General features: G+C 54.3%; 58 protein-coding genes and 1 other annotated feature (2 of these 59 running past the window's edge). Of the genes, 24 read left to right on the plus strand and 34 right to left on the minus strand.

The window, feature by feature from the left end; genetic code table 11:
• From KO1_RS17545 to KO1_RS17580, 8 genes are all read right to left on the minus strand, one after another.
• Positions 1–366, minus strand: the 5' end (the start) of a protein-coding gene (locus tag KO1_RS17545; protein WP_224227096.1) for an FKBP-type peptidyl-prolyl cis-trans isomerase N-terminal domain-containing protein. It extends 978 nt beyond the left edge of the window; 366 of the gene's 1,344 nt are visible here — the first part of the coding sequence; it begins with the start codon at positions 364–366; its stop codon lies beyond the left edge, outside the window.
• Between the two features lie 35 nt (positions 367–401).
• Entirely contained in the window at positions 402–698 is a 297-nt protein-coding gene (locus tag KO1_RS17550; RefSeq protein ID WP_017145856.1) for a YuaE family lipoprotein, read from the minus strand.
• A 275-nt stretch (positions 699–973) separates the two neighbouring features.
• Entirely contained in the window at positions 974–1,501 is a 528-nt protein-coding gene (locus tag KO1_RS17555; protein WP_004102135.1) for a fimbrial protein, read from the minus strand.
• On the minus strand, positions 1,501–2,094 hold the full coding sequence (locus KO1_RS17560; protein ID WP_017145854.1) for a fimbrial protein: 594 nt from the start codon (positions 2,092–2,094) through the stop codon (positions 1,501–1,503). The genes KO1_RS17555 and KO1_RS17560 overlap by 1 nt, the downstream gene beginning before the upstream one ends.
• 32 nt (positions 2,095–2,126) lie before the next feature.
• Complete coding sequence (locus KO1_RS17565; protein ID WP_024274194.1) at positions 2,127–2,861, minus strand: fimbria/pilus periplasmic chaperone; 735 nt, start codon at positions 2,859–2,861, stop codon at positions 2,127–2,129.
• A gap of 19 nt (positions 2,862–2,880) precedes the next feature.
• Entirely contained in the window at positions 2,881–5,382 is a 2,502-nt protein-coding gene (locus tag KO1_RS17570; RefSeq protein ID WP_017145852.1) for a PapC/FimD family outer membrane usher protein, read from the minus strand.
• A 106-nt stretch (positions 5,383–5,488) separates the two neighbouring features.
• A complete protein-coding gene (locus tag KO1_RS17575) occupies positions 5,489–6,022 on the minus strand; it encodes a fimbrial protein (protein WP_004102152.1) in 534 nt (177 codons plus the stop codon).
• A 67-nt stretch (positions 6,023–6,089) separates the two neighbouring features.
• Positions 6,090–6,635: a fimbrial protein gene (locus KO1_RS17580; RefSeq protein ID WP_004102154.1), complete on the minus strand. Its 546-nt coding sequence runs from the start codon at positions 6,633–6,635 to the stop codon at positions 6,090–6,092.
• 909 nt (positions 6,636–7,544) lie between these two features.
• On the opposite strand from KO1_RS17580, the gene KO1_RS17585 reads away from it, so the two are divergent.
• A complete protein-coding gene (locus KO1_RS17585) occupies positions 7,545–8,867 on the plus strand; it encodes an NAD(P)/FAD-dependent oxidoreductase (RefSeq protein WP_032705095.1) in 1,323 nt (440 codons plus the stop codon).
• 59 nt (positions 8,868–8,926) lie between these two features.
• On the opposite strand, the gene map is transcribed toward KO1_RS17585, so the two are convergent.
• Together map and KO1_RS17595 are read right to left on the minus strand one after the other, a co-directional pair.
• Complete coding sequence (gene map, locus KO1_RS17590) at positions 8,927–9,706, minus strand: type I methionyl aminopeptidase (RefSeq protein ID WP_049128336.1); 780 nt, start codon at positions 9,704–9,706, stop codon at positions 8,927–8,929.
• A complete protein-coding gene (locus KO1_RS17595; RefSeq protein ID WP_004102160.1) occupies positions 9,687–9,905 on the minus strand; it encodes a ParD-like family protein in 219 nt (72 codons plus the stop codon). Before KO1_RS17595 ends, map begins: the two co-directional genes overlap by 20 nt.
• A gap of 366 nt (positions 9,906–10,271) precedes the next feature.
• On the opposite strand from KO1_RS17595, the gene asd reads away from it, so the two are divergent.
• On the plus strand, positions 10,272–11,390 hold the full coding sequence (gene asd, locus KO1_RS17600) for an aspartate-semialdehyde dehydrogenase (RefSeq protein ID WP_049593116.1): 1,119 nt from the start codon (positions 10,272–10,274) through the stop codon (positions 11,388–11,390).
• Positions 11,391–11,516: 126 nt separating this feature from the next.
• Here asd and KO1_RS17605 read toward each other — a convergent pair whose 3' ends face one another.
• Entirely contained in the window at positions 11,517–12,395 is an 879-nt protein-coding gene (locus KO1_RS17605) for a LysR family transcriptional regulator (RefSeq protein ID WP_004102162.1), read from the minus strand.
• Positions 12,396–12,503: 108 nt separating this feature from the next.
• Between KO1_RS17605 and KO1_RS17610 the strand changes: the two genes are divergently transcribed.
• Positions 12,504–13,811, plus strand: a complete 1,308-nt coding sequence (locus KO1_RS17610) for a serine hydrolase domain-containing protein (protein WP_004113150.1) — start codon at positions 12,504–12,506, stop codon at positions 13,809–13,811.
• 158 nt (positions 13,812–13,969) lie between these two features.
• Here the strand turns inward: KO1_RS17610 and KO1_RS17615 are convergent, their stop codons facing one another.
• Genes KO1_RS17615 through KO1_RS17645 form a run of 7 tightly spaced genes read right to left on the minus strand, consistent with a single transcriptional unit; the run spans position 13,970 to position 19,275 of the window.
• Complete coding sequence (locus KO1_RS17615) at positions 13,970–14,725, minus strand: GntR family transcriptional regulator (RefSeq protein WP_004102164.1); 756 nt, start codon at positions 14,723–14,725, stop codon at positions 13,970–13,972.
• 14 nt (positions 14,726–14,739) lie between these two features.
• Positions 14,740–15,480 carry a sugar isomerase domain-containing protein gene (locus KO1_RS17620; RefSeq protein WP_024274197.1) on the minus strand — a complete coding sequence of 247 codons (741 nt, stop codon included), beginning with the start codon at positions 15,478–15,480 and terminating at the stop codon, positions 14,740–14,742.
• Between the two features lie 16 nt (positions 15,481–15,496).
• A complete protein-coding gene (gene ulaA, locus KO1_RS17625) occupies positions 15,497–16,807 on the minus strand; it encodes a PTS ascorbate transporter subunit IIC (protein ID WP_004102166.1) in 1,311 nt (436 codons plus the stop codon).
• Entirely contained in the window at positions 16,804–17,091 is a 288-nt protein-coding gene (locus KO1_RS17630) for a PTS sugar transporter subunit IIB (RefSeq protein WP_004102167.1), read from the minus strand. The genes ulaA and KO1_RS17630 overlap by 4 nt, the downstream gene beginning before the upstream one ends.
• Before the next feature lie 26 nt (positions 17,092–17,117).
• The gene (locus tag KO1_RS17635; RefSeq protein ID WP_004102169.1) at positions 17,118–17,561 is read right to left on the minus strand and encodes a PTS sugar transporter subunit IIA; all 444 of its coding nucleotides are present in this window, start codon (positions 17,559–17,561) and stop codon (positions 17,118–17,120) included.
• Positions 17,554–18,294, minus strand: a complete 741-nt coding sequence (locus KO1_RS17640; protein WP_004113156.1) for a creatininase family protein — start codon at positions 18,292–18,294, stop codon at positions 17,554–17,556. Before KO1_RS17640 ends, KO1_RS17635 begins: the two co-directional genes overlap by 8 nt.
• Positions 18,295–18,303: 9 nt before the next feature.
• Positions 18,304–19,275 carry a phosphotriesterase family protein gene (locus KO1_RS17645; RefSeq protein ID WP_004102173.1) on the minus strand — a complete coding sequence of 324 codons (972 nt, stop codon included), beginning with the start codon at positions 19,273–19,275 and terminating at the stop codon, positions 18,304–18,306.
• Between the two features lie 359 nt (positions 19,276–19,634).
• Between KO1_RS17645 and KO1_RS17650 the strand changes: the two genes are divergently transcribed.
• The gene (locus KO1_RS17650) at positions 19,635–19,883 is read left to right on the plus strand and encodes a hypothetical protein (protein WP_004102175.1); all 249 of its coding nucleotides are present in this window, start codon (positions 19,635–19,637) and stop codon (positions 19,881–19,883) included.
• Positions 19,884–19,970: 87 nt separating this feature from the next.
• On the opposite strand, the gene KO1_RS17655 is transcribed toward KO1_RS17650, so the two are convergent.
• Positions 19,971–20,864, minus strand: coding sequence for an oxidoreductase (locus KO1_RS17655; RefSeq protein ID WP_032728286.1), 894 nt, complete (start codon positions 20,862–20,864; stop codon positions 19,971–19,973).
• Between the two features lie 145 nt (positions 20,865–21,009).
• Between KO1_RS17655 and KO1_RS17660 the strand changes: the two genes are divergently transcribed.
• On the plus strand, positions 21,010–21,228 hold the full coding sequence (locus KO1_RS17660) for an HP1242/YdcH family protein (protein WP_004102179.1): 219 nt from the start codon (positions 21,010–21,012) through the stop codon (positions 21,226–21,228).
• 42 nt (positions 21,229–21,270) lie between these two features.
• Here KO1_RS17660 and KO1_RS17665 read toward each other — a convergent pair whose 3' ends face one another.
• From KO1_RS17665 to KO1_RS17685, 5 genes are all read right to left on the minus strand, one after another.
• The gene (locus KO1_RS17665; RefSeq protein WP_004102181.1) at positions 21,271–22,107 is read right to left on the minus strand and encodes an alpha/beta fold hydrolase; all 837 of its coding nucleotides are present in this window, start codon (positions 22,105–22,107) and stop codon (positions 21,271–21,273) included.
• Positions 22,108–22,339: 232 nt separating this feature from the next.
• Positions 22,340–22,768 (minus strand): cyclophilin-like fold protein, encoded by a 429-nt coding sequence (locus KO1_RS17670; protein WP_017145844.1) that lies wholly within the window; start codon positions 22,766–22,768, stop codon positions 22,340–22,342.
• Positions 22,769–22,772: 4 nt separating this feature from the next.
• Positions 22,773–23,573 (minus strand): carboxymuconolactone decarboxylase family protein, encoded by an 801-nt coding sequence (locus KO1_RS17675; RefSeq protein WP_024274198.1) that lies wholly within the window; start codon positions 23,571–23,573, stop codon positions 22,773–22,775.
• Between the two features lie 21 nt (positions 23,574–23,594).
• On the minus strand, positions 23,595–24,191 hold the full coding sequence (locus tag KO1_RS17680) for an NAD(P)H-dependent oxidoreductase (RefSeq protein WP_004113165.1): 597 nt from the start codon (positions 24,189–24,191) through the stop codon (positions 23,595–23,597).
• A gap of 98 nt (positions 24,192–24,289) precedes the next feature.
• Complete coding sequence (locus KO1_RS17685) at positions 24,290–25,198, minus strand: LysR substrate-binding domain-containing protein (RefSeq protein WP_023329733.1); 909 nt, start codon at positions 25,196–25,198, stop codon at positions 24,290–24,292.
• A gap of 224 nt (positions 25,199–25,422) precedes the next feature.
• Positions 25,423–25,517 (plus strand) — a sequence feature (Trp leader region).
• Positions 25,518–25,663: 146 nt separating this feature from the next.
• Here KO1_RS17685 and trpB point away from each other — a divergent pair.
• The 5 genes from trpB to KO1_RS17710 all read left to right on the plus strand — a co-directional run bounded on the left by trpB (position 25,664) and on the right by KO1_RS17710 (position 29,566).
• Complete coding sequence (trpB, locus tag KO1_RS17690; RefSeq protein WP_023329734.1) at positions 25,664–26,857, plus strand: tryptophan synthase subunit beta; 1,194 nt, start codon at positions 25,664–25,666, stop codon at positions 26,855–26,857.
• On the plus strand, positions 26,857–27,669 hold the full coding sequence (trpA, locus tag KO1_RS17695; protein WP_004102196.1) for a tryptophan synthase subunit alpha: 813 nt from the start codon (positions 26,857–26,859) through the stop codon (positions 27,667–27,669). The genes trpB and trpA overlap by 1 nt, the downstream gene beginning before the upstream one ends.
• Before the next feature lie 200 nt (positions 27,670–27,869).
• On the plus strand, positions 27,870–28,469 hold the full coding sequence (locus KO1_RS17700) for a dienelactone hydrolase family protein (RefSeq protein WP_064407073.1): 600 nt from the start codon (positions 27,870–27,872) through the stop codon (positions 28,467–28,469).
• Positions 28,469–29,041: a DUF1349 domain-containing protein gene (locus tag KO1_RS17705; RefSeq protein ID WP_023329735.1), complete on the plus strand. Its 573-nt coding sequence runs from the start codon at positions 28,469–28,471 to the stop codon at positions 29,039–29,041. The genes KO1_RS17700 and KO1_RS17705 overlap by 1 nt, the downstream gene beginning before the upstream one ends.
• A 132-nt stretch (positions 29,042–29,173) precedes the next feature.
• A complete protein-coding gene (locus KO1_RS17710; protein WP_004102202.1) occupies positions 29,174–29,566 on the plus strand; it encodes a VOC family protein in 393 nt (130 codons plus the stop codon).
• Positions 29,567–29,699: 133 nt separating this feature from the next.
• Here KO1_RS17710 and KO1_RS17715 read toward each other — a convergent pair whose 3' ends face one another.
• On the minus strand, positions 29,700–30,302 hold the full coding sequence (locus KO1_RS17715) for a DJ-1/PfpI family protein (protein ID WP_004102204.1): 603 nt from the start codon (positions 30,300–30,302) through the stop codon (positions 29,700–29,702).
• A 200-nt stretch (positions 30,303–30,502) separates the two neighbouring features.
• On the minus strand, positions 30,503–31,126 hold the full coding sequence (locus KO1_RS17720) for a DUF1062 domain-containing protein (protein ID WP_047719817.1): 624 nt from the start codon (positions 31,124–31,126) through the stop codon (positions 30,503–30,505).
• A 366-nt stretch (positions 31,127–31,492) separates the two neighbouring features.
• Here KO1_RS17720 and KO1_RS17725 point away from each other — a divergent pair, with 366 nt between their 5' ends.
• The 7 genes from KO1_RS17725 to KO1_RS28515 all read left to right on the plus strand — a co-directional run bounded on the left by KO1_RS17725 (position 31,493) and on the right by KO1_RS28515 (position 39,128).
• The gene (locus KO1_RS17725; protein ID WP_004113178.1) at positions 31,493–32,524 is read left to right on the plus strand and encodes a LacI family DNA-binding transcriptional regulator; all 1,032 of its coding nucleotides are present in this window, start codon (positions 31,493–31,495) and stop codon (positions 32,522–32,524) included.
• Positions 32,525–32,817: 293 nt separating this feature from the next.
• A complete protein-coding gene (locus KO1_RS17730; protein WP_004102208.1) occupies positions 32,818–33,771 on the plus strand; it encodes an ABC transporter substrate-binding protein in 954 nt (317 codons plus the stop codon).
• A 64-nt stretch (positions 33,772–33,835) separates the two neighbouring features.
• The gene (locus KO1_RS17735) at positions 33,836–35,368 is read left to right on the plus strand and encodes a sugar ABC transporter ATP-binding protein (protein ID WP_004102210.1); all 1,533 of its coding nucleotides are present in this window, start codon (positions 33,836–33,838) and stop codon (positions 35,366–35,368) included.
• Positions 35,355–36,374, plus strand: a complete 1,020-nt coding sequence (locus tag KO1_RS17740) for an ABC transporter permease subunit (protein WP_004113181.1) — start codon at positions 35,355–35,357, stop codon at positions 36,372–36,374. Before KO1_RS17735 ends, KO1_RS17740 begins: the two co-directional genes overlap by 14 nt.
• A gap of 77 nt (positions 36,375–36,451) precedes the next feature.
• Positions 36,452–37,822 carry a hypothetical protein gene (locus KO1_RS17745; protein WP_047719816.1) on the plus strand — a complete coding sequence of 457 codons (1,371 nt, stop codon included), beginning with the start codon at positions 36,452–36,454 and terminating at the stop codon, positions 37,820–37,822.
• Complete coding sequence (locus KO1_RS17750; protein WP_004113185.1) at positions 37,819–38,739, plus strand: carbohydrate kinase family protein; 921 nt, start codon at positions 37,819–37,821, stop codon at positions 38,737–38,739. The genes KO1_RS17745 and KO1_RS17750 overlap by 4 nt, the downstream gene beginning before the upstream one ends.
• 245 nt (positions 38,740–38,984) lie before the next feature.
• Positions 38,985–39,128 (plus strand): hypothetical protein, encoded by a 144-nt coding sequence (locus tag KO1_RS28515; protein WP_004102219.1) that lies wholly within the window; start codon positions 38,985–38,987, stop codon positions 39,126–39,128.
• Here the strand turns inward: KO1_RS28515 and KO1_RS17755 are convergent.
• From KO1_RS17755 to ecpA, 5 genes are read right to left on the minus strand one after another with little or no spacing between them, the layout of a single operon-like run.
• Positions 39,118–39,786, minus strand: a complete 669-nt coding sequence (locus KO1_RS17755; protein WP_064407074.1) for a fimbrial biogenesis chaperone — start codon at positions 39,784–39,786, stop codon at positions 39,118–39,120. The genes KO1_RS28515 and KO1_RS17755 overlap by 11 nt on opposite strands.
• An 11-nt stretch (positions 39,787–39,797) precedes the next feature.
• On the minus strand, positions 39,798–41,396 hold the full coding sequence (locus KO1_RS17760) for a fimbrial adhesin EcpD family protein (protein WP_047721058.1): 1,599 nt from the start codon (positions 41,394–41,396) through the stop codon (positions 39,798–39,800).
• 1 nt (position 41,397) lies between these two features.
• Positions 41,398–43,944, minus strand: coding sequence for a TcfC E-set like domain-containing protein (locus KO1_RS17765; protein ID WP_047719815.1), 2,547 nt, complete (start codon positions 43,942–43,944; stop codon positions 41,398–41,400).
• 10 nt (positions 43,945–43,954) lie between these two features.
• On the minus strand, positions 43,955–44,629 hold the full coding sequence (locus KO1_RS17770) for an EcpB family pilus assembly chaperone (RefSeq protein ID WP_032692320.1): 675 nt from the start codon (positions 44,627–44,629) through the stop codon (positions 43,955–43,957).
• 52 nt (positions 44,630–44,681) lie between these two features.
• A complete protein-coding gene (gene ecpA / locus KO1_RS17775; RefSeq protein ID WP_004102228.1) occupies positions 44,682–45,269 on the minus strand; it encodes a common pilus major fimbrillin subunit EcpA in 588 nt (195 codons plus the stop codon).
• A gap of 809 nt (positions 45,270–46,078) precedes the next feature.
• On the opposite strand from ecpA, the gene KO1_RS17780 reads away from it, so the two are divergent.
• The 6 genes from KO1_RS17780 to KO1_RS17805 all read left to right on the plus strand — a co-directional run bounded on the left by KO1_RS17780 (position 46,079) and on the right by KO1_RS17805 (position 52,132).
• On the plus strand, positions 46,079–46,870 hold the full coding sequence (locus KO1_RS17780; protein WP_004102230.1) for a class I fructose-bisphosphate aldolase: 792 nt from the start codon (positions 46,079–46,081) through the stop codon (positions 46,868–46,870).
• A gap of 14 nt (positions 46,871–46,884) precedes the next feature.
• On the plus strand, positions 46,885–47,436 hold the full coding sequence (locus tag KO1_RS17785; RefSeq protein WP_004102232.1) for a glycerol-3-phosphate responsive antiterminator: 552 nt from the start codon (positions 46,885–46,887) through the stop codon (positions 47,434–47,436).
• A gap of 20 nt (positions 47,437–47,456) precedes the next feature.
• Positions 47,457–48,995: an FGGY-family carbohydrate kinase gene (locus KO1_RS17790; protein ID WP_047719814.1), complete on the plus strand. Its 1,539-nt coding sequence runs from the start codon at positions 47,457–47,459 to the stop codon at positions 48,993–48,995.
• Between the two features lie 11 nt (positions 48,996–49,006).
• A complete protein-coding gene (locus KO1_RS17795) occupies positions 49,007–49,768 on the plus strand; it encodes an SDR family NAD(P)-dependent oxidoreductase (RefSeq protein WP_004102236.1) in 762 nt (253 codons plus the stop codon).
• A 16-nt stretch (positions 49,769–49,784) separates the two neighbouring features.
• Complete coding sequence (locus KO1_RS17800) at positions 49,785–50,780, plus strand: 2-hydroxyacid dehydrogenase (RefSeq protein WP_004102238.1); 996 nt, start codon at positions 49,785–49,787, stop codon at positions 50,778–50,780.
• An 89-nt stretch (positions 50,781–50,869) separates the two neighbouring features.
• Positions 50,870–52,132: a PTS galactitol transporter subunit IIC gene (locus tag KO1_RS17805; protein ID WP_004113196.1), complete on the plus strand. Its 1,263-nt coding sequence runs from the start codon at positions 50,870–50,872 to the stop codon at positions 52,130–52,132.
• A gap of 129 nt (positions 52,133–52,261) precedes the next feature.
• On the opposite strand, the gene ompC is transcribed toward KO1_RS17805, so the two are convergent.
• Positions 52,262–53,347 carry a porin OmpC gene (gene ompC, locus KO1_RS17810; RefSeq protein ID WP_004113198.1) on the minus strand — a complete coding sequence of 362 codons (1,086 nt, stop codon included), beginning with the start codon at positions 53,345–53,347 and terminating at the stop codon, positions 52,262–52,264.
• 561 nt (positions 53,348–53,908) lie between these two features.
• Between ompC and KO1_RS17815 the strand changes: the two genes are divergently transcribed.
• Entirely contained in the window at positions 53,909–54,631 is a 723-nt protein-coding gene (locus tag KO1_RS17815; RefSeq protein WP_023320997.1) for an SAM-dependent methyltransferase, read from the plus strand.
• A 140-nt stretch (positions 54,632–54,771) separates the two neighbouring features.
• Here KO1_RS17815 and KO1_RS17820 read toward each other — a convergent pair whose 3' ends face one another.
• Positions 54,772–55,278 (minus strand): hypothetical protein, encoded by a 507-nt coding sequence (locus KO1_RS17820; protein ID WP_004102245.1) that lies wholly within the window; start codon positions 55,276–55,278, stop codon positions 54,772–54,774.
• A 446-nt stretch (positions 55,279–55,724) separates the two neighbouring features.
• A protein-coding gene (locus KO1_RS17825; protein ID WP_004102247.1) for a FecCD family ABC transporter permease crosses the window boundary here: on the minus strand, positions 55,725–56,031 show its end. Its footprint extends 701 nt past the window's final position; 307 of the gene's 1,008 nt are visible here — the last part of the coding sequence; its start codon lies beyond the right edge, outside the window — the gene reads right to left on this strand; the stop codon is at positions 55,725–55,727.

Consider the following 56,031-nt stretch of genomic DNA (forward strand, 5'->3'; position numbering starts at 1 on the left):
TTCCGGTAAAGCGCTATTTTTCGTGACACCAGCGGCTGAGGTGACGTTGTCACCCGAAGCCGTTCGGGCCTTCTTAGCTGTCGGTTCCGTCGGCCTGTTAGCCGGTGATTGCATTCGCTTGTCAGCGCCAACAGCCGGCGGCGCGATTGTTTTTCTGATGACTGCTGGAGGCTGAGCTGTCGATTTCTCCTTATCAGGCAGAGAACGCTTTACAGCAGATTTTTGACGCGTAGCAGAGGATTTTTCTTCCTCCGTCTGGGGCTGAGACGGGGATGTGATGGCTTTGTTTTCGTCCTTGCGTGACGTCCATTCACGGGCATAATTCAACACATCTGCCTGCGAAGATGAAATCGAAATGATACTCATAATCAGGACCAAAACATTCCCTGCTCTTCGACCCATTAGATACTCTCACCGGTTGGCTTCGCTGCCAGGCTATTGAGCATTTCGGCTCGGATCTCCGAGCATAATTTTACCGCCTGAAACTTATACAAAGCATCAATAGCATTACGTGTTTCAGGATTAACGGAACCTCTTACATTGGTATAACCGGAAGCGCCGAGCATCACTCGCTCAAAGCGTGATTTGAGATCGACATGCTTAATATGATTAATCGACTCCAGTGCCTGAAGCTCTTTTTCGCACTGGACCATATCCAGCTCTCCGTCTGAGGTCACTGGGGGCTCTACGGATTCCATGGACGAAGTCACCTGAGAAGGAATTTTTTTCCAACGCAACCCGTTAAAAATGTACCTGCAATGATCGCGGCTATGCATCCTAATCTAAACATTATTTCATGTACTCCATGTGTATTTCTTTTTTAATTATCTTTCCTCCTGAAATAAAGCACAGGAGGCCAGCAGATATTTGCAGAAGATATCCCAAGAGTTAATTTCACCATTAATAAACAGCAGCCAAAAGACGTTAATCAGCTGACATTTGAGGTAAATCCGAAATAGCTTATTAACTCGGGCTAATCATACTCCAGAAGAAAAGTGGTGACGCACTCAAAGTCCCCTTCTCTGACCAGACTGTGTACTGGTGCAGAAATAAAGGCCTGAAAATTTAAAAAGGTGTCTCCTGATCTCAATGCTGCCGGTCGCATAGGTACATTCGGTTTAACCGGTACACCATTCTCATCTTCCACCGCAATGGCAATGCCGCTCGCTGTTCCGCTAACCGCAAATAGTCCTGGCTGAGCGCTATCTTCGGTTCCCATAAAGGTTACGGTAACCGTATCGCCAAGCGAGAGATCGCACTCCGTCAACCAGATGGAAAAACGCTCACGTTCACTGCGGGGATATTTCATAAATGTCTTAGAAGGCACGTTACGAAAATCGACAATCTGATCTTCCGAGTCAACGTGCAATTCGCAGGGATCGGCAATCAAATTCCCGGAGAAATAGACGTCAGTATCAGCATGCGTGACCGATACGCCAGCCAGCAAAAGCATGAGAGGAAAGCTTGCCAGGCTAAGTACGCGCACTTTGTTTTTTTGCATTATTCGTACTCCAGGCCGATATTCACCACGCTGCGCCATTCATTAGCCAGCAACGGAACGGGAAGACGCCATAGCTGAGCCTGTAACACCAAATCGTTGCGTCCGGGGTAGAGAATCTGCGGCCGACTCTGAATCGCGGGTCGCAGGAGCTCTCCCTGTCGGTCGCTGAGGCGCAGCGCAACGCCTTCGACTCCACCATGCACCCGGAAAAAGCGGTCATCCATCGGTTCTGCTTCCCCATAGATAGTCATTCTTACCGCAGACTGTCCGTTTAACATCGTGGCACCGCGCATCTGTTGGCGATCGCGCATAAACTGATACTCTCCCGGACAGCGATCTAATTTGATGTACACCTGTACTGATGGCGTCACGCTCCCCGGCCGTTCCAGCCCCCAGGCAATGGTACTGCCCAAATCGATCTCTTGTTCAGCCGACTCAGGCAGCAACGCGCAAGGTGACGCAACAAGCGTTCCGCTAGCGCGTATCCCACCGTTCAGGCCATCGGTGTCCCAGTTTGCGGCGCTCGCAGCAGAAACGATTCCAGCCGTCAAAAGCCACAATATGAGGGTGGTTCGACCAAATCCTTTTTTCATCAGGCTTCTCCTGTGTACAGCTCCGGCATCCATCAGGTAGCCGGGGTTTCTGCAGCTCGGCAAATGTTACCGCTGCAGCTAAACGGCAGGGTTGGCTTACCGCCGAAGTCGTTAATCGTGGTGACGTGCGGCGTGGTATAGTGCGAACTATTGACCATCGCGGTGGACTTAGGCGGCACCATCACCGTTTGAAATCCGCTAGCCACCGCCACTTTCGGCGCGGCGGTAATACCAATTACCGTCATGTAATAGGGTGTCGGGTTTTCTATCCGATAACCGCCGTTGACTTTATGCAGCACCAGCTGGTTATCCCAGCGGCTATACTTCTCCGGCAGGATGGCTTTGGGACGATAGAACAGTTTAATTCTGGTGTGTAACGCCAGCTGCATCACGTTGGGTCGCTCGCTTTTTGGTGGTACCTCGCGCACGTTGAAATAAAAAATGCTCTCTCTGTCCTGAGGTAACATCGCGGCATCCGGCATGGCGTTGATACGCATCATGCTTTTACCTTTAGCTTCAAGACGCTGCAGCGGCGGAACGACAACAAGAGGGCCGCTGATTTTTTTCCCGTGCTCATCTTCAATCCATCCCTGCGCCAGGTACGGCATTGATGTGCTGTCGTTAGTAATACTCAGGGAAATGCTCTTTTCCGAACCGGGAAAAATGGCCCGAGTCCTGTCCAGCGCGATCGCAGCCCCGGCTTCGTTTATCAGACCCGCGGCCAGACTTCCCAGCACTATCGTCATCGCTATCTTTTTGCTTTTCATTACATCACCATTGACTTTCTCAGCCGCGAGTGACCGGCTTGCACGGCAGCAATAGTTGCTGTGCAGGGATAACCCGCGGCAGTACGACTTCACACTGAGCGGAACCACTCCAGTGCACGGTTAAGCGTTCATCCGGATTCACACCGGTCAACCAGGCCAGTCCACTGTCGCTGACCATACCCAGTTCGCGATCTTTTGCATTGTGTACCGTGGCGCCGAAAGGCGGATGGCGTCCATCTTCCTGGCTAAGGATTGCCACGACCTTAGAACCCTTCAGCACATCAAAGCGACGGAAACCGATAGCGCCTTCAGTCAGGGCGAGCTCTACAACCGGCGTTCCGCCAGACTCGACATCATCCGGCAGACGATTAACGTCAATCTCAGCCCTGGTTCGATAATAATTTGGCACTCCAGGGATAACCGCGATGCCAAAAGCATTGGTATAGCCCTGTAAGCCCACCGGAACACCGCTTACTCCCTCCGTACTGACCATCAAACGCGTCCCCCCCTGCACCCCACCGGAGTGTAGGGCCACGCCTTCAGCGGTGGCGGTCATCCCACCGCTGGCGGAAATACCAAAGGAGGTGTACTGGCTTTGCGCCCAGTTAAAGTTGGTGGTGACATCCGCTATATTGCCGGGATGAGAATAGTAGCCACTCATCTGGCTACGCGTTCCCTCACCGCCCCCGACGCTGTTGCCGGCGTTTATGCTGTAATAGTCGTTGTTATCCAGCCTTTGGCTCCAGCTGGCATTTTGTGTATAACGGTCGCGGCTTATGCTGCCGTTATAACCCACGGTTCCCGAACCAAACGGCATCGTCAGTGAGATATAGGCGCTGTCGTCCTTGCGGCCATTGAACTCACTGCGAGCGGCGTTGAGGGACAACGACAGATGTCGCCAGTCGCCGAGGTCAAAATATTTATTCAACGATACGCTGTAGCGATCGGTCGCCGGGCGGTTCCAGTAAGTCTGATGCGACCAGTTGATGTGCGTTGACAAACGCAGGTCGGCAAAGTTTTTGGTCGCCTGGATGGTATAAAGCTCTTTGCTGTTCCCGACGTAGCCATCCCGATAGCGCATATCCAGATATTCACCCATGGTGAGATAGTTGCGCTCGGAAAAACGGTAACCGGCAAACGTGACTTCACTGTTGATTTCATCAAACCGTTTGGAATAGCTCAGGCGCCAGGACCGTCCTTGCCTGCTTTTATCAGCCGGGAAACGAGCGCTGGCATGAGTAACGTCAGCAGAGAGCGTCCCGTAGGCGTTCATATCACGACCGGCGCCAAGCGCCAGGCTGTTGTAGTCCTGAGAAATAATGCCGCCGCCGTACAGCGACCACGCGTTGGTAAGGCCCCATGAGAGTTCGCCTGTGGCAAAGTAGGGTCCTTGAGTGCTGTGGTTATAATCGCGCGGACGACCGGTGGTCATTTTATAACGTAGCTGGCCGGGACGCGTCAGATAAGGGACCTGAGCCGTTTCAACCGCAAATGTCTGTACGGAGCCATCCTGCTCTTCAACCCGCACATCCAGGCGTCCGGTTAGCGCGCTGTTTAGTTCCTGAATACGAAACGGGCCAGCGGCAACCGTCGTTTCATGGATGACTCTGCCCTGTTGGCTGACCGTCACTTTGGCATTGGTGCGAGCGATACCGGATACTTCAGGCGCGTAGCCTCGAAGCTTAGGTGGCAGCTGGCTTTCATCGCTTGCCAGCGACAAACCGGTATAGCGCCATGAGTCAAAGAGATCGGAAGAGAGATAGTCTTCACCGACGGTGAGTTTTGACATCATTCCAGGTAATGCGCGATAGGCGTAAAAACGGCTCCAGTCAAAATTACGTGAATTTTTATCCGAACGTCCGGTGGTATTGTAATAGCTCCCCTGGTAATCCCCTCTCAGACGCCAGGGTCCCAAATTGACGCCCGTCGTACCGCTGATGCTGGCGCTCTGGCTCTGATTCCCCTGACGCGGCCAAGTGACATTGGTATTCAGGTTATAGTCAACCAACATCCCGGGGATACCCTCTTCCCAGCGGGAAATCGGTAACCAGGAAGCATCCTGATATTCCAGCCAGGCTTGAGGCACCGCGATTTGCAGGGATGACTCTGACAGATCGCCGCGCAGGACGACGCCTTCAAGAGCGGAAAAATCAGCGCAACGCCCCTCGTCGAGCCACTTAATCATTTTAAACGCGTCTTCCCGCAGACCGAGAAGCTCTACCTGTGCAGGCGTCAGACAGGTTTCTACAACCACTCCATCGTCACGGGTTCTTTCAATAAAAGAAATTTCCTGGTCAGAAATACTGTGCTCGTTTAAGCGCATGCTGAGCGTGTAGGTTCCGGGCATAATATAACCGGCGCGGGAAAAACGCGACAAGTCGATATTTTCCCGGTCTTCCGAGTCCAGAATATCTATATTAAACTCTACCGCCACTACCGGTGATGTAGAACCAAAAATGGCAATAACAATGTAAATACCCAGTCGTCGCAGGTAAAAAGCTGGTGGTCTGCTTTTTTTCATTTTTTAAAATCCATTTATTGCCTGGTAGAATTCACCGGTGGGAGATGTCAATTCCGGAAATAATTTAGATGAGCAGTTCATCTATTTTTATCATTCATTTTTTCCGTTATTGATAGGTCACCATGAAACGAATGATTCCGTACCAGTCGCCTTCCGACAGCGTTTTGCTGCCGCGTACTAACGATAATAAGTAACGTAACTCATTGTTTTCATTTTGTATCATTACGGCCGGCATCGGTATTCCGTCGCGAGCCACATCGCCAGCCTGATTGTGAATACGCAGTCCAAGCCCCTGGGCCTCGCCATTGACTTTAAAAATATCCGGGCGAAATACCTCAGTTTCCCCGCTAAAGGTGATATTTACGCTTTGCCATAAGCCACCGCGGCTCCGTTCCAGTGAGCAATTCACCAGTCGTACTGCGAAGGGTTTGATGACCGCCTTGCCTTGTTCATTAAGATCGTTATACGAAATCACGCCGAATGGAATTTCCTGCCAGGCATCGTTGGTATGAATGGAACAGGCCGACTCCTGAATTTGACCATTCATCGTGACCAGTCCCCGCCCTTGATCGGACGCCAGAGACAACGGTGATATGCCTAATAACCCACTCAAAATCAGATAACGCGATATTTTTACCATGACTGTGCTCCTGAATATCGGGCTGCAAACGCAGCCCGAATAAAGCTACATGAGAACAGGACTCACCTTATTCATAAGCCAGGGTAAAGTTGGTTACCGCTTCAAAATCACCCGGAGTGACGTTGGTAACAGTAGAGATTTTTTCAAGGTAAGCGCTAAAGCTTAGGGTATTGTTGCCAATGCCCAGGCCGCGGCCGCTGGTAGGTACCAATAATTTCACAGGTTGACCAGAACCATCTTCAATACGTACGCCAGCCCCCGCAGCCTGACCGGAAATAGCCAGCATGCTCATATCTCCCGGAACATTACCGCCAGCAAAGGTCACTTTGACGGTGTTATACATCGGGTCACCGTTTGAATCCTTCTCGAAGGAGCAGTTTTCCAGCTCAATGTCGAACGGACGAGGAGTAGAGATACCGCCATTATCCAAATGCGTATTGGAGATCTGACCCAGTTCGATACGCTGATCGCCGTAGCCATTTTTAATAGAGCATGGAGCATCAATAATAGAACCCCAGAAGGTGACCTTGCCGCTTCCCTGATCGGCCTGAGCTGCGAAAGAGGCGACACCCATAGTGAGAACAACAGCAGATGCAATTTTGCTAATTTTCATAATACATTCCGTTATATTAAAAGTTACTGGATAACCATCCTGAAAAATAACTCGCAAAGATAACTACGGCTGTTTCTGGTGGCCAAAGTGTTGCTATATCTTGTTGAGTTATGTTTATTCCTGACAGCGAAGTCATACTAACTTGAAAACCCTTCCAGTCAAACATATGCACCTACTTAAACGAACATTACGAGCTAATAATTTTATAAAAAAATAATTTACAGGATAATATCTCGCCACACCCCTTTAACACGACAATGTGTGTAAAAATATTACTAATAATTAAAAAAAAACTTATCGCAACCTTCAACAGAAGTGCACCGGTAATCAAAGCGATTAAAAAAACATTAATTTTCAATGAATTGCCTGAGCGAAAAAGGCGCTAAAAACATTAGGAGTTATCCATAGGAAAATTCCTAATACATATTTCTGGCGGGAAAGTTTTAAAAGTGAAAAATCCTATAAAATAGTAGGATTTCTTTATTGGAAGCAGCGCAGAGAAGCAATATTTTACCATTTGGTCAAAAAGCCTTTTGCGGCCGAAGTAACCTTATAGGTATGTCGGCAATACGATCATGATCCACAGCAATATCTTATGCGGTATCTTGCCGGGTCAGATGAAAGAGGAAAAAGATTTGCCCTCTTCACTGCAGCAAATGAGCATGCATCCCCGGCAGGGAGATAGGGCAAGTGGGATTTAACATCATATCCCTACACGAAGAGATGTTATTTTTTCGGTTACTTGTTATTCTGCTGAATTGTTGTCCAGGTGATTATCATTCAGCGTAGTTATTTATCAGACGCTGCCCTGGCGCTTGCCGACTCCCCCTCCAGAGCAAAAACATGGAGAGCGGCAAATCCATTATTCACACCTGCCCTGCAGGTGTTTTTTCCACAGGGAGATTTACCGTGAGATTTGCATCAGTACCTTTCAATCAAAATCAGGTGGGATGGCCGCTTAATGAAGAAGATCTTTATCGCCAGCCCTCGCTGAGCGGCGACATTAAAGCTGACTGGGTGGTTATCGGTTCCGGCTATGCCGGGGTAAGCTTTGCCCGCAGGCTGGCCAGCATCAACCCGCAGCTGAGCATCGTGCTCATTGACGCAGAATGCGCCGCGACCAGCTCCTCAGCGCGGAATTCCGGCTTTATTATCGGCCTGCCGCATAATATCGGCAGCTCTACCGCCGAGTTGAAAAAGGCGCAGGACTATCGCGCTCTGCTGCAGGAGGGGATCCGCCTGCTCGATGACACGGTGACCAAGCACCAGATCGATTGCGAATGGGAAAACGTCGGGAAATACCACTGCCAGATAGATCCGTCCAGCGAAGCCATTATGCAGGAGTACGTGGATAACCTGCAGCTGATGCAGGAACCTTACAGCCTGCTGAACGGCGAAGCGCTGTATCAAAAGCTGGGAACTCGCCTTTACAGCAAAGGGATTTACACTCCCGGCTGCATTCTGGTGAATCCGGCAAAACTGATCGCGGGCCTCGCGCGCCATCTGCCGGATAATGTCACCGTGTTTCACCAGACCCCGGCGCTGGCTCTTCACCAGGAAAACGGCGGCGTCAGGGTGACGACCCTGCAGGGCACCATCCGCGCCGACCAGGCGATGCTCGCCACCAATGCGCTCTCCCGCGAGCTCTCGCCAACCGTGAGCCGCCAGGCGTCGATGGCGACCTACGCCAGCATTACTGCCCCGCTTACGCCCGATCAGCGCCAGCGTCTGCCGGCGATGGAGAGCTGGGGATTAACCCCGGTCAATGCGATCGCCGGGGCCACCCTACGCTATACCCACGATTATCGTTTTCTTGTCCGACAGCATGTCGATCCGGCATTGCGCGGCGTGATTACCGCCGGACAAACCGCTAACGCCGCAAGACAGCATCTGGCGCTGTTCCATACGGCCTATCCGCAGCTGCAGGATGTTCCTCTGGAGCGAACCTGGTCCGGGACCATCAGCGTCACCCGCAACGGCGCGCCGGTCTGGGGGCGTCTTGCGCCGCGGATCTGGACTGCGGGGGGCTGTAACGGCGCCGGCGTGTCAAAACAGACCATCGCCGGGACGCTGCTTGCCGATCTGGCGATGGGCCAGGACAACCCGCTGATCGCCGCGATGCAGTCGCTCGGCCAGGCCAACTTTATGCCGCCCTCCCCGTTCCTGGATATTGGGGTGGCGGGCGCGTTATGGAAAGAGCGTTATATGGGACGTAAAGAGATGCCCGTATAGTCACTACGGGCGGGTGACTGACAGGTTTCACCGCGCAGGCGTGAAACCTGTTACTCAGGCTAATCCGGAATCACTTCATCTTTTCGCAGGGTCAGCACCTCAAACCCCTCGGCGGTGACGGCGACGGTATGCTCCCACTGGGCAGACAGTTTTTTATCGCGAGTGACCACCGTCCAGCCGTCTTTCCTGGTTTTTATTCGGCTATCGCCCTGATTAACCATCGGTTCAATGGTAAACACCATCCCCTCCTTGAGCACGGCGCCGGTGCCGGGTTTGCCGTAATGCAGCACCTGCGGATCTTCATGCATATCTCTGCCAACGCCGTGGCCGCAGTACTCCCTGACCACGCTGTAGCCATTACCTTCAACATAAGTCTGGATCGCATGGCCGATATCGCCCAGCGTCGCCCCCGGTCTGACAACCTTAATGCCCTTCCACATAGCTTCATAGGTTTTCTGCACCAGCCGACGGGCCAGCGGTGAAACCTCGCCAATCAGATACATTTTGCTGGAATCGGCAATCAGCCCCTCTTTCTCCAGCGTAATATCCACGTTCACGATCGTGCCGGATTTCAGCAGCTCGCTTTCCTTTGGCATGCCGTGACAAACGACTTCATTGATCGAAGTATTGAGCACATAGGGAAAATCGTACTGCCCTTTGCTGGCCGGACGCGAATGCAGGTCGTTGACGATAAAATCTTCCACCCGATTGTTGATGGCCATGGTCGAGACGCCGGGCTGAATAAAGCTATCCAACATGTCGAAGACCGAGGCCAGCAGTTTGCCGGCATGGCGCTGGCTGGCGAGCTCCTGCGTGGTTTTAATGGGAATTGATAGCATTGATCACCTCCAGCAACCGGTCAGAGCCGGACTTGAGCATCATCAGCTTGATTTGCTGATGGTTAAGTTCGGGATAGAGCTCGCTCATCATCCCCAGACGGATCCAGTACTCCGCCTGGGCGTTGACCGAACGCGACATCGCCTTACTGGCGTCACGAATATCGTCGTGCAGCAGGTCTGAAATTTTTACAATACCCATTTATATGTACCATTACGATTTATATATGTTTCGTATATTACGCCTGCGGACGCAAGCGTCCAGTTTTTTCTGCCTCGGCCCCTTTTGCCGTTGCCGACAGCGATCGTGTTGACTGAAAAGAGCAGTATGATGCGCGGCGAATGCCACACCCAGCCGTGTTGCATGAAAGAACGGCAGAGGAATAAGTGTAAGCAGATTAGGGTTTTTATTTGGTCTTCGAAAATTCTCTTATTACTTTCTCTAACCCCTGATTAAATATTCTTATTACGATATCAATTCCATTTATTTTTGATGACCTGAACTTAAGAGTGCGATATAAAACCACGCAAGATTTAACTTTTTTATAACAGAGCAAAGGCTAAGTAAATGAAACAGGTCGGCATTATTGGTTGGCGTGGCATGGTAGGTTCTGTATTGCTTCAACGCATGGTTGAAGAAAACGATTTCCGTGATATCTCTGCACATTTTTTTAGTACCTCCAGCGCGGGGACCGTTGGCCCAACTATAGATGGCGAGAGTTATATCCTTAAAGATGCGAATTCAGTCAGTGAACTCGCCGATATGGATATTATTATCACCTGCCAGGGCGGCGATTATACTCAAGCCATTTATCCCGCACTTATTACGCATGGCTGGCAGGGTTATTGGATCGATGCGGCATCGGCGCTTCGCATGGATGAAAAAGCCTGTATCATTCTCGATCCGGTTAACCGTACCCATATCGATCGGGCAATCCACCAAGGGCTAAAACTTTTTGTCGGCGGTAATTGTTCGATTACCCTCAGCTTGATGGGGCTCGCCGGCTTGCTCAAGGCTGACCTGATCGAATGGATGAGCGTGATGACCTATCAATCTGCATCCGGCGCTGGCGCTAAACATGTCAGAGAATTAATCGCGCAAAGCGCCTGGGTGAGCAATCATTTGTCGGCAGAGGAATTGACCAGCTCCGGCTCAGTCCTTCCTTTAGTCAATAAAGTCAGCGAACTGATTAACAGCGCGGGCATGCCCGTCCAACACTTCGGCGCTCCCCTAATGGGAAGCATCATTCCCTGGATTGATGCCGATTTAGGCGACGGCAATAGCCGCGAAGAGTGGAAAGGCGAAGCAGAAACCAACAAAATTCTGGGCTTGCCCCGCGGAACTATTCCCGTGAACGGTTTATGCATTCGGGTTGGCGTCATTCGCTGCCATAGCGCAGCGATTACTTTAAAATTAAAGCGTGAAGTCAGCGAAGCTGAATTTGCTGAATTAGTGGGTAATGCCCATCCCTGGGTTAACTATGTCCCCAATAATAAAAACGACAGCGTCAGCAAATTGACCCCAGCCTATATCAGTGGCTCGCTGCAGGTAGGCATAGGCCGTTATAAAAAAATGGCCCTGAATAATGAACCTGTATATTCGGTACTCACCGTTGGGGATCAGCTTTTATGGGGAGCCGCGGAGCCTTTACGTCGTATGTTAAATATCTTGCTTAATCGCGTTTAATTGTTCTGCGGCAGGCGTTTTAATACCAGGATGGTGGCCAGGGAAATATATTTATATATCGGTTCCACCACCGCGGCATCCTGTGCCCCGGCCTGTCGCCGTCAAACCCACAGCGAGGTTCTGCTTTCACCACAGTTCCGGCAACAAGGCCAGCGCGTCAGCCACCAGCGTGCGCCTGTCGTTGCCGGGCTTCCAGATGGTCACCATCGTTTGGCCGATCCCCTGATTACCCACTTCGGTCGGCAATTTTTTGACGTTTTTCCACCGCGCCGCATTCATGTGCGTCGGCAAAAATCCCCAGCCGCAGCCCTGTTCAAGCAGGGCGCGCAGCATCTCCTGTTCGTTGGTAAAAATGGTGCGCCCTGAAATCTGCAGACGGCGGGCCACGGGCTCGTCAGTATCCGGGTGCATAATCACCTGCGGTGCCAGCGAAAGTTCCAGCAGAGAAAGCGGTTGTTTAGCGGCGGGAAAAAGCGCTTCGGAGGCGTAAAAATCCATCTCGATTGACCCCAGGGCGCGCCACTCCATAGCGTCGCCCACGCTGCGATGTCGCGCCTGGCAGATACCCAGGTCGGCCAATCCACTCGCCAGCAGCCTTTCCGCCTCGTCACGCGAGGCGTTAATCAGGCTCAGACGAACGTTGCGCCGGGCCATGGCGCCAATCAGCGCCTGTAACAACGTTCTGGGGGTAAAGGGATCGTAGGCCAGCGTAATATCCTGCGTGGCGCTATTCGGCACTTCTTTGGCAAAGGCTTCAAAGGCTTTGACCTGGCGCATCAGCAGGTGCGCCTGACGCTGCAGTTGTTCCCCCTCCGGCGTCAGCTGCAAGCTGCGACCTTGACGCAGAAACAGCGCATACCCCAGACCATCTTCAAGGAACTCAATCAAATCGCGAAGCGTCGTGCGGTCCTTGCCCAGCTGGCGCGCCGCTTTCGCCAGGCTTTTGCACTCAACCACAGCGGTGAAGGCTTCAAGTTGGGCAAAAGAATACATCAGGGTCGGCATTGTGCTCTCCACTCGGTTATTCGGGGGGATTTTCCCCCATGAGGCGTTTTTTATTATAGGCCGCATTTTTTTAAGCTAAACGCCTTCCTGAGCTGAACGAGAAAAAATATGAAAAACAAAGTGGTTAATCGTCGCCTGCTGTCCAGTGTTGTCATCACCCTCTGCAGCGGCCTGCTGGCCCCCATCGCGCAGGCCGCCTGCCCCGGGACCGAACTTAGCGCGTGCCCTGCTCCCTTTGATGCACAGCTTCCGGATACCCATAAAATGCTCACCTGGAGCCAGACCGACCGGGTAATCGGCTTTCGTAACGACTACCGCAATTACGCAGGCGATGTGTTTCATCACGGTCATGCCGTACCGTTGCAGGCTGCAGCGAAACGGTTAACTCACGCCAGCTATCAGGTTAATGGCCACACCTGGACCCTGCAGGATTATCTGCAGCGCCAGAACGTCAGCGGCATGCTGGTGCTGAAAAATGGCAAAGTTGCCTGGAAATATCTGGCGGAAGGCAATACCGACACCACCCTCTGGACCTCGCGCTCGGTGGGCAAGTCCGTGGTATCCACGCTGGTGGGCGTGGCGATTAAACAGGGCAAAATTCACTCGCTCGACGATCTTGTCACCCAGTATGAACCCGACCTGAAAGGCACCGCCTGGGAAGGCGTGACGCTGAGGCAGCTGATTAGCCACACCTCCGGGGTGGCGTGGAATGAAGACTATACTAATCCGCAATCGGACTTCGCCCGGCTTACCGAGTGTGAAGCCAGACCCGGCGCCTATGACTGCGTACGTCAGCTGGTGTCCGGCCTGCGTCGGGCGCATCCGGCCGGAGAGAACTGGTCTTACTCCTCCGGCGGCGCCTGGCTACTGGGTGATGTCCTGGAACGCGCCACCGGTATGACGCTGGCGGCGTATCTGGAGAAAAGTATCTGGCAACCCTATGGTATGGCGAGCGATGGCGTGTGGCATGCCTATACAAAAGGTGAGCACGACGTGGGCGCGCATGGCTTTAACGCCACGCTAGAAGATTGGGGGCGCTTCGGTGAGTTCATCCTGCATAACGGCGTGTTGCCGAACGGCGAGCAGATCTTGCCGGAAAACTGGGTCGCCGAATCATCAAACTGGACCCGGGCGACAGGTTCAGTATCCGCGGCACATCCAAACGGTCTCTACGGCTATCAGTGGTGGAACAATGAAGTGCCGGCTAATGCCAGCAACGTTGAGCCCGCTCCGCAGGCATCCCTTCAACATTCGCTGTGGGCGCTGGGGATATTTGGTCAGATGATTATGGTCAATCAGGCGGAAAATCTGGTCATCGTGCAGTGGTCGACCTGGCCGCAGGCTGAACCCTCCTTCAGCGCCCAACCGCTTGAGGCGTCGCTGATGTTTAGCGCGATAGCGAAGGCGTTACGCTAATGCCGGTTTAAAACTGTCGCTCTTTTGCAGACCATGAGCGAAGTGAGCTCAACCATTTTTAAACGATTGGAAGCCAGCCTGCCAACGGCAAAGCTGCTGCGGTACGCTGGCTATCATCTGCCTGTCGCTGGGGTGGCAAGCCGGTAATATAAGGCGGATCAGCGCCCTTTCTCGATCGTGCAGTTCCACTGCTGACTCACGCTACTCTGACTGGTGGCGATCTGTAGCGACAGGCTGGCGTCCAGAGTATGGGTGACGCTATATTCAAGGACCACGTCATCAAGATCGCGCGCGACGCGCTCAATGCGAAACAGAGGGCGCCCGGGTTCAATATTCAGCAATCCCGCCGTGCGGATATCGCAGCACACCGGCGTATAGCGTTCGGTCGCGTTAGCCGGCGAGTAGCCGAATGTTTCCCGCAGCTGTTTATAGAGCGATCGGCTGCCGTCCACGTGACTCAGGTCGTTATAAATTCGGCCGTTAAGCCAGGTCAGCACGTGGCCGACCGGCCGCTCACCCTGCACGAGTAACCGCTCCAGACGCATCAGTTGGCTACCCAAATCGAGCCCCATCTGTTCCGCTACGTGGCGGTCGGCCATGGTTGAAATCAGCGACAGCACCTCCACTTCTATCGCGCCGGGAGCAGCAAAGGTGGTCAGTACGTCCGGCAGGTCGGTGTAGTATTTTTGCAGCGCATCGCGGTTGATAAACGTGCCTTTTCCCTGCTCGCGATAAACCATACCGATGCTGGCCAGCGAATCTATCGCCTGTTTAATCGTGCCGCGCGCCACCTTGAACTCCCCGGCAAGCAGCAGCTCGCCCGGGAGTTTATCGTCATAGGTAAAAGAGAGGATCCGCTGCAGGATAACGTCTTTTATTCTTAAATAGAGAGGGAGTCCATCCGACTCATACATACTTGCGCTCCAACTCAGAGATAGTGTATCTGGCTCCTGTATGCGCTCAGTATATCCTGATTTATCTCCTGATTACCGTCTATGTTTGCGCTGGCGAGAACCGGCGGCGTGCGCGCATTTTCCAGCATAATTTCGCAAATACGCAGTACCAGGCTGTTGGCGATGGCCGCCCCCATGATGGTGGAGAGCGGCGCCACTTTCTGCGCCAGCCCCGGCAGGCTCACCGCCGCATCGCCATACTCGCAGTGGTTATCAAGGGTGATATCGGCAATGTCTACCAGCAGTTTACCGCTGGAGTGGCGGGAAGAGACTCGTGCCGCCGTCGCCAGGCTGGTAATGGCGATAACCCTGGCTCCGCAGGCTTTTGCCGCCAGCGCGACATCGATCGTAATCGCATTTCGCCCCGACACTGAGTGAATCAGCAGAGTATCGTCGGCCCTCAGCGGCGACTGTTCAACCAGCACGCGGCCAAGATTTTCCACATTTTCCACCGCGCTGGTAAGGGTTAACGGCCTGACGTTAAGCATCAGCGCAGGGGTAAAAAGCGGGTTGATGATGGCCAGACCGCCTGCCCGATAGCTCATCTCCTCCGCCAGAATACCGGCGTGGCTGGCGCCAAAGACGAAGATATTGCGCTGCGCCAGAATGCTGTGGGCCATCATTTCTGCCGCCCGGTTCAGCTCATCGGCGCGCTGTTCAAGCAACCCCAGCTTCTGGCGGATCTGACTGTAATACTGTTTCAGTGCCTGGCTCATAGACTTCCTCCTGATATCAGAACGTCAGCAAGCGGGTCAAAAGATGGATTAGCGGCGCGAGGACAAACATATCGCTATCGCCCGCCCACAGCGCGGTATCCGGGATCGTGTTGTTGATAAAGCCGGTCACGCAGAAATATTGTCCCCAGGCGACCACCGTTGAGGTGATAAATCCCGCCAGCAGCGCGCCTTTATAGCCGCCTGTGATATTGCCGAAGACCCCTGCCGTACCGGCATGGAAGAAAATGACGATCATGCTGGGAATAAATACGTAGCCGGTATAGCGGCCGATCAGGGTCAGCCACAGCAGCGATCCCACAAAGGCACCGACGAACCCCAGCACCACCGCATTTGGCGCAAAGTTGAACAGAATCGGGCAGTCCAGCGCAGGTTTGGCCCCCGGAACCAGCCGCGAGCCGATGCCGTTAAACGCGGGCACCATTTCACCAATAAACATCCGCACCCCGAGCAGCACCACGGCGATGCCACCGGTGAACATCAGCGATTGTTTAAGGGCATAGATGTAGAAGCTCAGGTCGCCGGATTGCGCAAGGATCTCCGCCGCTTTCGGGGTGCCTTTGATTTGCAGAATAAAGGTGCCGATAAAAAACAGCAGCGCCATGGTTAACGCGGTCACCACGTTGGAATCGCGCAGAAAACCGAGCTTCTTAGGGACTTTGATATCTTCGGAACTGATTTTATTACGGGCGAAGATCTGGCCGAAAATGGCCCCCAGCAGCGCGACCGAGGCGGAAGTATGCCCCAGCGCCACGTTATCGTTGCCGGTAATTTTCCGTACCCATGGCTGAACCAGCGCGGGCTGCAAGGTCCAGTACAGTCCCATGATAACCGTCAGCATGAGCGTCAGCTGTAGCGCAGAAATAGCGGGCTCGGTGTTCACCATCACCCCGGCAAATATCATGGTGGTCCAGAACATCATGTGTCCGGTCAAATAGATATATTTAAAGCGCGTCAGCCTGGCCAGCAGTAGATTGATAGCGAAACCGCCGGCAATGGCGATCGTCACGCTGCTTCCGTAGCGTTCGCTAAAGCGCGCCTGACCGATAATATTGGTCAGATTCATCGAGCTGAGGCCGAAAACTTCGGTCCAGATCGGCTGAAAGATCAGTAGCGCGGAAACGATAATCCCGGCCCCCGCGCCGATGATCAGAAAACCCAGAATGCCTTTCAGGGTGCCGGACACAATGTCTGCCAGCGATTTTTTCTGCAAAACCAGTCCCAGCAGCACGATCAGGCCAATTAAAATCGACGCCTCACCAAATATGTTGATGGTGATCCAGCGCAGGACGCCAAGAAACTCGCTCATGTTGGCTCTCCCGCGCGCAGAATGTGCGCCTGGGTCAGCGCCGCGGTGATTTCTGCGTTATCAATGTAGTTGTTTACTACCACCACCGGGCAGGAAAGATGCTTCAGGTTGTCCACCAGTTCAGCATTGGTGATGACGACATCGGCGTTGGCCGAAGCGGCGGATGAGACATCCATATGTTCCACGGAGGCCTGAATCCCGTGCTGCTTTAATACCGCCTCAACGTTCATTTTTAAAATCAGGCTGGAGCCCATACCTAAACCACAGACTGTCAGAATTTTCATCGCTATTCACTCCGTGTTAATTACAGCTATAAACGCTGTGAGCCGCTGGCCAACAGCCGATAAAGTTGTTCCGGATCGTCTGAATGCATCAGGGTATGCAGATTATTTTCATCACTGAGCACGGTGACGATATGCTGGATAAGGTGGATATGCGCGTCGCTGCTGGTAGCCGAAAGGCCCAGAACCACCCGCACAGGGTCGTTTTCCGCATGACCAAACGCCAGCGGTTCGCGCAGCCGGATCGCGCTAATTTGCGCTTTGATCGCTCCCTGTTCCGGACGGGCATGCGGCAGGGCCAGACCAGGGGCGATGACAAAATAAGGGCCCAGCTCGCGATAGCTGGCGATCATCGCCTGGACGTATTGCGGACTGCAGGCCCCCGCGCGGCACAGCGCGTTCCCCGCCTCGCGAATAGCCTCCTCCGGGGTAGCGGCCGGGCAGTCAACGGTTATCGACTGACGTTCAATCATCACGGGCTCCTTGCGTTAAGTGGTGGCGAATGGAGGCCAGGGTGGTCGCCAGCGCCCGGGCAACAAACGCGCGCCCTTTCTCTTCGCTCGCCAGGGTGGGGTCCCCCAGCACCGCATAAGCAGAAAACTCGGTCCAGCGCATCGGCTGATAGCGAAAATTCTGCGGGAATTCGGGATAGTGCGCGCGCGCCTCCGCCATGTTGACGAACTCCGGCGCCAGCGCCAGCATCAGCGAGGTTTCGACCTCGTCGGCATGCATATATCCCGGATAAGCCACCGCCGAGGTTTGTCGTTTTTTTACCTCTTCATCCATACCCGCCCAGCTGTAGCTAAGCAGCGTGATGCCCTGCTCTTTAAGCTGGCGGGAAGCGGCTTTAATCGCGTCAAAGTTGCCGTAATGCGCGTTGATCACCGCCGTGGTGGTAATACCGTAGCTGGCCATGTTTTCCGCCAGCGCCACCAGCAGCGACGTCAGCCGTTCATTACCGATATCAATCGCGCCCGCATGCCCGCGCAGCGACCAGACCTGGCTATAGGAGACAACCGGCAGGCTCAGCGCGCACTCGCCCAACTGCTCATCAAGCCGCGCGCAAAACCGCTCGGCCAGCAGGTTATCGGTATCCAGCGGCAGGTGGTCGCCGTGCGGTTCGACCGCGCCAAGGGGCAGTAAGGCTATCCGCGCCTTTTGTAGCGCCCGCCTGGCCTCGCGCTCATTTAAATGATGCAGCTTCATGACGCCTCCTCAGGCAAAAGCGAGGTAACGCGCCGGGTTTTCGACGAAGAAATCATGCAGCAACGCTTCGCCGTCAAACCCCGCCTCCCGGGCCTCTTCCATGAATCTTGGCCGCCAGTCGCTGAGGATGAACTTCAGCCCCAGCCCTCCTTTACCGTAATGCGCGCTCATGGATTTACGGGCAAAATCACCGCCGATCAAAATCTGCTTTTGATAACCGCGCTGGCAGAGCGCCAGGATGGCCTGGGTGCGAATGTGCTCAGGGTGATATTTAATGCGGCTGATACCGTCAAATGAGAGAAACGCCCCGGTGTTGGCGATCTGACGGTGCAGCCAGGGGTCAGGATTGCGATCCATATGGGCAAAACATAAGCGGGACAAATCCAGTCCCCATTTTTTAAAGATCCGCGCCTGTTCGAGTCCCATCGTCCCCATTTCCGTATGGCTGTGCATCGGCGCCCCGGTACGCTGCTGGGCGCGAACGATAACCTCCATGGTTTTGTATTCCAGAGGGGAAATGGCGTTATAGCCGGTGCCACATTTCACTACGCCGGCCCGATGCGCGGTGCCTTCGATTCCCTCGGTGACCTCGCGGCAAACGTGTTCAACCAGTTCGTCGACGTCAGAACGCTCAATCCACTCGGCAAAAGTTTGCGCTGTGCCCGGTCGCTGACTACTCCACAGAAACCCTTTGTTAAAACCCGCGGTGGCAATAATGTGCAGCTGCTGGCGCTGCGCCATGGCCGCGACAGCAGCGGCCTGACGACCATAATCCGGCGCGGTGGCGTCGTAGATGGCATTGCCTCCCGCCTGGCGGAAGTCGCTTAATTCACGCTCAGAAGCCTGTGGATCGTCGAGCAAGAGGTCGTCATCCTGACGCTCGGCCCAATAGGGCGGAATACAGTAGATATGGTCGTGGCTGTAGGTTACGCCCAGCTGATTAGCGGAAATATCCCCGTTTAACGTTCGAATGATGGCCATGTTTCTTACTCTCCGGAACGGATAAGAAGGTGCCTTCAACATAGGCGCGACTCACTTGACCAGTCAAGTGATCAAGTTCGCATCAATCATATTAAATTCTTATCTGTGAGGTGGGTCGACATTAACATTTATGTGACGTTGTCACGTAAATAGATTCGGGCTAAAAAACCGTTACTCATGGAAAAATATAGGTGTTTCAGATGAGGCGATTAAATTTATGTTCTATTAATTCAATTGGATACGCACCTATTAAACCAATACATTTCAGACTAATAATCAATACCTTTGATTAAAATGTTTAATTGAATGAATCGATAAAGAGAGTATTGTTAAAAACAATGATGAGCGGAGATAAATAAATGTTACGAGATTTTTTGAAGGTAGAAAAAGAGGATCGACTGGTGGAACAGCAGGACGCCAGCAGCGATAACGGCAATTCAACGGACGTCACCGAATGGATAATTGTGAGTAAAAATGGCGATAAAAAAGGCCGGGTGGCGTTATTCAATCAATTTTCCACCCGTCGTTCGTATTGCGTGAATTATCGAATTACCCAGTTTGATAATAGCGGCAAAGTTGTCGTAGACCGGCTGGCAGAATCTCTCTAATCACGGGAAACGCAACACACCGGCGTTTTGGTCACCTGTCGCCAGAGCTCGCAGAACAATAACCGATAAGTGCCGCCGCCCGCGCCTTTATCCGGGACCGTCGCTGGCGGCGGCCAGCAGCGGCACAATCACATCGCTTAACGGCGTGGCAATGTGGTAAATACGGCCGTAACGCTGCACGACCCCGTTACGAATATCCCACTCCAGCGGTAGACCAGCCTCACGGTCGGTGAGTATAGAAGTACTTAAGTCCGGAGGCGCGCGATGAAATCCCGCGACGATCTCCTGCGCCACGCTCTCGTCCAGCCTGGCGCCTGCGGCGCGAGCAACCTTCAGCCCCTCCTGCAGATAAGCAAAAGCCAGCGCGGTGATATCTTCGCGCGCAAACATGCCTGCCCGCCGTCCCGCCAGTACCATCAGGCCCGCAACCGCGTTTTGCAGCAGTTTACGCCACGCCACGGAGAGAAAATCGTCGCTAATATCCACTGCGCAGCGCGTGTCCCGTAGCGCATACTGTACCCGTTCAGCCCCCTGCACATCGGGCAGCGTCAGGCGCGGTTTCGCCCGCAGCCAGACCGATGCTTCCGGTTCGCGCTGCGCGGGGAACCAGACGACCGACGGCAATACCGTCGCTTCCGCGACATGAGGCGCGAAAAGCGCTCGTTGTTCAACGCCATTTTGCAGCACGCAAACCACCGTTTGCGCATGGCATAGCGCTTTAAGCCACGGCGCAATTGCGGCAATTTGCGTTGCTTTTACCGCCACAAAAAGCAGATCGAACGGCGCAACGACCGAAGACGGTTCAGTGACGACTGGCCCCGGAACCACAATCGTTCCGCCATCGAAACGTAGCGATAGCTGCGGGTGAGCGCGCCGGCCGCATACCAGAGGCGTTCGACCCACCTCGTGCAGCGCGGCGGCGATGGTGGTGCCAATGGCGCCGGGACCAATCAACGCAACGGTGGGTTCTTCAACATTCATCTATGCCTCCAGGCCGCCTCCGGCCCCTGAGATTTCATGGCTACATAACATAAACGCGACTTCGTTCGCATTACCATTTTATTCATATGGGTAATCTGAATGTGTGTGTCGTCGTACACACTTTCTCCATTAACAAGGAAGGTACATGTTTCCAGAATACAGAGAGCTGATTTCTCGATTGAAAACCACGCACCCGCGCTTTCAGTCGCTATTCGAAAAACATAACGCACTCGATCACGACATTTCCCGGATAGAAGGAGTCGATGGCAAAGGATACAGTCTCGAGCTCGTACAGATGAAGAAAGAAAAACTTATGTTGAAGGATGAAATGCTCAAAATCCTCCAGCATGAAAGCCTGATGTAGACGATAAGGCCGCCGCCATGGCGGCCTTCTTATACCGCCTGACTACGAGCGAATAAACGCCAGCAGATCGGCGTTAATCACATCGGCGTGGGAGGTATGCATGCCGTGCGGAAAGCCGGGATAAATTTTCAGCTGGCTGTTCGGCAGCAGCTTATCCTGCAGTATCGCCGCGTTTTGATAAGGCACCACCTGATCGTCATCGCCCTGCATCACCAGCACCGGCAGCGTAATGGCTTTTAAATCTTCGGTCTGGTCGGTTTCAGAGAAGGCTTTAATCCCCTCATAATGCGCTTTTGCGCTACCGGTCATGCCCTGCCGCCACCAGTTCTGAATAGTGCCCTGGGACACCTCCGCGCCCTCGCGGTTAAAGCCATAAAATGGGCCGGACGCCACGTCGAGATAAAACTGCGAGCGATTGGCAGCCAGCGCCTGGCGAAAACCATCGAAGACTTCAATTGGCGTACCGCCAGGATTGCTCTCCGTTTTGACCATCAAGGGCGGAACCGAACTGATCAGCACCGCTTTGGCAACGCGCCCCTGCGGTTGTCCATACTTCGCCACGTAGCGCGCGACCTGCCCGCCGCCGGTAGAGTGCCCGACATGAACGGCGTTATGCAGATCCAGATGCTCCGCCACCGCGGAGGCATCGGCGGCATAATGATCCATATCGTGACCGTCACTCACCTGATCTGAACGACCGTGACCGCGTCGGTCAATCGCAATCACCCGGAAGCCTTCTGCCAGGAAGAAAAGCATCTGGTTATCCCAATCATCGGCGCTTAATGGCCAGCCGTGATGAAATACGATGGGCTGCGCCTCTTTCGGGCCCCAGTCCTTAAAGTAAATGTTGACGCCGTCTTTGGTGGTCACAAATGCCATGTTACAAACTCCTCTGAAGAGAAAACAAGGCTGCGGGCCTGACGCCTGCAGTTGGTCGGGTGTAAAGGTCGGATGCTCAGCCTTAACGAGCGTGTCTCGTCAGGTTTGAAAGTGATGCGCAGAAAAAGTGTAGATGATTTTTGCGATGCCGGAGATGCGAAAAGAATTCAACAAATGGGCTGTAGAAAGCCCATTAAATAAAGTCGTCAGGGTCATTTAACGCTGGATAAACTTAGTAACGCCTGATGGTCACCGTTGCCGCGCCGGGCTGGTCGAGCGAGGCCAGTCCCTCTTCCACCCGCCCGAGCTTTATCAGACCGGGCGAGTGGCGAAAGTCTTCGCGAAAAATAGCCAGGTTGCCCCACGGCGCGTAATAGGCCATATCGCCGCGTCGCGGAGTCATTGATTCGCCAGCATCCACATCGCGCAGCTTCTCCGGCAGCCAGGCGATCTTTTCCGTAGAACCATAATCCTCAAGCTTCACCGTCATTGGCAGCTGCGCCACAAACGCACTAGCCGCAGCGCTCTCGTCCAGCAAGCCGACGACCGTGACGCCCTTAAATACAAACTCAATCTTCACCGCGTTCTCCCTGGCGGCGGCGGATGCCGCGCCCGTCATCATGATCAAAATGGATAGCACCGCACCGAGCGTTTTCAGCATCCGCTCACCCTTCCAGACCGCGAGCGCGCAGGACTTCCCCCACCACCGCTACTGCCGAAAAGGCGTTTGGCCAGCCGGCATAGAACGCGGCATGAGCAACAATCTCCCCCGCCTCTTGCGCGGTAAGGCCGTTATCCATCGCCCGGTTAAGGTGGTAGCCAATTTGCGCGCTTTGCCCGGCGGCGATCAGCGCGCTGACCGTCACCAGACTACGATCGCGCGGTTTCAGCCCCGGCCGCTGCCACAGGTCGAGAAACAGCGGTTGAGCGGTAAACTTCACCAGCCCGGGCGAAATTGCGCCGAAGTTGTGCTCCACCGTTGACGAGCGCTGATTTTCCGCTGCCTGATTAAGCGCCAGCAGCTCGGGGGATGCCGAAGCCAGCTGCTCGCGGCGGATACCGCGGGCGGCAAAGATATCTTTCGTGACCGCAACGGCGGCCATCGCGTTAGGCCAGCCGGAATAAAAAGCCAGATGCGTGATGATCTCGGAAATTTCGACCGGCGTGACGGCGTTATCCAGGGCAACATCAACATACTGTTTTAGCTCGGCGGGCTGGTTACGCGCGATCAGAATCGCCACCGTCACGATGCTGCGATCGCGACGCGAGAGTTCACTTCTCTGCCAGAGATCGTCTATCAGCACCTCGCTGCCGAAACGGACAAGCGCGGGCGCGACGGACTGGACATCCTCAGCGGACAGTACGGTTGGGCTAAGTGGAACCATTTTTTCACCTCTCTTTTCTTCTGCCTGGACAGGCGCGCCCAGCATCAACGACATTGCCGCAGCGGCAATAAAAGCTTTCATCCTGTACTCCTTCCCGGCACGTTAATTCTTCAGCCTTTCCACCAGTTGACGCTGGTACTCAGGCAGTTGACTGCGGCTGGCGCTCTGAAAAACCAGCGGAGGAAGCCAGATCATTCCCGCATGCAGAGCGCTGGCCTTCATCGGCGTGAAGACGTCGGCGAGGCTGACGCCAGTTCGCCCGGATTCGCCGTATGTCGATTCTCCTCCCGCGGCGGTCGTAACAATCAGCATCTCTTTACCCTGCCATACGCCCGGCCCCACGCTGCCCCAGGTATCGTTCAGCCAGGCCTTCATCATTGGCGTGATGTTGAACCAGTGGGTCGGGAAGATAAACACGACGCGCGAGTGTTCCCGCATCAATCGACGCTCGGCATCGGCATTGATATTGCGGCTGTCATAGCCGTAAAGCGTCTCAAGATTGCGTACGGTCACGCCGGGCACGCTTTGCGCTGCGGCTTGAAGACCTTTCGTCAACACCGATTGCTCAGGGTAAGGATGAGAGACGATAACCAGCGTTTTAACCTCGGCGGCATGGCTGACGCGGTTATGACTAAACAGAACGATGGCGATGGCCACAAACCACAGCAGACCGGCGAAATTGCGGGGCGAATATGTCATTGAGCTCTCCTTCTCTTTTGCCACAGGTTAAGCCGCGCAAAAAGAAGGAGCCAGCCCTCGCTATCGAATGGGGCTGTGAGCCATTTTCATCAATCAGGCTACAAACCGAGCGGCTGCAGTTCACGGACCAGCGCGATCAGCAGGCGCAATCCGGTAGGGATCTGGTGTCGGCTGGAGTAATAGATATAGAATCCCGGCCCGTAAGAGGCCCAGTCGGTGAGCACCAGACGCAGGCGCCCCTCGCTGACGTGCTGCTTAATCAGCGGCTCCGGCAGGTACATCAGGCCGAATCCTTGAAGGATGGCCACCACGCCCGTCTCCGCCAGATCGACGGTTAACAGCGGCGGCACTTTGATCGTCAGCTGCTCTTCACCGCGCTCAAACTCCCATTTATAAATCCGATTGTTTCCCAGACGGTTGCTGACGCAGCGGTGGTGCTGAAGATCGTTGGGGTGCAGGGGCTCGCCGAAGCGGGCAAGATAATCGGGCGACGCGGCGACGACCCAGCGCACATCGGCGGAGAGACGCTGCGCCACCATATCTTCCGGTACGGTACCGCCATAGCGGATACCGGCGTCAAAACGCGCTTCGGTGACATCAACAATGCGGTTACTGGCCACGATATCCAGCTCAATATCGGGATAGCGTTCGGCAAAAACGGGCAGGATCGGCGCCAGCAGCAGCGTGGCTGCCTCGACGGCGACGTTGAGCCGAATATGTCCCGCAGGCGAGTCGCGAAACTGGTTGAGCTGTTCAATCGCGCCATCGATGGCGGCCACCGGCTCGCTCACCGCGCTGGCCAGACTCTCGCCTGCCGCCGTCAGGGTTACGCTTTTGGTCGTACGGTTCAGCAGACGCACGCCCAGCCGCGCCTCAAACCCCTTCAGGGCATGGCTCAGCGTCGAGGCGCTTACGCCGAGCTCGACGGCGGCCTTACTAAAACTGCGATGACGAGCGATGGCGCAAAAATAGACCAGGTCGGCCATATCGGAACGGTTTACATTCATACGTTCTCGCTAACCAGATAGAAAATAAGCTGAAAAAACAACGTTACCTTGATTTGATGGCGTAAAGCAATCTGGCGTAACGCCAGTTCTGGCCGGAAAAGCGGCCTCCATTGATTCTGGGCGTCAATCATTATGCCATTGACATTGACCTATCAAACTAGTTTACTAGTACAAGATAAATTTCAGGATAGCGAATAATGCAACGCGTAATCATCATGAATCTGCACGGCTGGTGGCGTACTTCCCGATAACGGGCAGTATCGTCACGTCTGCAGTTTGCACACCGATACCCGGCCCGCTAAAACGCGGGCTTTTTTTCGCCCGGATTTTACGCATAGGATGCATCTGCCGAAGTGCAAGCAGCCGGGAGCCGCTGCGCAGTACCCGATTTCACTTCATGTGCAGCGTCCTTTCCGGGGGCAGACCCCGAATCATCAGACACTGCACATACAACAAGGAGCAATAATGAGTCCCTTACTTAACCCCTACTTTGGCGAATTCGGCGGTACGTACGTTCCGCAGATCCTCATCCCCGCGCTACGCCAGCTGGAGGAGGCGTTTGTTAGCGCACGTGAAGATCCGCGCTTTCAGGCGGAATTAACCCATCTATTGAAAAACTACGCCGGTCGCCCGACGGCGCTAACGCGCTGCCGTAACCTGACGCAGGGTACGCGCACTACCCTGTATCTCAAACGTGAAGATCTGTTGCACGGCGGCGCGCATAAGACTAATCAGGTGCTCGGCCAGGCGCTGCTGGCAAAACGGATGGGCAAAACCGAAATTATTGCCGAAACCGGCGCCGGTCAGCACGGCGTGGCCTCGGCGCTGGCCAGCGCGCTGCTGGGCCTGAAGTGCCGTATCTACATGGGGGCGAAAGATATTGAACGTCAGTCGCCAAACGTCTTTCGTATGCGCCTGATGGGGGCCGAAGTGATCCCGGTGCACAGCGGCTCAGCCACCCTGAAAGATGCTTCGAATGAAGCGCTGCGCGACTGGTCCGGGAGCTATGAGACCGCCCACTTTATGCTGGGCACCGCCGCTGGCCCGCATCCTTTCCCGACTATCGTACGCGAATTTCAGCGCATCATCGGCGAAGAGACCAAAGCGCAGCTCCTCGAAAAAGAGGGGCGCCTGCCGGATGCGGTTATCGCCTGCGTTGGCGGAGGTTCCAACGCCATCGGCATGTTCGCTGACTTTATCGATACGCCCCAGGTCGGACTGATTGGCGTTGAGCCCGCTGGCCTGGGCATTGAGACCGGGGAACACGGCGCGCCGTTGAAACACGGGCGGACCGGCATCTATTTCGGCATGAAAACGCCGCTGATGCAAACCGATGACGGCCAGATCAAAGAGTCCTGCTCTATTTCCGCCGGCCTCGATTTCCCGGCCGTCGGGCCGCAGCATGCCTATCTGAACAGTATTGGCCGCGCGGAATACGTTTCGGTCACCGACGATGAAGCGCTGGCGGCATTTAAAACCCTGAGCCGTTCTGAAGGCATTATTCCGGCACTTGAGTCATCCCACGCCCTCGCGCATGCCTTAAGAATGATGCGCGACAATCCGCAACAAGAGCAGCTGCTGGTGGTGAACCTTTCCGGCCGCGGCGATAAGGACATCTTTACCGTGCACGACATTCTGCAAGCGCGAGGAGAAATGTGATGAAACGCTATAACGATATGTTTTCGCGACTGCAAACTCGGGGAGAAGGCGCGTTCATTCCCTTCGTGATGCTCGGCGACCCGCAGCCGGATCTGTCGCTGCAAATTATCGATGCGCTGATCGAGGGCGGAGCCGATGCGCTGGAACTGGGGATTCCCTTCTCCGATCCGCTGGCCGACGGCCCGACAATACAAAATGCCGCCCTGCGCGCGTTTGCAGCCAACGTCACCCCTGCGCGCTGCTTTGACATGCTGGCCGCCATTCGCGCCAGGTATCCGGCGCTGCCCATCGGTCTGCTGATGTACGCAAACCTGGTGTATAACCGGGGAATCGAGACGTTTTATGCCACCTGCGCCCGCGCGGGCGTCGATTCTGTGCTGGTAGCAGACGTCCCGTTCGAAGAGTCGGCGCCGTTCCGCGAGGCCGCGATGCGCCATGATATTGCGCCCGTGTTTATCTGCCCACCCAATGCGGACGATGAGCTGCTGCGACACATTGCCGCTCACGGCCGCGGTTACACCTACCTGCTGTCGCGCGCGGGCGTAACCGGCGCGGAAAAACGCGCCGCGCTGCCGCTGGAACATCTGGTCTCTAAGCTTGGTGACTATCAGGCGCCACCGCCGATTCAGGGGTTTGGTATTTCAACCCCGGAACAGGTGGCGGATGCCATGAAAGCGGGAGCCGCCGGGGCTATTTCCGGCTCAGCAATAGTGAAAATCATCGAACAACACCAGGACGATCGGGAGGCGATGCTCTGTCAGTTGAAGGCTTTCGCCCGCAACCTGAAAACAGCCACCGTCAGGCCAACATAGCGTGGGGTTAATGCGGCAAAATGCCGGTGGTGATGAATATCCATCACCGGCAATATCGTCTGGCCGCTAAGGGATATGCAGGGTAACGTAAAAAGGGAGCTTGCTGCTCTGGCCTGAGTGCTGCAAAATTTAGCCCGTTTCCCCAGACACCATCATTCGGCCACCTGACAATCCTGTTTTTATCCGACCGAGGCGCATTTATGTTACCTGAGTGTGATAAAGCCATCATCCTGCTGCATGAAATCTACGGCATTAATGCGCATATTCAGCGAAACGCCGCGACCTGGCGCAGCCGCGGCTTCGATGTCTACACGCCAGCGCTTTTTCCCCACTCTGCGCCGTTCGCCTATGAGCAGCAGGAGCAAGCCTGGCGTCACTTTAACGATAACGTCGGATTCGACACCACCGCCATTGAGTCGCTGCTGGCCGAGCTGAAAACAAAATATGGCATGCTAATCCTCATCGGCTATAGCGTGGGCGCCACCTTGGCCTGGCTGGCCGCCAGAAGCGGTTTCTGCAACGCCGCGATTTGCCACTACGGCTCGCGGATCCGCCACTACAGCGACGTTGCGCCGCCCTGCCCGACGCTGGTGATTCTCGCCAGCGAGGAACCGGCGTTCGATCCCCGGGTAATGCAAGATCAGCTGGAGAACGTCCCCTCCGTGACCTGCCGGATGTTCAATGCGCAGCACGGCTTTTGCGACGCTGACAGTCCGGCGTGGGATCCGCGCCTTACGCAGCAGGCAGACGAAGATACGCTGCAGTTTTTAACGCTTATTCAGCAAAGACAGGAGGCCTGATGCAACAGGTATTTCAATGGATTAACGAACCCGCAACATGGTCGGAAGAGGACGGCTCACTTAGCGTCGTAACCGATGAGGAAACCGACTTCTGGCGCGAAACCTGGTACGGGTTTGAGCGCTTCTCCGGGCATATCTATGCCACGGAAGCCGCGGGGGATTTCACCTTTCAGGTGCGGGTGCGCGCAGATTTCAGCACCCTGTATGACCAGGCGGGGATTATGTTAATGCAGGACGCCCGGCACTGGCTTAAGGCCGGTATCGAGTACAACGACGGCGCGCCCGCCATCGGTAGCGTATTGACGCTGGGAACTTCAGACTGGGCCACCGGCATTTTTCCAGGCAACCCCGCGGTGTTCTGGCTGCGCCTGACCCGTCGGGGCGAAGCGCTGCGCCTGCAGTACTCAACGGATGGCCACCAGTGGCCGCTACTGCGGCTGTGCCCTTTTCCGACCGGCGCCGCGAAAGTGGGCATCATGTGCTGTACGCCGCAGCGCAGCGGCCTGCGGGTTAATTTCGACGAAATATCGCTGCTGCCGGCCAACGATAAAGATTTGCACGATTTAAGCTGAGGGGAGCCCCCAGGGCGGACGCTTTCGCTGAATAATCGCGACGAAGGTATGATTTCTGGCTGCCGGGACTGCATGACTTCTCACCTTGCTGCTAGATTGGCAACAACTTGCAGGCGAAAAGGAGGAGGCGTCATGTTTTCCTATATTATGCTCGGCACTAACGATCTGCCGCGCGCCATTCGTTTTTACGATCCTTTGATGGAGATGCTGGGGCAGCCGCAAAGCGGCCGAAGCGATCAAGGCGCATCGTGGGGGACATTCAGCGGAAACAGCACCATCGGGCTGTGCGTTGGCCAACCGTTTAATCAGCAGCAGGCAACAACCGGCAACGGCGTTATGGTGGCTCTGAACGCACGTTCGGTTGAGCATATTCAGCAGCTGCATCAGCTGGCGCTCAGTCTGGGAGGAAGCGATGAAGGCGCTCCGGGACATCGCCCGCAGTACGGTGAAGGTTTCCACAGCGCCTACGTCAGAGATCCGGACGGCAATAAGCTGGCGTTTGTTTATTACGCAAACGCCGACTGAGGCCGCTGGCCGGCAAATTCAGGCAGGGTTGTCCATTGCGAAACCCTGTCTGTCTCTGAGCGGCGCGCCGGATGCGGTTAGCCTGATGAGACGACCGCAGCCCACTACGATGCAGAATGCGGCTTTGTCCGCATCAGCCCTCGGTAAACATTCCCGACGTAAAGGTCGCCCTCATGGCTTCGATCTCTTCCTGGCGGGCCGCGTTTAAGGCAGACAGCATATTGCAGGTAAAATCCAGAAAACCAACGCCGTTGGCGGTGACCAGGTTGCCGTCGCGCACCGATGGCACGTTTTTGTACCGTGAGGCGCCGCGATAGGCTGACCCCGCCCTGCTCTGCAGGTATGCCAGGCCGTTGGAGGTATGGTCAACATCATTAAGAAAACCGTGTGCGCCGAGGAATGCCGAAGCATCGCATATTGCGCCGACGACGATCTGCCGCGCCTGCGCTTGCTGAACCAGAGGCACAACCCGCTGAGCCTCCTCTCCCCACCAGTTCATTCCTCCCACCAGCACCAGAGCAGCGTAGTCATCAGGTATCGTCTGGAAGGTATAATCCGGCAGACAGCGCACCCCGCCAATTGACCTCACGGGCCCCTCATCCGCAGCCACGGTCCTGACTTCGTAGCGCGGCTCCCATACGCCAAACCCCCGGCGCAGGCCGGGCGCCAGCAGCGAAAACTCCCAGTCGGCATACTCCTGGATGAGGACAAACAGCACTTCTTTACGCGTATCCATAGACAGGGATTTCTCCTTTTTTAAACAGAATTTGCCGTCGCAATATCCGGCGAGTCGATCGACACTGGTCGCCGCGCCGTCGCCAGAAACTGTATAAATGCACAGTAAGAAAGGCAAGGTTATTTTTCCACCGTGGACAACCGTGCTCCATTTTTGCGAGTCAGCTCCCCGGATAGCAATCTATCCGGGGAAACGGGCTATCATCTCCTGAGATCTGAGCCGGTATTTAATGAAATTCGCCTGCGCGCCAGAAGAAGTTCCTTCACGATATAAAGCCTGTATCCTTCCGGCCGTATCCTCGGCGAACGTAGCTCTTTCAGCGTAATTCCGGCGATATCGCCCGCCGCCAGACATTTGCGGATCGCGCTGCCGCTAAGGCCGAGCTGTCTACGTAGCACCGCCAGTAAGCTGACCTGAAAAGCGCGCTCGACGTAGACGTTGACGCTGACCTGAGCAGCACGGACAAGGCTGATTCGCCAGCCTTCCCGTACGACGAATTCAGGCGAACCCGCTAACAACGCGCTATTGCGCCGCAGAACCTGCAAATCGTGAGAGTAGTCCTCTGCAGCAGATTTATCGTTTGCCATGAGTCGCTCATAGAGGTGTGGATCTATTTTACTGACGGGTAAACGAGAGAACAGGCTGATGTTCCAGGTGTATGCGCAGCGGACGCACTTATAGATACTCCAGACATCGAGCTGTTTTTTTTGCGAATTGATCCGGAAGGCTCCGGATGGCGTGAATTTCTGCTGCCCATGGCAGGCGGGACAGCGTTTGCTTAGCAGCTGGTAGCCCGCAGGGCTGACGTTCCATGTGACTTTCATGGTGAACCTTTTTTTTAACCCATACAAAAGCGGATCCGTCGATAACGGACCGTGATATTTGCAATGTGAAAAATATTTAGAGAATACTTTTCAGTGGGTTAAAAAAAGATTTCCAACGCGACTACCCTGTCTGACCGCTAATGAAGAGGCCAAGAATACCAAAGCGGCTGGCGGGTCAAATATGCATTAAATCAATAAATTCATAGAAATCATTCACAAACAACGTTATTTACCTTCTGTTCACAAAACGAGAAGCGGCTCACTGATCAAACAAACCTAAACGTTTATGTTTACTCACATAAACGTTTAGGTACAGACAATAACCGTTTATATCGCAGGTAATTTCTTAAAAGCAGAGAGCAAAAAATGCGTAAAGCAACGATGCGGGATGTGAGCGAAGCGACGGGATTTTCCATGTTTACCGTTTCGCGCGCGCTAAACGGTGGCGATGGCGTCGCTGACGACAGCCGGGAGCTGATTTTAAAAGTGGCGCGAGAGCTCGGCTACGTACCCAACCGCGCGGCCCAGGCGCTACGCCGTTCGAGCAGAGACTCGGTGGCGGTGATCACCGCCCATGCGTCGAACTCTTACTATCTCAACCTGATGTCCGGCATTCAGCAGATGCTGCAGCCTTCGCAGTGGACCGTGGTGCTTGGCGATATTGCGGTCAACGGCATCTACGACCGCGCGCAGGAAGATCGGATGATTAACCGCCTGATCGAGTCACGGATGGCCGGGATCATTTCGACCGTGACGCTGCAGCCGGAAAGCCTGACTCTGCTGGCGAAATGGGATATCCCGGTCGTCTTCGTTGATTCTCCGCCCCGCGGCGAGCACAACTTTCCCAGCGTCACAACCGACAATTACCATGCCAGCCTGCTGGTGGGAAACCATCTGGCGCAGCACGGCTATAAAAACTGGCTGCTCCTTATCTACCCGGACCGCTGGACCACGCGTTTTGAACGCGAGCGCGGGATACGCGAGGCCGCCGAGCGGTCCGGCGCTACGCTTGAAGTTGTCGAAACGGAAAACGACGCGCAGTCGGCTGCTGACAAACTGAGCCAGTACCTCGACCACCAGAAAGCGCTGCCGGATGCCCTTATTGCCGGTAACAACCCTATTCTGCTGGGTTCGCTCAAACAGCTCCAGCAGCGCCAGATAGCCATTCCAGAGGATATGGCCCTGATTGCCTACGACGAATTCGACTGGGCGCCGCTATTAAATCCGCCGCTGACGGTGCTCAATGAAAATAGCGAAGAGATTGGCAGACAGTCGGCTGAAATGCTTATCCAGTTAATTAACCCGGAAGGGAAAGGAGAAATCAACACTCAACGTAAAGTTCCCGCCGAGCTGGTTATTCGCCAGTCCTGCGGCTGTAAAAAAACGCATAACAATTAAAAGACATTATAGAGATTGCTGACAACGTTTCGCCCGAACGGACTTGCCCGACGCCGCTTCGCGCGCGGGCCTGAAAAACGGCTGTCGCGGTTTTCCAGGCCCGCTAAGGCGCCGCAGGATAACAGCGGCAAAGCGTTCGCAACGCGTTTGCCAGCCCTCTCTAATCATTTTGATGATTTAAATAACGGCTGAATAATCGGCCGCCAGTAAAAAAACAACATCAGGGGATTATTTCTGAGGCTTCCCCACACCTGGCCGTACGTCATACCACACGATAATGAAAGGAACAGAATATGACCAAACTTCGTAAAGCATTTCTGGCTGTCGCGGTTACTGCGGTAATCACCACCATGACAGGATTTATCCCCGCCGCCAGCGCCGCGCCGCAGGAGGGCAAAAAAATATCCCACATCGGCTTAATGGTGCAGGACATGTCCAACCCCTTCTTCTCGGCAATGGAAAGGAACGCAAAGCAGGCCGCGGCAAAAATCGGCGCAACCCTTAACGTACAAGATGCGCAGGTCGATCTGGCAAACCAGAACACGCAGATTGACGCCTTTATTCAGCAGAAAGTGGATCTGATCATTATTTCCGCCGTCGATGAGTCCGGCATCGAGCCGGCCATTCAGCGGGCAAAAGCCGCCGGAATTATCGTTATCGCGGTCGATACGCCCGCCAGGGGCGCTGACGCGGCGATCATGACCAATGCCATCCAGGCCGGCGAAACCTCCTGCGAATATCTGTTCAGCCAGATGGGCGGCAAAGGCAAAGTGCTGCTGGTGGACGGCACGCCGATTCAAACCATTATTGACCGCATCAAAGGCTGTAAAAACGTCGCGCAAAAATATCCGGATATCAAAATCGTCGGGCAGCAGGCATCGCGCAACGACCGCGCTTCAGGACTGATGGTCACCACCGATATGCTCACCGCCAATCCGGATGTCTCCGGTATTTTCGGTATGAACGATCCTTCGGCGCTCGGCGCGGTGCTGGCCGTTGAGCAGGCCGGCAAAGCCGGTGCGATTAAAGTCACCGGCGTAGACGGCAGCCCGGAAGCGGTTGAAGAACTCAAGCGCAGCGGCTCACCGTTTATCGGCACCGCCACGCAAAACCCGGGCGAAATGGTGCGCCAGGCCATCTCGCTTGCTCAGGATATGGTTGACGGCAAGCCTATTGCGTCCCCGACCGTATTGATCCCCAGCGTGCTGGTCACGCGCGACAACGTAGATAGCTATCCGGGCTGGTAATCACATCATCACTCAAGAGGCAAAAACGGGATGACGATTGGGTTCATCCCGGAGGGCAAAGACAATGGCCGACATCACTTCACCCCCCTTGCTCAGGCTGGAAGGGATTTCAAAACGCTACGGCGCGACCCTCGCGCTGAACAACGTACGCTTTGATTTATTCGCCGGAGAGGTCCATGCCCTGATGGGGGAAAACGGCGCGGGTAAATCCACGCTGATGAAGATCCTCTCCGGAAACGAGCAGCGCGATAGCGGCGCGATCTATATCAACGGGCAGGAGATTGATATTCGCACGCCAAGAGATGCGCGCAAATATGGCATCGCCATCATCCATCAGGAGCTGAATACGGTTCCCGATATGACGGTGGCGGAAAATCTGTTTCTCGGCCAGGAACCGACCTCTTTCGCCGGTATTCTCGATCGCAAACGGATGCTCCGGGAGGCCCGGGAGAAGCTGGACCGGATTAACGCGGACATCGACCCGCAGGCGCCGCTCGGCTCGTTGAGCATCGGACGTCAGCAAATGGTCGAGATCGCCCGCGCCGTCAGTGAAAACGCAAAAGTACTGGTGCTTGATGAGCCGACCGCCGCCCTGTCGCGGGCGGAGACCCTCCAGCTTTACCGGCTGATCGAGCAGATGCGTCAGGATGGGGTCGGGATGGTCTACATCTCGCACCGCATGGAAGAGGTATGGCAGCTGGCAAACCGGGTCACGGTGTTCAGGGACGGTACGTGGATCGGCACGGAAACCCTGAGCAGCGTCTCGACCACCGATATCGTACGCATGATGGTCGGCCGGCAAATCGTCGATCTCTATCAGCACGAACCGCGTACGCCCGGCAAAGTACTGCTGGAGGTCGCGGATCTGGCGGGTAGCGCAACCGGCCCGGTCTCCTTTGAGGTCAAAGCGGGCGAAGTCGTCAGCATGTCCGGGCTGGTTGGCTCTGGCCGAACCGAAGTGGCCCGCCTGTTATTCGGCGCCGACCCCCGCACCCAGGGAAGCGTACGTATTAACGGCAAGGTAAGCCATCCGTCAGATCCCACCGCCGCCATCGCCGACGGAATCGGGATGGTGACCGAGGACCGCAAAACCCAGGGCCTGTTTCTGGGTCATTCGGTTGAGCACAACATTGATATCAGCTCGCTGGAGAACTTTGTCGCCAGCGGCGTGGTTAAACGCAAAACCATCCGCGCCGCCGTCCTTGAGCAGATGCGCCGGTTACGGCTGCGGGAAAATGCGGTCGAACTGCCCGTCAGCGCCCTGTCCGGCGGAAACCAGCAGAAAGCGGCGCTGGCGCGCTGGCTGCTGCGCGATTCGAGGCTGCTTATCCTCGATGAACCGACCCGCGGCGTGGATATCGGCGCCAAAAGGGAAATTTACGAACTGATCGACAAACTCGCCCGCGCCGGGAAAGCCATTCTGGTGATCTCCTCCGATTTACCGGAGGCCATCGGCATCAGCGACCGCGTGCTGGTTATGCGCGGCGGCCGTATCGTTCACCAGTTACCCTCATATTCAGCAACGGAAGAAGAAGTGATGCTGCACGCAACAGGAACCTTTACCAGTCAATCCGGAGAATGCCATGGACAACAATAAACCTGTGACGGAACTGCCGGTCAAAGCGCCGTTTGATTTTGCGAAATGGTGGGATCGGGTGGGGATCTTAATCGTTCTGCTGGTGCTGCTGATCCTTATGTCGACCTTTGCGCCAAACTTTAACCGCGTCGATAATCTGCTGAATATCGCCCGCTCGATTTCCGTCAACGCTATTCTGGCGGCGGGCATGACTTTCGTCATTTTAACCAGCGGAATTGATTTGTCCGTCGGGTCTATCGTCGCCGTCTCCGGCGTGATCTCGGTGGTTGCGGCGATGGCCGGGATCCCTGCGCCGCTGGCGATTCTGGCCGGCGTGGGCGTGGGCGCGCTCTGCGGTCTGCTGAACGGCGTGCTCACCGCCTATCTCGCTCTTGCGCCCTTTATCGTCACTCTCGGCACAATGACCTTCCTGCGCGGGATGGCCTACACCATTACCGAAGGGCAACCTATTGTATCGAGTAGCCTGAGCTTCCGCGAGCTGGGGAATGGCTATCTCGCCGGCATCCCTGTTCCGGTCATTATTATGCTGGTGGTTTATCTGCTGGCGTGGTTCATTCTTGAGCGCACGCGGTTCGGTCGTCATATCTATGCCGTCGGCGGCAACGCCCAGGCCGCGCGCCTGGCCGGCGTCCGGGTAAAACGCGTACTGGCGGCGGTTTATATGATTGCCGGCGTCTGCGCGGGTCTGGCGGGCATTATCTTCGCCGCCCGGGTCATTTCCGCCCAGCCTACGGCGGGTACGGGATATGAACTGGACGCCATTGCGGCGGTAGTGCTGGGCGGCACCAGCCTCGCCGGAGGACGCGGGCGAATTATCGGCACCCTGATTGGATCGATAATTCTCGGCGTGCTCAGCACCGGCCTGATTCTGCTGAGCGTCCCCTTTTTCACCCAGCTATTGATTAAAGGCATCGTCATCATTCTTGCCGTGGCGATTGACGGACTGAAGCAGCATCCGGAACTGTTTACCTTCTGGCGGAAAAAAGAGATCGCCCGTACCCGCTAGCTTTCCCTGACGCTTTGTTTATCCGCCGCGCTGGCGGCGGGTCTTCGCATGCTTAAATTTTAATGGAGTCTACGCCCATGACATATCACATTACGCTGACGGACCCGATGAACGGTACCCGGGATCGCGAACCGATTACGTTTACTCTCCCGGAGAAACTGCAGGAGCCCCTGTGGTGGGCAATCACCAGCGAGGACCAGCGGATCCTTTGCCAGCGCCTCACTCATGAGTCGACGCAAAACAGTACCGCCTTTATCGCTACGGTAAGCTTCAGCGGCACGCTCCGGATGCGGCTTGAGCGGCCGTTAACGGCGGCTGAAGTCGGTGAAGTCGCTGGTATCCACCGCCTGCCTGGCCGGGAGAAAGACTGTTTTGTCCGCCTCAATACCGGCTGCTTCGATCTGGAAATGTGTCGGGGAACCGCCCAGGGCGTGGGTTCATCCAAGTGGGGGCTGCGCCATTTTCGCTGTCTGCAGGACAATGTCGAGCTGCTTCCTTCCGGGAATAACGCCATCGGCGGTTTTTACGGTCCGTTCTTTACCCCGGAAAATGGGCTGATTAACCCGCCGGAACATACCCTCGTTGATATTGAAATTGTTGAGGAAGGCCCGGTCTATCATCACTATCGCATGCACGGCACGATCCCCGATGGGTTATTAGCGGAGCTGCGCGGTAAGCACTTCACCATCGACTGGAAGTTCAGCTGGAATACCCCGTGGTTTCAGCGGCGCTACTGGGTGGATGACTTTTCGACGGTCATCAACGGGCGTTCGGTGACCAACAAGATCACCGTCGGCGACGAGTTTGAAAGCGGTCCGGGAAAACTGCTGTTTGACCGCTTCGCGGCCTACGGCGGTACCCGCTATCGCGCAGGCGACCCCTACGCCGAAGAGCTGGTCGCCATGGTGGCTCATACCGTTACCACCTCTGAAAACCAGAGCCCGAAATTTGCCGAATTCCGCGAACAGCTCGCCGATATGGCCTCCGCTCACTGGGATCTTTACTGGCGAATGTTCTGCCGCTGGGAGAACGTGCTGGATGAAGCTGAAATCCGCGAAAGGCTTGGCGTTGTGCGCGCCCGGGCGCACGTTCGCGCCGACCTGAATGAACGGGAATGGCGCCTGACTGATTCTCCCGTCAACGTTTCCGCCGTGCCGGATGAAACCGTGTTCCCGGGACCAGCCAGTAAAACCGTCGAGTACGATTCAGCGAGCGGCCGGGCGATGATCTGGTGGACCTCCCGCCCCTCCGGCGCGTTTCAGATAGTCCAGCGCCGTCAGTCCGGTTGGGTGAACTGGGGCAGCAATGGGGAAAACGAGTGTCCGGAGCTCCCGGTCGGGGTCGATATCAAGACCGCCTGCGGGATATTCGCTGACAACTGGATGCAGGTAGCCGACGGCCTGGAAACGCCGCCGCAGGTCGCGGTGAGCCGGGAGGAAAAGCCATGATCCTTTGCTGCGGAGAAGCCCTGATCGATATGCTGCCCTGCCGGAGCCGTGAAAATGCTCCCGCCTTTACGCCCTGCGTCGGCGGCGCGGCGTTCAATACCGCCATCGCCCTGGGGCGCCAGGGGATGGCGGTCGCGCTGTTTTCCGGTTTATCGGACGATTTTATGGGTGACATGCTGCGCCACACGCTTGACGCCTCCGGCGTGGATTATTCGCCCTCAACCCGCGCGCCGCTACCGACCACGCTGGCCTTTGTCAGGCTGGAAGGCGGACAGGCGCGCTATACCTTTTACGATGAGAATAGCGCCGGCAGAATGCTGACTGAAAGCGACCTGCCGACGCTCGGTGATGACGTATCTGCCGTCCTGTTCGGCTGCATCAGCCTGATAGCCGAACCGTGCGGCAGCGTTTATGAAGCGCTGATGGTAAGAGAGGCGCCGCGCCGGGTGATGTTCCTCGACCCCAATATTCGTGAAATCTTCATCCAGGACCGGCAGAAACACCTGGCGCGCATGATGCGGATGATTGCTCTGGCGGATATCGTCAAGCTTTCCGATGAGGACCTCGCGTGGTTTGCCGAACCCGGCGAAGAACACGCGGTCATACGCCGTTGGCTTGCTCTGGGACCAAAGCTTATCGTGGTCACCCGCGGGGCTGACGGCGCCGATGCCTGGACCGCTAATTTCCATCTTCATGTTCCAGGGATTCGCGTAACGGTTGCCGATACCGTCGGCGCCGGGGATACGGTCAATGCCGGTATTCTCGCCAGCCTTTCTCAGGCCGGACTCCTTGAGAAGCCCAAATTAGTGACACTGTCACGAGAACAGGTGCGCCGCGCGGTCGATCTCGGTATGCGCGCCGCCGCGGTGACGGTCTCCAGGCCGGGGGCTAACCCGCCGTGGGACCATGAGCTCTGAAGACGGAGGACGCCAACCCTTGTAAACCCCAGGCGACCGGATGATGGTCTGAAAATAGCGTTTATGGATGGACCATCATCTTTATTTATTGTGGATATGATTTATGTCCCAATTATTGAATGAAAGCTAAACCAGCTTCATTTAATCATGGGTTATTACCTACTAATCCATTAATATCAGACAATTAGATCGTGATCTATTTTCTGCCGATCTCGCTGACAGACATCAGGGACAGGACGTCAATAATGAAAAATACTCCATGGCTCGTGCGCTTACGTAATACCTCTATTCCGGAGCATAAGCTTCGTCCCGCGAAATGGCTGGCGCTGATTGCCCTGCTGCTGCTGCTGGCGCAGCTGATGGTCGAATCCCTGTTGCTCACTGAATAGAATCAGGGCACGCCTTCCCCAACGGAAAGTAGCGCTGATTGGCCACCACGAATTTTCTGTTTTTCCCTGCCAGAGCCGCGTCGCGATAGCGTTCGCCCGGCAGCAGATACAGCTGCGTGGCGCGTTCATCACTCCCCGCGCATCCCTGGTGAACAATCACCCGAAAAAACGTATTTCCGCTATTGTAAATCTCCCCCTGGCGTTCATCTATCTGCCACTCCAGGCGCTGCTGACGCGGCCTGACGACCAGAATAGTGCTCATCGCCACCACCGGCAGCACATCCATCTTTTGCGGCGTCGTCCTGAAAGGTATCAGCGTCACCGGCGTCTCTTTGAATACCACGCGATAATAGCGCTCCTGATTATCTTCAGGGCCTTTGTAATAGAGACGGAAATATTCACTGCTTCCCGGCGGTAAATTGAAGCGCAGCGGGGCGTAGAGCAGTTCGCCCTGATTAGGCAGAACCGGTTCATTCCCCGCGCCGGGTTTGGCAATTTTCCACGCCGCGATGGAGTACATATTATTGCGCGGCGTGTCGTTATACAGCGGCTGCGAGATAAAGGCTCGGTCGGAGGGCATCTCATACACGACGGCATTAAAAAACGCCCCTGCCGCCGCCAGCGGCGACGCGGCCAGCAGCATAGTAGCGGCTTTCATTAATCTGCCTCTCACTCGACGCCCAGCCATTTGGCAGTCACTCTGACCTCGCCGCTCGCGTTGACCGTTCCCATCCAGTCGCTGCCGTCGAGAGTGCGTCTGGAGCGCGGATCGTCCATCGGAAACAGCAGCTGCAGGCGGGTGGTGAAATAGTAGCCGTCATCAATTGCCGCATTCCACGGCGTTTGCGTCCAGCGCGCAGCGGTCATATCGATCTCCGCATCGATGCAGCTATTGCGGCTGGTGCGGGTTTCTCCGGTGGATGCCGTCCAGGAGAGAAAGGCCGGGATCGGCACCTGCCAGCCGCCCTCTTGCGACGTAAACAGGCAGTATGAGACACCATCAATAGAGGTGCCTTCGCCGATCACCTGAGCCGTCACCGCGTCCGCCATACGCTCGGAGGAGACGGTTACCTGATATTCAAAGCCGATCGGCGTCGGGTCGCCGATATTGCCCGACTCTTTCGGCGCAGCATTGCCGTCCGTGGACACAATACTGATCCCATACTCTTTCGGCAGAATATTGATCATACTCGACGCCGTAAACTGATAAAACCCGGACTGCGCGGTGTTACTGTTATCAAAGAAGAAGGTAAACAAATCGTCGTTATTGGTAATGCTAATTCCGCGCTGGATCAGGTTCTGGAAAAAGGTTTTCGAGAGGAACACATAAACGTACTGGCCTTCGGGGGTAAAGACGTTGCTATAGGTAGTGGAAGCGCTCCAGTTATACCAGGTGGATCCATTGCCGCTATATTTGATGGTTTTAGACGCCGGACTAAAGCCCAGCCTGGCGGTATCGACCACCATTTCAAATGACAGAGAAGAGGTCACCCGCTTGGTTTGACGATAGCGATACGACACCATTTTACAGGTCATCCCACTTTCGCCGCCGACGATACTGACCTCGCAGTGCTCGCTACCGATATTGACGCTGGGCGTGCCGTCGCTGGCAATCCAGATTTCCGCCAGCGCGCCGGTGCTGTTCAGCGTTAAATGCCCGACTTTAGTGGCATTGATGGTGTAATAACGCCACGTCGCGCCCGAGGCGAGATCCCGACAGCGCTGGCCGGATGCCGCATCGTAATTAGTTTTGGTGTAACAAAGATTGAGCACAAAGGCATCGCTCTCGCCAGGCTGACGGTTGCGCAGATATTCATACATTGCCGGGGAGAACGTGGCGTAGCCGGTGCCGCCATTGTTCAAAGAGCTTCCGGACATCGTATGATAAAAACCTTCACTATCAATGACCTCGCCGGAAATATAGCCCTGCGACGGGCAGTCGGCGCCGGTGGTCATACAGCGAATGCCGATAAACGGTGAATTCACCGGCGAGTCCGACAACCACATATCGTAGTAGTAGGATCGATAGCTCCAGCTGACGTAGCCCATATAGCCCAGACTGCGCTGCTTCGTCGAGTAGCGGGTCCAGACGTTTGCGCCGGAAAAGCGCGGGTCCAGGCTGCCGGGGGTAACGAAATATTCGTTATCGACATGGTTTTCAATAAACATATAGTCATTTTTCCCCGAGCCGCTGCTGCTGGCTTTCACCGCCAGGCTCTGGAATGACGTGGTCGCCAGGCAAGCGCCCAGCGCCAGGCCGCAAATCAGTTTACCAGGTGTCACGCTGCCCCTCCCCCTGTACCGCCATACGCATCTGCGCCTCGCACTGCAGGTCCCCCATCCACACCGCGCCGCGCGCTTCCTGCAGATTCAGCTCCAGCTCGCAGCGCTGTCCGTTTTTTTCGACCAGAGTGATGGTCGGATAGCGTTTATCAACATCCATGGCGAATTCTCCCTGTCCATCGGTGCGCCCTTTGCCGATGTGATTATGAATATCGAGGTGGGCGGCGACGGTGCCGTTATCGCGCCGAATGCGGCCAAACACCGTAACCAGCTGTTTTATCTCTGGACGAATAACGTCCACATTACCGGGATACAGCACCGCCTGATGGCTTCTGCCGCTGACGATATCCACGCTATCGGCGCTGCGTTTGTCATTCATCAGCTCCACGCTGTAGCGCCCATAGGCGGGCAGCGGAATAAAGTTTTTCTGGCCGCTGAGCGGGTAATGCTGGCCGTTAATTTTGGCAGTCATAGTGGCGTTGTCGCGGAAATCGGTATGGATCAGCACCCCCGATGTATGGCTTCCTTTGGCCGGAACAACATCTTTTCCGGCCCAGGCGACGCTGCCCAGGGTACTGAAATTGAGGTTGGTACTGTTATCCGAAGCATGGGTGGCGGATAGCGTGCCGCTGCTGTATTTAGTGTCGTAGCTGGCAAAACCATTGATCGCCCGTTTATCGCTGCGGTAGCTCTCGCTCTCTTTGCTTTTTAACCGCCGGGAAGCTGAGATGCCCGCCTGAGTGATGGCGCTATCGGCGAAGCGTTTTCTGAGCGCCATATTCGCCAGCATGTTGCCGTTTTCGCTGGAAACACCGGCGCTGAACCACGCCGCCAGCGGCAACGAAAAATCGAGGTTAATGTATTTATCCCGCGTGGTGTCCTGGTTGCGCTGATAGTGGTAATTCTGCACCCCGGTTCTCAGGGTAACGGTACCGTAGCGCCCCGACGCCAGCGTCTGCGAGTAATCGAGGTTGTTATAACGCGTTTTGTTACTGTAGTTTTCCGTACGGCTGAAGGTCAATGTGCCGAGGTAGGGCGTCAGCGATTGCAGCGGCAGCGTTGTCCCCCAGGTAAAGTAATCCCCTTTGCGCAGCGGTAAGTGATTGCCAATATGCGTAAATTCTCGCGAACCCCAAAGTGAACCATAGCCCGCAGGCAGACTCAGATTGAGGGTGGTGATGCTTTTCCTGCTGCCGTCGTTGGCCAGCAAAACCTGCTGATTAACCCGCAGACGTTCGTTGAACATCACATCCACTTCGCTTTCGTTTACGGCGTTGCTGTCGAAACCGTATAGCGTGGTTTTAAACCCAGTCCCGGCGAGCCAGGGCAGCGTGACCGCCGCCGCGCCGCCGCTAAGCCAGGTTTCCTGCTTCCCCTCGCGCCGGGCATGTTGTGGTCGATAGTCGGTTTTATGGTATTCGAGCATTCCGCCGAATACTTGCCACGACCAGCGCTCGGTGACGCTCGAGCGACGGGCGTAGGTTTTGTTAATCTGTTCCGTGCGGCTGCTGGCCACTTTGCCGTTGATCACAACCTGCACCTCAACCTGATATATGCCGAACGGCAGCGTTGCGGTATTGACTTCGTAGCTGCCCATCGCAAAGTTCTGAATGCTCAATAATTTGCCATCGCGCAGAATATGCACCTCGCCCGCCGCAGGTAAAAAGACGGTAATCGGCGTCAGGGACAGGGCGGTATCTTCAAGGCGCGAGTTGCTTTTATTGCCATAGCTCAAGCCGTAGATGCGGCTGGAATTCAGCGCGCTCATGCTGGCGATGGATTGTAGATTCCAGGTATCGACCATTCCCAACGCCAGGCGTTGGCCTGCCATATCGCGCTCATACATCGCCCGGTAGAGGTTACCGCTGCGGTCGCCAGAGCCGATACCGTAGAAAGAGCCGTTGATATTCACGTGGTGCTCGCGAAATGCCGCGGTGTTATCCAGCGTCAGGTAGCTGCTGGTGCCGTCGTAGCCGTTATAACGGTGATGATAAGTACCAAAGGTATAATTGAGTACGTTCGACGGCGCGCCGGCGGTTGAGTCGCCCAAAACGCTGTGCCTGGCAAGCGTCGTCGCCGCCAGCGCGCTGCGATCGACGGTCATTTCAAGGTAAAATGCCCGGACGTCGAAAGTGATCTGCGCCGCCCCGGAGAGACGCAGCGTCATATCCGCAGAAAATTGTTGGTCCTGCAGACCATTGACAATTTCCTCTACCGGCGCAGATAGCGACAGGTTATCCGGCGTGGAGAGCAGCGTCAGTTCGCGGATCGTCAGCGCCCCGTCCTTGGTCGCAATCAGCGCATCGGCGATTTTTTGCCGACTGCGCGACGGCAGCTCCGCCTCTTTGTAGCGGATAAAAACCGGTACCCGCATCCCCTGCTTAAGCGCATCAGCAAAAACGGGCGGAATAACATAATCCCCCACCCGCAGCAGCGTCGCTCTGCCCGCGCTTTCGTTGGCTGAAGCATCGACGGTACAGACGAGACATATTCCCGGCAGCAGCATTCCTTTTCTGAATAACCATCCTGACATCTGTAATTCTCTATTTGACGTGAATATATTTACCTTCGTGCCAGATACCGATTCGCGTCTGTTTATTCGCGACCTGCGTATGCGTTATTTTTGCGCTAAGTCCGGGCATCACGTAATAACGTTCACGGCAGCCCTCGCCTTTGTTTTTTTCAGGATCTTTACAGGGCCCATAGGAAATAACCCGGAAGGTCACATTGCCGGTATTCGTCACCGTATCGCCGCGATGCTGATAGTTAAATTTCGCCTTGCGCGGCGCCACCACCAGAATGGTGTTAATTTGCGCTGAGGTTGTCGCCATACCGTGACGTGAATTACTGCTGGCCTGATGATCGCTCACCGGTTCATCCAGCCACGACAGCCGGTAATAGCGCTCTTTATCATCTTCAGGACCATGATAAATAAAGCGGAAATGTTCTCTGGCGCCGGCGGGAAGAATCACGTTTGCCGGGGTAGAAAGCAACTCGCCGGGCTGTTCCATCGGAATAATTTTGCCCCCTGCCATCGGCGTAGAGAGGCGGTGGGCGCTGACGCTAACAAATCGCGCCGAGTCGCTGGCGTTATCGATCTCTTTCGCCAGCATCTGGTCATTGGCGAACATAATGGAGGTCACTTCCCCAACGCCAATCGCCGCCGCGCTAGCGCTGATTAACAGCGGCAGAAATAAAAATGGGTATAATTTTTTCATCATTAAAATAAAGGAGGGCTACCCCTCCTTATTGGCATATTTAAAGGCGATATTAGCTCTGAGACAGCGTCCACTCGGCGGTAAACTGCACCTTCACATCGCCGCTCCAGTAGCCGTCGGCAAGGGAAGCGAAAGGCGTCGCAGTGGTACCATTTGAGGTAGCGGAATCGACGGTAAACAGGAAGGCGCTCTGCGTGCTGGTGCGGTTATCTTTATCAGCATATCCCGCGATCAGCGCTTCCAGGCCTGCGGTAATATTATTGCTAATATCCATCATTTTCACCGGCGTGGATTTGGACAGCTTCTCACCGTTCCATGCCACGCCAATTTCCAGCGTTGAGTTATCCGTAGCGCGGGTCAGCGTGTTGGTCACCAGTTGAGAGGTTAAAACGAAATCGGACGCGTTCTCCTGCCCCTGAATGGTAATATCAAACGCCCCATCCTGTGAATTAAACGCTTTCAGACCTTCGGCATATTCAAAAGAGACGGAACGCAGCGGCGTAACGACCAACAGGCTGGTGGTATCTTTTGTTGCAGAAGCATCCCAGCTTGCCGTTGCGGAAGCCGTTACGTCCGCAGCCATGGCGCCGGAGCAAAAAAGAATGGACGTCGCGCATGCTGCCAGAAGAGACTTTTTCATTATATATCCTTAATAAACATTTCCAGATGTAGTGCTTTGGCGTTGCCGCCACAGAGATATTTTGCCCCGAGAGCAAAATAAGATTAATAACGGGCTATTAAAACGACGCTGCAGCGCTGAAGACATTCGACAAACGCTGAGCTAAATGTATATTGAAATTTCAATGCGGCGAAGTATAAATTCCCGACAGGCAGCTGTCTATTGCTGTCAAAAATAAGAATAATCGTCATTACATTCAGTAAAAGGCAACTGAGAGGATGATCTGCCGTGGTTTTAAAATAATCTGTTTAAGACTTTTCTCCTGACCATTGGCGAATCATCGCAGACCCCAGGATAAAACACGGCGTCGACCAACAGAAACAGCGCACAGGGATCGTTTTCAATCTGAGTTCAGTAGAAAAAAATGAAGGAATAGCCGAATGATGAATCAGGTAAACATTTCCCGGTGTAAATATATCCCCTGAAAGTTTCCTCCAGCAGGCTCTCATCATAAATATCGCTGGCGAAGAACAGTACAACAACCCATTCACCAGTACCGATAAGTTTAAACTCAACCCGGATTTGTGACAGGCATCTCAGTTTATCAACAATGGCTAGACAGAAAGAACTCAGACATGCTAGTAATTAATTCAAGCAAGGGAACGGATTTAAATTAAACACCATTTAAACCCCACCCGTAAGGCTGAAAAAATTAATTGATAATGGTTTGGGTAGCTGAACGATTATCAAAAGGGTAAGTGAATCGAAGGCCCTCAGAGACGAAAGTCTCTGAGGGCCTTTTTGTTTTTTTTCTATCTCAGGAGTCAAAAATGTCTAAAGAACGTCGTCTCTCTCGCATTTTCGCAAAAGATGGTAAATCAGTCACTCTGGCGCTGGATGGCTACTATTTTTCGACCAAAACTAATGGTATTGATAATACGATAAACCAGCTCCCGGCCCTCGTCGACAGCGGTCTGGACTGCGCGCTGGTGACCTGGGGCATGTTGAAAAATTTCCGTGAAGTTTTCAATTGCGTCCCCGTTGTATTACGCGTCGATAGCACAGTGAGTATTTTTGACAATACCGTTCCCGATACCACCCCCGTATTTTCCATTGAGGACGCGCTGAAAGTGGCGGCGGAAGGCGTGGTGTGCATGACTTTTCCCGGCGCGTTCAATGAGGAGAAAACGCATATCATGGCGATGCAGCTGGCGCAGGCCGCCGACCGCTGGAACGTACCGCTGATCGTGGAATCCCTGCCGTACGGCTATCCCGTCACTAGCGACGACTCCAACAATCCGGCCGTTATCGCCGCCTCTGCCCGCATTGCCGTTGAACTGGGGGCTGACGTGATCAAAACCCGCTTCACCGGCACCGAGGACGACCGGCTTATCGTCGAAGCGGCCGGCGTGCCGGTGCTGGCGCTGGGCGGGCCGAAAACCGGGATTGACGGTTATTTTAAATTTGTTCATCACTGCATGCAGGTTGGTGCAAAAGGCGTGGCGGTGGGTCGCAATATCACTCAGGACCCACAGCCGGCAAAAGTAGTAGCAGGTCTGAATGCCATCATCCATGAAAATGCGACAGCGGAAGATGCCTACAGCCTCTATATGGCTAAATAACATCGGATATTAATATGCTCTTAAATAACACCATCATTCCTTCAATCAGAAAATATAAACATTTTGAACAGGCGCTGGCCTGCGCATCAGAATACGTACTGTTATCCGAGGCGAATATTGGCAATCTGCAATCGTTGATCGGTAAATGTCATCAGAGTGGCAAGAAAGTGCTTATTCACCTCGAGCTACTGGGTGGTTTTAAACCTGACCAGGCGGGTATTAGTTTGCTCAAAAATTACTACAAGGTTGATGGTGTTATTTCGTCCAATCTCTCGGCCCTACGCTATGCCAAAAAAGAGGGATTGTTAACTATCTTTCGGGTACTGCTCATCGACTCGCGCTCGCTGGATCACTCCATCGATATTGTTAAGCATAACCCGCCAGATGCTATTGAAATCTTACCTGCTGAATATGCCTGCCAGTGTCTGGAATTGATTAGCCGGAATTTAAAAGGCTTTGATGTGATATTCATCGCCGGAGGCTTTGTTAAGCGGAAATACCTTGTAGATAAAATTTTCCATGCCGGATTTAAAGGCATTACCACCAGTGAACCCGGTTTATGGTAACTCATAAGGAGTCCACGCGAATGAAACAACACTATGTCATGGGCATTGATAACGGCGGCACCGTTACAAAAGCGGCGATTTACGATCGCGCCGGCAACGTGGTGGCCAGCGCGTCGAAATCAACGCAAATGCTGACCCCGAAGGAATTTCATACCGAGCGGGATATCAACGAACTCTGGGCGGCTAACGTCGAAGTCATTAAAAAAGCCATCGCGCAGTCGGGTATCGACGCCAGCCAAATCAAAGGCGTGGCGGTAACCGGTCACGGCAACGGGCTTTATATGGTGGACGAAACCGGTGCCCCGGTGCGCAACGGAATTATCTCCACCGATAGCCGGGCTAAGGCCTGGGTAGAAAAGTGGTACCGCGACCCGACGTTTGTTAGCGATATTTTGCCCAAAACTATGCAGTCTATCTGGGCCGGGCAGCCCGTCGCCCTCCTCGCCTGGCTGAAAGAGAACGAGCCTGAAACGCTGTGTAAAGCGCGCTACATTTTCATGGTCAAAGATCTGATTCGTTTTTATCTGACCGGCGAAGCTTTTCTCGAACTTACCGATATCTCAGGAACCAACCTGATCAACGTTCGCGACCGCGACTATGACGCCTCGCTGCTGGCCTGGTGGGGACTCGGCGATCTGCGCGATAAGCTTCCGCCCATCAAGCTCTCCACCGATTGCTGCGGTTACATTACCGATGACGTCGCGCAGCTCACCGGTTTGTGTGCCGGAACGCCGGTCTCGGGCGGGGTGTTTGATATCTCGGCGTCATCTGTCGCATCCGGTATCAATACCCTGGATAAGCTGGCAATTATTACCGGAACATGGAGCATTAACGAATACGTGACCGACCATCCGGTTATTGACCAGGATCTCTTTATGACCTCGATTTATCCGATTGAGGGCAAATGGTTAATTACCGAGGCAAGCCCCACCTCCGCCAGTAATCTGGAGTGGTTTATCAATAACTTTATGGAGAGCGATCGCACCGCCGCCGCTGCGCAGGGATCGTCAGTCTACGATCTGTGCAATGAGCTGGTCTCCACAACCACGCCTGCGGAGAGCCACCTGCTGTTCTTCCCGTTTGTCTTCGGTTCCAACACCATCCCGGATGCCTCTGCGGGGTTTATCGGCCTGAATAGTTTCCACAAAAAAGCGCATTTTTTACGCGCGATATATGAAGGGGTTGCTTTCAGCCACCTGTATCACACCGAACGGTTACGCAATATTAACCCGCAGCTCAGCCGCACCATTCGGATTGCGGGCGGCGTGACTAACTCAGCGGTCTGGCTGCAGATATTCGCCGACATTTTCCAGTCCACCCTGGAGATTGTCGACGTGAAAGAGCACGGCACGCTGGGCACCGCGATGACCGCCGCGGTGATGGTTGGCTGGTTTGATGACGTCTTTGCCGCCTCAAATGAGATGGTTCACGTTTCGCGAACGGTTACGCCGGACCCGGACAGCAACAAGGTCTATCAGGATAAGTATCAGCTTTACAAAAACCTGCTATCGGAAATGCAGTCTCCGTGGAAAAGCTGCAGTAACTACATCACGCATTAAGTGAGGAAAGTATGGATCTGAATTTACACCACCGCACGGCTATCGTTACCGGAGGCGCTACGGGCCTCGGCAAAGAGTTTGTCCTTTCGCTCGCCCGAGAAGGGGTCAACATCTGCTTCACCTATATGCGTGATGAGGAGCGCCCGGAACAGCTGATCGCTACGGTAAAAAGTAGCGCCAGCGTCGAAATTATTGCGGTGAAAACCGATCTTTCCGACGAGCATAGCCGGGAGAATCTGTTCGCGACCTGCCTCGAACGCCTGGGGAACGCCGATATTCTGGTCAATAACGCCGGGATCTGGCTGAGCGGTTACGTCACTGAAATCACCCAGCAGGAGTGGGATAGCGTGATGAACGTCAACCTGAAGGCGGTGTTCCACCTGAGCCAGCTGTTTGTCAACCACTGCCTGGCGAAAGATCAGGCCGGCAGTATTCTGAATATCACGTCTCAGGCGGCCTTCCACGGTTCAACCACCGGTCATGCTCATTACGCGGCCAGTAAGGCGGGTCTGGTGGCCTTCTCAATCTCGCTGGCGCGCGAGGTGGCGAAGCAGAAAATCAATGTCAACAACATCGCCGTCGGCATCATGGATACCGCGATGATCCGTAAAAACATTGAACAGAATCCTGACTATTACGTCAGCCGTATACCGGTAGGCCGGGTGGCCCAACCGCACGAAATTGCCGACATCGGCGTCTTCATGGTCTCACCGAAAACCCGCTATATGACGGGAGCGACTCTGGATGTCACCGGCGGTATGTTGATGCGTTAATTTATGGAGAATGATTATGAAATGTCTGGCAATTGCCGATCTGTTTATCAATGCAGCGATGATGGACGCGGGTCTGAAAGCGCTCAAAGATAAAGGTATTGCAGTGGAAGTACGCGAATGGTCGCACGAGTCAATTGAAAAACTGCAGGAGGATAATTTACTGGTTGAACAGCAAGGTTCTGAGGCGCTGGCGCTGCCTGCCGCTCTGCTTCAGGGTGCTGAGGAGACGGAGATCCTGATAGTCCAGTTCGCCCCGGTTAACGCGGCGGTATTCGACAAGCTGCCAAAGCTTAAATACGTCGGGGTGCTGCGCGGCGGGATTGAAAACGTTAATCAGGAGGAGGCAAAAGCGCGCGGAATTGAGGTGATGAACACGCCGGGGCGTAACGCCCGCAGCGTGGCGGAATTTACCGTCGGGATGATTCTGGCGGAAATGCGCAATATCGCCCGCTCACACGATGCGCTGCGCGATAAGTTCTGGCGCAAAGAGAGTCCTAACCACCGGGCCATTCCTGAACTGGGCGGCAAAGTGGTAGGTCTGGTCGGGCTGGGGCATATCGCGCAGCTGGTGGCTGGCTTCCTGCGCGGTTTCGGCAGCGAGATTATCTTTTACGATAAGTACGTCCCCGGCCATGAAAGTTATGAAAAGGTGGATACTCTCGACGAACTGGTGCGCCGTGCGGATGTGATTTCGCTGCATGCCCGTATGACCCCGGAAACGGAAAACCTGATCAACGCCCATCATTTTGAATTAATGAAGGAGAGCGCCATCATCGTCAACACGGCGCGCTCCGGGTTAATTAATGAAGGCGATCTGATCGCCGCGCTTCGGGCGGGTAAAATCATGGGCGCTGCCCTCGACACTTTTGATGACGAGCCGCTGCCGGACGATAGCGCGTTTTATTCGCTGAATAACGTCACGATAACGCCGCATATTGCCGGCAGTACCATTGATGCCTTCAGCAATTCGCCGAAGATTTTTTCAGAGATATTGCTGAAGCAACTCGGTTAAATATTAAAAGAGCCGCTTAAGGTTTTTGCTACGGCCCATTGGGCACGGGTTCGCTCGCGCCCAATTCGGCCGCCTTTTAAGGAAATATTATGGATATTATCAACAGCATTATTAGCCTGGGGGCATCAGTGATGATGCCAGTAATATTCTTTATTATCGCACTGTGCTTTGGGGTTAAAATCGGCACCGCATTTAAAGCCGGGATGCTGGTAGGCATCGGCTTTGAAGGGGTGGGACTGGTGATCGGCCTGCTATTAACCAACCTCGGGCCGGCATCGCAGGCCATGGTAGAGCGTATCGGCCTGCACCTGACGGTGGTCGATACCGGCTGGCCGACCGCCTCGACTATCGGCTGGGGCTCGCCGCTGATGCTGCCGGTAGTGGTGGGATTTATCGTTATCAATATTGCCATGCTGCTGCTGAAATTAACCAAAACGGTAAATATCGATATATTCAACTACTGGATTTTCCTGATTATGGGTTCAGTCGTCTATGCCGGTACCGGTAACTACTGGCTCTCCGTCGGCATTACTTTCGGCATATTTATCTTAACGCTACTGGCGGCGGATTTAACCGCACCCTATCTGCAAAAAAACTATAATCTGCAAGGGATATCATTTCCCCATCTTACCTGTATAACCTACGTGCCGTTTGGTATTGCCTGTAACTATATTATTGATAAGATCCCGCTGATCAATAAAATTAATTTCGACCCGGAAAGCATTAATAAAAAATTCGGCGTCTTCGGGGAGCCACTCACTCTGGGCTTCGTGCTGGGGCTGCTGCTGGCCTTCCTGGCCGGGTACGATGTCTCGGCGGCGGTATCGCTGGCGATTAAAGTTTCCGCCGCCATGCTGTTGCTACCGAAAATGATCGAAATTTTAGTGCAGGGCCTGCTGATCGTGCGCGATGCCGCGGAAGCGAAGCTGAAGGCGAAATTCCCCAACCGCGACTTCTATATCGGCATGGATACCGCACTGCTTATTGGCGAACCTTCGGTGCTGGCAACCGGCCTGCTGCTGATCCCTATGGCGGTGGTGCTGGCGATTATTCTGCCAGGCAACCGCGTGCTGCCGTTTGTCGATCTGGCCTCCCTGATGTTCCTGCTGGCGATGGTAACGCCGTTTTGCAAACGTAATATGTTCCGCATGTTTATCACCGGCACGCTGGTGGTCACCTGTATTTTGTACGTCGGAACGGATATTTCGCGGGAATACACCCAGGCGGCGGTCAACTCTAATATTCCTGTGCCGGAGGGGATGGCGGAAATTACCAATATCGTTGGCGGAGCCACCACGCCGGTGGGCTGGCTGGCGGTGAAATTCGGCGAGTTTTTCACTACCGCGCCGTAAATTCCCTCTCTTCTCACTCTGCCCGGCGCGGGAAACGGCGCCGGGCTTTTTATTATCGCCCGCTCGCCACCATAAAAAATGCCTGCCAGGAGGGTAAGCTGGCAGGCATGGCTGATAAAAGGCTGAATTTTAGAACTGGTAAGTTATGCCCACGGCAACGATGTTATCGGTGCTGATGCTGGCATCTTTGGTGAACCTGGTGTCATCCAGCAGGTTGATTTTATAGTCCACGTAGGTAGACATGTTCTTGTTGAAGTAGTAAGTCGCGCCTACATCAACGTATTCAACCAGATCCTGGTCGCCATAGCGGCCCAGATCTTTGCCTTTTGATTTCAGGTAGGCGATGGACGGACGCAGGCCGAAATCAAACTGATACTGAGCAACCACTTCAAAGTTCTGCGCGGTGTTGGCGATATAGCCTTTACCGAACTTAGTCATGTTGCGGGTTTCCGCATAGGTGGTCGCCAGGTAGATGTTATTGGCATCGTACTTCAGACCGGCCGCCCACACTTCCGCTTTTTCGCCACGGGCGTAGAAGTCTGGTTTGACGCGACCTTCCCTGACCTGCGCATCGGTACGATCGGATGCCGCGTAGGCCGCACCTGCGCTAAATCCTTCGTACTCATAGGTCGAGGCCATACCCCAGCCGTCGCCATGCTGTTTCGCCAGATCGCGGTCGTTGCCCTCCTCTTTACCCTGGTACTGTACGGCGATATTCAGACCGTCAACCAGACCGAAGAAACCGTTGTTACGGTAAGTGGCAACGCCGGTGGTACGCGCAGTGGCGAAGACGTCGGTCTGGGTCCAGGTATCACCGCCGAACTCCGGCAGCATATCGGTCCAGGCGCCGATATCATAGGCAACGCCGTAGTTACGACCGTAGTCCAGAGAACCAAATTCGCCAAACTTCAGGCCAGCAAACGCAAGGCGCGTTTTATCGCCGGAGTTGTCGCCTTCAACGTTATTGGCGCTGAAGTTATATTCCCACTGGCCGTAGCCGATCAGCTGGTCGTTGATCTGCGTTTCACCTTTGAAGCCCAGACGGGCATAGGTCTGATCGCCATCTTCTGACTTATCGCTGGAGAAATAATGCAGGCCGGTCACTTTCCCATAGAGGTCGAGTTTGTTTCCGTCCTTGTTATACACCTCAGCTGCCTGCACGGTTCCTGCAGCAAGAAGTGTAGAGACGGCCACTGTTAGTAATTTTAATTTCATATTATTTCGTCCCTAACTATTAATAGAATATCAAATCTCAGATACCTTCTGAGCGAGACCATTATGCGATAATTCGCAAAGAGACTTGAAATTAAAAGTTCCGAATTTTTATACCAAATACAATAACTGTGACGAAAACGGTGGTTGTTAATTGACACACATCAATTAACCCCGTTTTGAGCCCGCAATTATTCTAAATCACACCTTGTACAACCCCTGGAATCAGCAGATTTAACCAAAATAAATAATTTCTCATAGGGAAATTCTAATGATAAGAATAATTAAAGATTTCAATTTGTTAAAAGACATATAAATCATGATGTTATGAATAATTATTTCTTCAGGAAATCCTTAATCATAAACATCCTGATTCGCCAGATCGTGTTTTCAAAGGTATATTCTGATTTTCGCATTCAGAATTAATTCCAGTATCAAGATAAGCCCTGGCGTTATTGAAAGTTCTTTACAAAATCCACATTCATTATAGCCCGGCGGTTTAAGATTTGTTTAGAAATTGTGTGAAACGGATAGCGACGACTCTATTTTCAAGGGATGAAGGTGATGATGAATAAATTTAGTCCGGCGAATTGCCCGCAGACGTATGTCAATCAAAATATGATGGGGCCAAATGTATTAAGGCTGGTTGAAGAGCTTAGCCGCTCCCTGGAACTGTGGCCTGGAATGCGTATTCTCGATCTGGGCTGTGGGACAGGGTTATCTTCGATGTATCTGGCGACGGAATTCGGCGTGGAGGTGGTCGCGGCGGATCTGTGGGTTCGCGCCGACGATAACGCCCGGCGTTTTGCGGCAGCGGGCATGGACAATAAAATCACCCCGATCAATCTTGATATCAGCACCCTGCCGGGACTGGGTATTTTTGCCCGCGACGCCTTTGATGCCGTGGTCAGTATCAATGCCTGGCACTATTTTGCCCGCGATGCCCTGTTCTTTGACCAGCGCATTGCGCCTTATGTCAAAGGCGGCGGAACGGTGGCTATTGTCATCCCGGGTCTGCGCAGCAGCGACGCTGAAACGCGACCTGAAATCCATGCGCTCATTGCTAGCGGCATCGCCCTTTTTACCACCGACCGCTGGCGCGCAATCTGGTCCGGGAGCCAGCATCTTGCGGTCAATCAGTGCCGTCATATGGCATCCGGCCGTCAGGCGTGGCTAGAGTGGCAAAAGTGCGATAATGATTTTGCCGCTACCGATGCCGCCATAAGAAGTGATGAGCTGGGTCAGCAGTTGCGCTTTATGCAAATCATTGGCCGGGTAAACAAATAAACCTGTAGCCTGGCATCGACGCTCGCCCAGCCGGAGAGTGGGCGCCGGAAGCGATGGCACGGTGATAGAACGGCGCACTGAAACCAGGAGGTTGACGGTAATTAACAGGATTAGCCCGAGCGCAGTATCATCGCGGGCAATTAGTCTGGGGTGAATTTATCAATCAGCGAAAAAGCGTGTAAATAATTAGACAGCGCCAACAGCGCATGAAATGAGTTAAAACCGAATTTATCAATTAATCTTCTTTTATAGTTGCTGTAGGCTTTAGGTGAGATGCCGAGCAGTTCCGGATAGTCTTTTGCCAGCACGTTAAATTTCATAATAAAAATATACTGGAATTCTCTTTCCGTTAGGGTGATGTCCTCACCGACAGGGATACCGTCAGTGACTCTGGCGATAATACTGGCGATGTGCGCGGTGCGCCTCTTGTTGATCAAGCAAATGATATTGCCTTCCACCTTGAAACACACAAAATTCTTTTTCATTTCAAAGCTGTTTATCAAAAAATGAAACTGCGCATGGCTGCTGGATGAGTATCTGGTTAAGCACAGATCGACGAGATTCGCCTTTCTGACCGCTTTTATATCATTTATTTTCAGACGCATGGCTTTTTTAAAAAAATGATTATGGCTGAAAATAGTTAACATTCCGTTCCCTCACGAAAGTGCAATCATCCTTTATAGAAATGCGTATAATACGCGCCATGGGAATATACCCATGAGTGAAGCGGGTGAATTATAGGTTTGATTAATATTTATTGTCCAGACGAGCAAATTTCAGATAAATCCCCGTAAAATTTACCCTGTCGACATTTCGCGCCCCCAACGACGGCAACCATACCTCCCTTTTCTTTAGGATTTTTCTCATTAAACGTCAGTTGCAAAGAAATGAACAGGAGAACATTCTGTCATGCAGAATATATTCAACCAATTACATTGGAGAAAACGCTTTATAAACAGATAAATTCGGTTATCAAGGTGTTGCACGTACCGCGACGTAACAGCGCGATCGAATTTCTGAGGGTTTGTTTGCCATTCGTTTAGGTGGGGCAGCAGATGAAAATGCCGGGCTTGCGGCCCGGCGCTGATAAAGATTATGCCCGGCTCCGGGCCAGCAGAATAATAATAAACAGTCCGCCGATGCCGGCCGTAATGATCCCGATAGGCAGCTCCTGCGGGGCCAGCAGCGTCCTGCTGACAATGTCGCCGCCGCACAGCAGTACAGCTCCCCACAGACCACATAAAGGCAGCAACCGCAGATGCTTAACCCCGGAAAAGTAGCGGCACATATGCGGCACCATCAGCCCGATAAAGCCGATCACTCCGGTTAAGGCCACCAGCAGCGATGTCGCCAGCGCGCAGCAGAAAAACACCTCCATTCGCAGGCGGCTGACGTTGATG

Origin of the sequence: Klebsiella oxytoca NBRC 105695, from assembly GCF_001598695.1 — a bacterium.
Lineage (GTDB): Bacteria > Pseudomonadota > Gammaproteobacteria > Enterobacterales > Enterobacteriaceae > Klebsiella > Klebsiella oxytoca.

Excerpts from the sequence above, each read along its gene's own strand:
- KO1_RS17550 (WP_017145856.1), bottom strand. The coding sequence starts at position 698 with ATGGAATCCGTAGAGCCCCCAGTGACCTCAGACGGAGAGCTGGATATG.
- KO1_RS17555 (WP_004102135.1), bottom strand. The coding sequence starts at position 1,501 with ATGCAAAAAAACAAAGTGCGCGTACTTAGCCTGGCAAGCTTTCCTCTC.
- KO1_RS17560 (WP_017145854.1), bottom strand. The coding sequence starts at position 2,094 with ATGAAAAAAGGATTTGGTCGAACCACCCTCATATTGTGGCTTTTGACG.
- KO1_RS17565 (WP_024274194.1), bottom strand. The coding sequence starts at position 2,861 with ATGAAAAGCAAAAAGATAGCGATGACGATAGTGCTGGGAAGTCTGGCC.
- KO1_RS17570 (WP_017145852.1), bottom strand. The coding sequence starts at position 5,382 with ATGAAAAAAAGCAGACCACCAGCTTTTTACCTGCGACGACTGGGTATT.
- KO1_RS17575 (WP_004102152.1), bottom strand. The coding sequence starts at position 6,022 with ATGGTAAAAATATCGCGTTATCTGATTTTGAGTGGGTTATTAGGCATA.
- KO1_RS17580 (WP_004102154.1), bottom strand. The coding sequence starts at position 6,635 with ATGAAAATTAGCAAAATTGCATCTGCTGTTGTTCTCACTATGGGTGTC.
- map (WP_049128336.1), bottom strand. The coding sequence starts at position 9,706 with ATGCTATCAATTCCCATTAAAACCACGCAGGAGCTCGCCAGCCAGCGC.
- KO1_RS17595 (WP_004102160.1), bottom strand. The coding sequence starts at position 9,905 with ATGGGTATTGTAAAAATTTCAGACCTGCTGCACGACGATATTCGTGAC.
- asd (WP_049593116.1), top strand. The coding sequence starts at position 10,272 with ATGAAACAGGTCGGCATTATTGGTTGGCGTGGCATGGTAGGTTCTGTA.
- KO1_RS17605 (WP_004102162.1), bottom strand. The coding sequence starts at position 12,395 with ATGCCGACCCTGATGTATTCTTTTGCCCAACTTGAAGCCTTCACCGCT.
- KO1_RS17610 (WP_004113150.1), top strand. The coding sequence starts at position 12,504 with ATGAAAAACAAAGTGGTTAATCGTCGCCTGCTGTCCAGTGTTGTCATC.
- KO1_RS17615 (WP_004102164.1), bottom strand. The coding sequence starts at position 14,725 with ATGTATGAGTCGGATGGACTCCCTCTCTATTTAAGAATAAAAGACGTT.
- KO1_RS17620 (WP_024274197.1), bottom strand. The coding sequence starts at position 15,480 with ATGAGCCAGGCACTGAAACAGTATTACAGTCAGATCCGCCAGAAGCTG.
- ulaA (WP_004102166.1), bottom strand. The coding sequence starts at position 16,807 with ATGAGCGAGTTTCTTGGCGTCCTGCGCTGGATCACCATCAACATATTT.
- KO1_RS17630 (WP_004102167.1), bottom strand. The coding sequence starts at position 17,091 with ATGAAAATTCTGACAGTCTGTGGTTTAGGTATGGGCTCCAGCCTGATT.
- KO1_RS17635 (WP_004102169.1), bottom strand. The coding sequence starts at position 17,561 with ATGATTGAACGTCAGTCGATAACCGTTGACTGCCCGGCCGCTACCCCG.
- KO1_RS17640 (WP_004113156.1), bottom strand. The coding sequence starts at position 18,294 with ATGAAGCTGCATCATTTAAATGAGCGCGAGGCCAGGCGGGCGCTACAA.
- KO1_RS17645 (WP_004102173.1), bottom strand. The coding sequence starts at position 19,275 with ATGGCCATCATTCGAACGTTAAACGGGGATATTTCCGCTAATCAGCTG.
- KO1_RS17650 (WP_004102175.1), top strand. The coding sequence starts at position 19,635 with ATGTTACGAGATTTTTTGAAGGTAGAAAAAGAGGATCGACTGGTGGAA.
- KO1_RS17655 (WP_032728286.1), bottom strand. The coding sequence starts at position 20,864 with ATGAATGTTGAAGAACCCACCGTTGCGTTGATTGGTCCCGGCGCCATT.
- KO1_RS17660 (WP_004102179.1), top strand. The coding sequence starts at position 21,010 with ATGTTTCCAGAATACAGAGAGCTGATTTCTCGATTGAAAACCACGCAC.
- KO1_RS17665 (WP_004102181.1), bottom strand. The coding sequence starts at position 22,107 with ATGGCATTTGTGACCACCAAAGACGGCGTCAACATTTACTTTAAGGAC.
- KO1_RS17670 (WP_017145844.1), bottom strand. The coding sequence starts at position 22,768 with ATGCTGAAAACGCTCGGTGCGGTGCTATCCATTTTGATCATGATGACG.
- KO1_RS17675 (WP_024274198.1), bottom strand. The coding sequence starts at position 23,573 with ATGAAAGCTTTTATTGCCGCTGCGGCAATGTCGTTGATGCTGGGCGCG.
- KO1_RS17680 (WP_004113165.1), bottom strand. The coding sequence starts at position 24,191 with ATGACATATTCGCCCCGCAATTTCGCCGGTCTGCTGTGGTTTGTGGCC.
- KO1_RS17685 (WP_023329733.1), bottom strand. The coding sequence starts at position 25,198 with ATGAATGTAAACCGTTCCGATATGGCCGACCTGGTCTATTTTTGCGCC.
- trpB (WP_023329734.1), top strand. The coding sequence starts at position 25,664 with ATGAGTCCCTTACTTAACCCCTACTTTGGCGAATTCGGCGGTACGTAC.
- trpA (WP_004102196.1), top strand. The coding sequence starts at position 26,857 with ATGAAACGCTATAACGATATGTTTTCGCGACTGCAAACTCGGGGAGAA.
- KO1_RS17700 (WP_064407073.1), top strand. The coding sequence starts at position 27,870 with ATGTTACCTGAGTGTGATAAAGCCATCATCCTGCTGCATGAAATCTAC.
- KO1_RS17705 (WP_023329735.1), top strand. The coding sequence starts at position 28,469 with ATGCAACAGGTATTTCAATGGATTAACGAACCCGCAACATGGTCGGAA.
- KO1_RS17710 (WP_004102202.1), top strand. The coding sequence starts at position 29,174 with ATGTTTTCCTATATTATGCTCGGCACTAACGATCTGCCGCGCGCCATT.
- KO1_RS17715 (WP_004102204.1), bottom strand. The coding sequence starts at position 30,302 with ATGGATACGCGTAAAGAAGTGCTGTTTGTCCTCATCCAGGAGTATGCC.
- KO1_RS17720 (WP_047719817.1), bottom strand. The coding sequence starts at position 31,126 with ATGAAAGTCACATGGAACGTCAGCCCTGCGGGCTACCAGCTGCTAAGC.
- KO1_RS17725 (WP_004113178.1), top strand. The coding sequence starts at position 31,493 with ATGCGTAAAGCAACGATGCGGGATGTGAGCGAAGCGACGGGATTTTCC.
- KO1_RS17730 (WP_004102208.1), top strand. The coding sequence starts at position 32,818 with ATGACCAAACTTCGTAAAGCATTTCTGGCTGTCGCGGTTACTGCGGTA.
- KO1_RS17735 (WP_004102210.1), top strand. The coding sequence starts at position 33,836 with ATGGCCGACATCACTTCACCCCCCTTGCTCAGGCTGGAAGGGATTTCA.
- KO1_RS17740 (WP_004113181.1), top strand. The coding sequence starts at position 35,355 with ATGGACAACAATAAACCTGTGACGGAACTGCCGGTCAAAGCGCCGTTT.
- KO1_RS17745 (WP_047719816.1), top strand. The coding sequence starts at position 36,452 with ATGACATATCACATTACGCTGACGGACCCGATGAACGGTACCCGGGAT.
- KO1_RS17750 (WP_004113185.1), top strand. The coding sequence starts at position 37,819 with ATGATCCTTTGCTGCGGAGAAGCCCTGATCGATATGCTGCCCTGCCGG.
- KO1_RS28515 (WP_004102219.1), top strand. The coding sequence starts at position 38,985 with ATGAAAAATACTCCATGGCTCGTGCGCTTACGTAATACCTCTATTCCG.
- KO1_RS17755 (WP_064407074.1), bottom strand. The coding sequence starts at position 39,786 with ATGAAAGCCGCTACTATGCTGCTGGCCGCGTCGCCGCTGGCGGCGGCA.
- KO1_RS17765 (WP_047719815.1), bottom strand. The coding sequence starts at position 43,944 with ATGTCAGGATGGTTATTCAGAAAAGGAATGCTGCTGCCGGGAATATGT.
- KO1_RS17770 (WP_032692320.1), bottom strand. The coding sequence starts at position 44,629 with ATGAAAAAATTATACCCATTTTTATTTCTGCCGCTGTTAATCAGCGCT.
- ecpA (WP_004102228.1), bottom strand. The coding sequence starts at position 45,269 with ATGAAAAAGTCTCTTCTGGCAGCATGCGCGACGTCCATTCTTTTTTGC.
- KO1_RS17780 (WP_004102230.1), top strand. The coding sequence starts at position 46,079 with ATGTCTAAAGAACGTCGTCTCTCTCGCATTTTCGCAAAAGATGGTAAA.
- KO1_RS17785 (WP_004102232.1), top strand. The coding sequence starts at position 46,885 with ATGCTCTTAAATAACACCATCATTCCTTCAATCAGAAAATATAAACAT.
- KO1_RS17790 (WP_047719814.1), top strand. The coding sequence starts at position 47,457 with ATGAAACAACACTATGTCATGGGCATTGATAACGGCGGCACCGTTACA.
- KO1_RS17795 (WP_004102236.1), top strand. The coding sequence starts at position 49,007 with ATGGATCTGAATTTACACCACCGCACGGCTATCGTTACCGGAGGCGCT.
- KO1_RS17800 (WP_004102238.1), top strand. The coding sequence starts at position 49,785 with ATGAAATGTCTGGCAATTGCCGATCTGTTTATCAATGCAGCGATGATG.
- KO1_RS17805 (WP_004113196.1), top strand. The coding sequence starts at position 50,870 with ATGGATATTATCAACAGCATTATTAGCCTGGGGGCATCAGTGATGATG.
- ompC (WP_004113198.1), bottom strand. The coding sequence starts at position 53,347 with ATGAAATTAAAATTACTAACAGTGGCCGTCTCTACACTTCTTGCTGCA.
- KO1_RS17815 (WP_023320997.1), top strand. The coding sequence starts at position 53,909 with ATGATGAATAAATTTAGTCCGGCGAATTGCCCGCAGACGTATGTCAAT.
- KO1_RS17820 (WP_004102245.1), bottom strand. The coding sequence starts at position 55,278 with ATGTTAACTATTTTCAGCCATAATCATTTTTTTAAAAAAGCCATGCGT.